The organism is Marinifaba aquimaris (genome assembly GCF_013328345.1).
Lineage (GTDB): Bacteria > Pseudomonadota > Gammaproteobacteria > Enterobacterales > Alteromonadaceae > Marinifaba > Marinifaba aquimaris.
The window spans coordinates 230,687-288,357 of the sequence record NZ_JABULX010000001.1 but is presented as its reverse complement, the minus strand read 5'-3'; the positions used below and the strand labels follow the sequence as shown (position 1 = coordinate 288,357).

50 protein-coding genes and 1 pseudogene (2 of these 51 running past the window's edge) are annotated in these 57,671 nt (G+C 40.8%); 36 read left to right on the top strand and 15 right to left on the bottom strand.

Going from position 1 to position 57,671, the window contains the following annotated elements; translation table 11 throughout:
* The 3 genes from HR060_RS01430 to HR060_RS01420 form a co-directional block, all read left to right on the top strand.
* Window positions 1-359 carry the end of a retropepsin-like aspartic protease family protein gene (locus tag HR060_RS01430; protein WP_174198474.1) on the top strand. Its footprint begins 895 nt before the window's first position, so only the last 359 of its 1,254 coding nucleotides appear in the window; its start codon lies beyond the left edge, outside the window; the stop codon is at window positions 357-359.
* Window positions 360-420: 61 nt separating this feature from the next.
* Window positions 421-1,167, top strand: coding sequence for a tRNA-uridine aminocarboxypropyltransferase (locus HR060_RS01425; protein ID WP_217434841.1), 747 nt, complete (start codon window positions 421-423; stop codon window positions 1,165-1,167).
* A 12-nt stretch (window positions 1,168-1,179) separates the two neighbouring features.
* Window positions 1,180-1,524 carry a HopJ type III effector protein gene (locus HR060_RS01420; protein WP_174198473.1) on the top strand — a complete coding sequence of 115 codons (345 nt, stop codon included), beginning with the start codon at window positions 1,180-1,182 and terminating at the stop codon, window positions 1,522-1,524.
* 81 nt (window positions 1,525-1,605) lie between these two features.
* Here the strand turns inward: HR060_RS01420 and hpf are convergent, their stop codons facing one another.
* The 3 genes from hpf to HR060_RS01405 all read right to left on the bottom strand — a co-directional run bounded on the left by hpf (window position 1,606) and on the right by HR060_RS01405 (window position 4,679).
* A complete protein-coding gene (hpf, locus tag HR060_RS01415; protein ID WP_174198472.1) occupies window positions 1,606-1,962 on the bottom strand; it encodes a ribosome hibernation-promoting factor, HPF/YfiA family in 357 nt (118 codons plus the stop codon).
* 208 nt (window positions 1,963-2,170) lie between these two features.
* Window positions 2,171-2,887 (bottom strand): response regulator transcription factor, encoded by a 717-nt coding sequence (locus HR060_RS01410; RefSeq protein WP_174198471.1) that lies wholly within the window; start codon window positions 2,885-2,887, stop codon window positions 2,171-2,173.
* 124 nt (window positions 2,888-3,011) lie between these two features.
* Complete coding sequence (locus tag HR060_RS01405) at window positions 3,012-4,679, bottom strand: response regulator (protein ID WP_174198470.1); 1,668 nt, start codon at window positions 4,677-4,679, stop codon at window positions 3,012-3,014.
* Window positions 4,680-5,029: 350 nt separating this feature from the next.
* Here HR060_RS01405 and tadA point away from each other — a divergent pair, with 350 nt between their 5' ends.
* Window positions 5,030-5,557, top strand: a complete 528-nt coding sequence (gene tadA / locus HR060_RS01400) for a tRNA adenosine(34) deaminase TadA (protein WP_174198469.1) — start codon at window positions 5,030-5,032, stop codon at window positions 5,555-5,557.
* 40 nt (window positions 5,558-5,597) lie between these two features.
* On the opposite strand, the gene HR060_RS01395 is transcribed toward tadA, so the two are convergent.
* Both HR060_RS01395 and mltF read right to left on the bottom strand, forming a co-directional pair.
* Window positions 5,598-5,741 carry a hypothetical protein gene (locus HR060_RS01395; protein ID WP_174198468.1) on the bottom strand — a complete coding sequence of 48 codons (144 nt, stop codon included), beginning with the start codon at window positions 5,739-5,741 and terminating at the stop codon, window positions 5,598-5,600.
* 148 nt (window positions 5,742-5,889) lie between these two features.
* Entirely contained in the window at window positions 5,890-7,260 is a 1,371-nt protein-coding gene (mltF, locus tag HR060_RS01390; RefSeq protein WP_174198467.1) for a membrane-bound lytic murein transglycosylase MltF, read from the bottom strand.
* A 317-nt stretch (window positions 7,261-7,577) separates the two neighbouring features.
* Here mltF and purL point away from each other — a divergent pair, with 317 nt between their 5' ends.
* The 3 genes from purL to HR060_RS01375 all read left to right on the top strand — a co-directional run bounded on the left by purL (window position 7,578) and on the right by HR060_RS01375 (window position 15,222).
* Window positions 7,578-11,471, top strand: a complete 3,894-nt coding sequence (gene purL, locus HR060_RS01385; RefSeq protein ID WP_174198466.1) for a phosphoribosylformylglycinamidine synthase — start codon at window positions 7,578-7,580, stop codon at window positions 11,469-11,471.
* A 390-nt stretch (window positions 11,472-11,861) separates the two neighbouring features.
* A complete protein-coding gene (locus tag HR060_RS01380; RefSeq protein ID WP_174198465.1) occupies window positions 11,862-13,604 on the top strand; it encodes a hypothetical protein in 1,743 nt (580 codons plus the stop codon).
* A 118-nt stretch (window positions 13,605-13,722) separates the two neighbouring features.
* Window positions 13,723-15,222 (top strand): hypothetical protein, encoded by a 1,500-nt coding sequence (locus HR060_RS01375; RefSeq protein ID WP_174198464.1) that lies wholly within the window; start codon window positions 13,723-13,725, stop codon window positions 15,220-15,222.
* 135 nt (window positions 15,223-15,357) lie between these two features.
* Here HR060_RS01375 and HR060_RS01370 read toward each other — a convergent pair whose 3' ends face one another.
* From HR060_RS01370 to HR060_RS01360, 3 genes are all read right to left on the bottom strand, one after another.
* Window positions 15,358-16,551: a GAK system CofD-like protein gene (locus HR060_RS01370; RefSeq protein ID WP_174198463.1), complete on the bottom strand. Its 1,194-nt coding sequence runs from the start codon at window positions 16,549-16,551 to the stop codon at window positions 15,358-15,360.
* Window positions 16,552-16,628: 77 nt separating this feature from the next.
* The gene (locus tag HR060_RS01365; protein ID WP_174198462.1) at window positions 16,629-19,013 is read right to left on the bottom strand and encodes a fatty acid cis/trans isomerase; all 2,385 of its coding nucleotides are present in this window, start codon (window positions 19,011-19,013) and stop codon (window positions 16,629-16,631) included.
* Window positions 19,014-19,102: 89 nt separating this feature from the next.
* Window positions 19,103-19,942, bottom strand: a complete 840-nt coding sequence (locus HR060_RS01360; RefSeq protein ID WP_174198461.1) for a DUF3014 domain-containing protein — start codon at window positions 19,940-19,942, stop codon at window positions 19,103-19,105.
* A gap of 281 nt (window positions 19,943-20,223) precedes the next feature.
* Here HR060_RS01360 and HR060_RS19180 point away from each other — a divergent pair.
* The 5 genes and pseudogenes from HR060_RS19180 to HR060_RS01330 all read left to right on the top strand — a co-directional run bounded on the left by HR060_RS19180 (window position 20,224) and on the right by HR060_RS01330 (window position 24,898).
* Window positions 20,224-21,233, top strand: a pseudogene (locus HR060_RS19180) (response regulator).
* On the top strand, window positions 21,233-22,192 hold the full coding sequence (locus tag HR060_RS01345) for a sensor domain-containing diguanylate cyclase (protein ID WP_174198458.1): 960 nt from the start codon (window positions 21,233-21,235) through the stop codon (window positions 22,190-22,192). Before HR060_RS19180 ends, HR060_RS01345 begins: the two are co-directional and overlap by 1 nt.
* Before the next feature lie 117 nt (window positions 22,193-22,309).
* Window positions 22,310-23,497, top strand: coding sequence for a Na+/H+ antiporter NhaA (nhaA, locus tag HR060_RS01340; protein ID WP_174198457.1), 1,188 nt, complete (start codon window positions 22,310-22,312; stop codon window positions 23,495-23,497).
* Between the two features lie 188 nt (window positions 23,498-23,685).
* A complete protein-coding gene (locus HR060_RS01335) occupies window positions 23,686-24,456 on the top strand; it encodes a DUF599 domain-containing protein (RefSeq protein ID WP_343044132.1) in 771 nt (256 codons plus the stop codon).
* A 76-nt stretch (window positions 24,457-24,532) separates the two neighbouring features.
* Window positions 24,533-24,898 (top strand): DUF4124 domain-containing protein, encoded by a 366-nt coding sequence (locus HR060_RS01330; RefSeq protein ID WP_174198456.1) that lies wholly within the window; start codon window positions 24,533-24,535, stop codon window positions 24,896-24,898.
* Window positions 24,899-24,918: 20 nt separating this feature from the next.
* Here the strand turns inward: HR060_RS01330 and miaE are convergent, their stop codons facing one another.
* Window positions 24,919-25,671, bottom strand: a complete 753-nt coding sequence (miaE, locus tag HR060_RS01325) for a tRNA isopentenyl-2-thiomethyl-A-37 hydroxylase MiaE (protein WP_174198455.1) — start codon at window positions 25,669-25,671, stop codon at window positions 24,919-24,921.
* A gap of 145 nt (window positions 25,672-25,816) precedes the next feature.
* Here miaE and HR060_RS01320 point away from each other — a divergent pair, with 145 nt between their 5' ends.
* From HR060_RS01320 to bamB, 11 genes are all read left to right on the top strand, one after another.
* A complete protein-coding gene (locus tag HR060_RS01320) occupies window positions 25,817-26,428 on the top strand; it encodes a paraquat-inducible protein A (RefSeq protein ID WP_174198454.1) in 612 nt (203 codons plus the stop codon).
* Window positions 26,415-27,065 carry a paraquat-inducible protein A gene (locus HR060_RS01315; protein WP_174198453.1) on the top strand — a complete coding sequence of 217 codons (651 nt, stop codon included), beginning with the start codon at window positions 26,415-26,417 and terminating at the stop codon, window positions 27,063-27,065. Before HR060_RS01320 ends, HR060_RS01315 begins: the two co-directional genes overlap by 14 nt.
* Window positions 27,052-30,063 (top strand): PqiB family protein, encoded by a 3,012-nt coding sequence (locus HR060_RS01310; RefSeq protein ID WP_174198452.1) that lies wholly within the window; start codon window positions 27,052-27,054, stop codon window positions 30,061-30,063. The genes HR060_RS01315 and HR060_RS01310 overlap by 14 nt, the downstream gene beginning before the upstream one ends.
* Before the next feature lie 172 nt (window positions 30,064-30,235).
* Window positions 30,236-30,664, top strand: coding sequence for a nucleoside-diphosphate kinase (gene ndk / locus HR060_RS01305; RefSeq protein WP_174198451.1), 429 nt, complete (start codon window positions 30,236-30,238; stop codon window positions 30,662-30,664).
* Between the two features lie 168 nt (window positions 30,665-30,832).
* The gene (rlmN, locus tag HR060_RS01300; protein ID WP_174198450.1) at window positions 30,833-31,957 is read left to right on the top strand and encodes a dual-specificity RNA methyltransferase RlmN; all 1,125 of its coding nucleotides are present in this window, start codon (window positions 30,833-30,835) and stop codon (window positions 31,955-31,957) included.
* Window positions 31,958-31,969: 12 nt separating this feature from the next.
* Window positions 31,970-32,752 carry a type IV pilus biogenesis/stability protein PilW gene (gene pilW / locus HR060_RS01295; RefSeq protein ID WP_174198449.1) on the top strand — a complete coding sequence of 261 codons (783 nt, stop codon included), beginning with the start codon at window positions 31,970-31,972 and terminating at the stop codon, window positions 32,750-32,752.
* Window positions 32,749-33,861, top strand: coding sequence for a RodZ domain-containing protein (locus HR060_RS01290; RefSeq protein WP_174198448.1), 1,113 nt, complete (start codon window positions 32,749-32,751; stop codon window positions 33,859-33,861). The genes pilW and HR060_RS01290 overlap by 4 nt, the downstream gene beginning before the upstream one ends.
* Window positions 33,861-34,988, top strand: coding sequence for a flavodoxin-dependent (E)-4-hydroxy-3-methylbut-2-enyl-diphosphate synthase (ispG, locus tag HR060_RS01285; RefSeq protein WP_174198447.1), 1,128 nt, complete (start codon window positions 33,861-33,863; stop codon window positions 34,986-34,988). Before HR060_RS01290 ends, ispG begins: the two co-directional genes overlap by 1 nt.
* 37 nt (window positions 34,989-35,025) lie before the next feature.
* Window positions 35,026-36,300 (top strand): histidine--tRNA ligase, encoded by a 1,275-nt coding sequence (gene hisS, locus HR060_RS01280; RefSeq protein WP_174198446.1) that lies wholly within the window; start codon window positions 35,026-35,028, stop codon window positions 36,298-36,300.
* A gap of 9 nt (window positions 36,301-36,309) precedes the next feature.
* On the top strand, window positions 36,310-36,939 hold the full coding sequence (locus tag HR060_RS01275; RefSeq protein WP_174198445.1) for a YfgM family protein: 630 nt from the start codon (window positions 36,310-36,312) through the stop codon (window positions 36,937-36,939).
* Window positions 36,939-38,159, top strand: a complete 1,221-nt coding sequence (gene bamB, locus HR060_RS01270; protein WP_174198444.1) for an outer membrane protein assembly factor BamB — start codon at window positions 36,939-36,941, stop codon at window positions 38,157-38,159. Before HR060_RS01275 ends, bamB begins: the two co-directional genes overlap by 1 nt.
* A 337-nt stretch (window positions 38,160-38,496) precedes the next feature.
* Here the strand turns inward: bamB and HR060_RS01265 are convergent, their stop codons facing one another.
* Window positions 38,497-39,993, bottom strand: a complete 1,497-nt coding sequence (locus HR060_RS01265) for a peptide MFS transporter (protein ID WP_174198443.1) — start codon at window positions 39,991-39,993, stop codon at window positions 38,497-38,499.
* A gap of 301 nt (window positions 39,994-40,294) precedes the next feature.
* Between HR060_RS01265 and HR060_RS01260 the strand changes: the two genes are divergently transcribed.
* The 11 genes from HR060_RS01260 (at window position 40,295) to ung (ending at window position 52,142) form a co-directional block, all read left to right on the top strand.
* The gene (locus HR060_RS01260; RefSeq protein ID WP_174198442.1) at window positions 40,295-40,489 is read left to right on the top strand and encodes a hypothetical protein; all 195 of its coding nucleotides are present in this window, start codon (window positions 40,295-40,297) and stop codon (window positions 40,487-40,489) included.
* Between the two features lie 90 nt (window positions 40,490-40,579).
* Window positions 40,580-41,491, top strand: coding sequence for an AAA family ATPase (locus tag HR060_RS01255; protein ID WP_174198441.1), 912 nt, complete (start codon window positions 40,580-40,582; stop codon window positions 41,489-41,491).
* A complete protein-coding gene (locus tag HR060_RS01250; RefSeq protein ID WP_174198440.1) occupies window positions 41,491-42,465 on the top strand; it encodes a DUF58 domain-containing protein in 975 nt (324 codons plus the stop codon). Before HR060_RS01255 ends, HR060_RS01250 begins: the two co-directional genes overlap by 1 nt.
* Entirely contained in the window at window positions 42,462-44,459 is a 1,998-nt protein-coding gene (locus HR060_RS01245; RefSeq protein ID WP_174198439.1) for a transglutaminase TgpA family protein, read from the top strand. The genes HR060_RS01250 and HR060_RS01245 overlap by 4 nt, the downstream gene beginning before the upstream one ends.
* Window positions 44,460-44,528: 69 nt before the next feature.
* Window positions 44,529-44,894, top strand: coding sequence for a response regulator (locus tag HR060_RS01240; RefSeq protein ID WP_174198438.1), 366 nt, complete (start codon window positions 44,529-44,531; stop codon window positions 44,892-44,894).
* Window positions 44,891-45,505, top strand: a complete 615-nt coding sequence (locus HR060_RS01235) for a chemotaxis protein (RefSeq protein ID WP_174198437.1) — start codon at window positions 44,891-44,893, stop codon at window positions 45,503-45,505. Before HR060_RS01240 ends, HR060_RS01235 begins: the two co-directional genes overlap by 4 nt.
* Before the next feature lie 3 nt (window positions 45,506-45,508).
* Window positions 45,509-46,447, top strand: coding sequence for a GGDEF domain-containing protein (locus tag HR060_RS01230; RefSeq protein WP_174198436.1), 939 nt, complete (start codon window positions 45,509-45,511; stop codon window positions 46,445-46,447).
* A 263-nt stretch (window positions 46,448-46,710) separates the two neighbouring features.
* Window positions 46,711-49,170: a bifunctional aspartate kinase/homoserine dehydrogenase I gene (thrA, locus tag HR060_RS01225; RefSeq protein WP_174198435.1), complete on the top strand. Its 2,460-nt coding sequence runs from the start codon at window positions 46,711-46,713 to the stop codon at window positions 49,168-49,170.
* A gap of 1 nt (window position 49,171) precedes the next feature.
* Window positions 49,172-50,125 carry a homoserine kinase gene (gene thrB / locus HR060_RS01220; protein ID WP_174198434.1) on the top strand — a complete coding sequence of 318 codons (954 nt, stop codon included), beginning with the start codon at window positions 49,172-49,174 and terminating at the stop codon, window positions 50,123-50,125.
* A complete protein-coding gene (gene thrC / locus HR060_RS01215; protein WP_174198433.1) occupies window positions 50,126-51,409 on the top strand; it encodes a threonine synthase in 1,284 nt (427 codons plus the stop codon).
* Window positions 51,410-51,482: 73 nt separating this feature from the next.
* Complete coding sequence (gene ung, locus HR060_RS01210) at window positions 51,483-52,142, top strand: uracil-DNA glycosylase (RefSeq protein ID WP_174198432.1); 660 nt, start codon at window positions 51,483-51,485, stop codon at window positions 52,140-52,142.
* Window positions 52,143-52,198: 56 nt separating this feature from the next.
* On the opposite strand, the gene HR060_RS01205 is transcribed toward ung, so the two are convergent.
* Window positions 52,199-52,369 carry a DUF3545 family protein gene (locus HR060_RS01205; RefSeq protein ID WP_174198431.1) on the bottom strand — a complete coding sequence of 57 codons (171 nt, stop codon included), beginning with the start codon at window positions 52,367-52,369 and terminating at the stop codon, window positions 52,199-52,201.
* A 489-nt stretch (window positions 52,370-52,858) separates the two neighbouring features.
* Here HR060_RS01205 and HR060_RS01200 point away from each other — a divergent pair, with 489 nt between their 5' ends.
* Window positions 52,859-53,059 carry a DUF4250 domain-containing protein gene (locus HR060_RS01200; protein ID WP_174198430.1) on the top strand — a complete coding sequence of 67 codons (201 nt, stop codon included), beginning with the start codon at window positions 52,859-52,861 and terminating at the stop codon, window positions 53,057-53,059.
* 72 nt (window positions 53,060-53,131) lie between these two features.
* Entirely contained in the window at window positions 53,132-53,353 is a 222-nt protein-coding gene (locus HR060_RS01195; protein ID WP_174198429.1) for a putative quorum-sensing-regulated virulence factor, read from the top strand.
* Here HR060_RS01195 and alr read toward each other — a convergent pair.
* From alr to HR060_RS01175, 4 genes are all read right to left on the bottom strand, one after another.
* A complete protein-coding gene (alr, locus tag HR060_RS01190) occupies window positions 53,350-54,465 on the bottom strand; it encodes an alanine racemase (protein WP_217434840.1) in 1,116 nt (371 codons plus the stop codon). The two genes, HR060_RS01195 and alr, sit on opposite strands and share 4 nt — an antisense overlap.
* A complete protein-coding gene (dnaB, locus tag HR060_RS01185; RefSeq protein ID WP_174198427.1) occupies window positions 54,449-55,858 on the bottom strand; it encodes a replicative DNA helicase in 1,410 nt (469 codons plus the stop codon). Before dnaB ends, alr begins: the two co-directional genes overlap by 17 nt.
* Window positions 55,859-55,931: 73 nt before the next feature.
* Window positions 55,932-56,987: an FHA domain-containing protein gene (locus HR060_RS01180; protein WP_174198426.1), complete on the bottom strand. Its 1,056-nt coding sequence runs from the start codon at window positions 56,985-56,987 to the stop codon at window positions 55,932-55,934.
* A protein-coding gene (locus HR060_RS01175) for a S1 family peptidase (RefSeq protein WP_174198425.1) crosses the window boundary here: on the bottom strand, window positions 56,978-57,671 show its 3' portion. Its footprint extends 611 nt past the window's final position; the window shows 694 of its 1,305 coding nt (coding positions 612-1,305); its start codon lies off the right edge, out of view — the gene reads right to left on this strand; it ends in the stop codon at window positions 56,978-56,980. The genes HR060_RS01180 and HR060_RS01175 overlap by 10 nt, the downstream gene beginning before the upstream one ends.

Sequence of the window (57,671 nt, the reverse complement as noted above, 5' to 3'; positions counted from 1 at the left end):
GCACGCACTTTATCGTAAAAGCTAAAGTAGATGGGGTAACCGATCTCGATCTAGTTTTAGATACTGGCGCATCAATTACTGCAGTATCTGAATCGGCTTTTGAAGATATTCGCTATTATTCAGATGTTGAATACCAGCAAGATATTCGTTTGAACACTGCTGGTGGCTTAGTGAGTGCCCCCATTTATAAAGTCAGACGTTTTTCTGTTTCCCAGTATCAATTAAATGATTTTAGTATTGTTGTGATGCCACTTGAGAATATGCAATCGGACGGCTTACTGGGGATGAATTTTTTATCTCGTTTTCGCTTTGAAATAGATCAGGCCAAAGCGAGCTTGTACCTATCTGGTCGAGATTAATTGTCCGTATTTAGCGATTCTTTGGGTATAATGCGCGAAAATTAATATTCGGTGCTGCCTTTTGTCTGAAAACTCTGCTGTAAATGCTTTTAAAAAGCTGCGTCATGAACGCCTGAAAGAATCATCTCGCCCATTTAATGCCAGAGGCAAGCTATTAAAGCGTTGCCCTGAGTGCCAATTAGGTGAGCATGTTTGCATTTGCGGTTACCAAGTTAAGGCCGAACTCAATTTTGACTTTGTGTTATTGATGCACAGAGATGAAATTTTAAAGCCAACCAATACGGGGCGGCTAATTGCCGATCTCTTCCCTGAGCAAACTCATGCTTGTTGCTGGCATCGCACTGAGCCGAGTGCTGATTTACTGGCTATTCTAAATGACCCTAAACGTCAGTGTTTAATTGTATTTCCAGCTGAAGCTACCGAAACACGTGCTGTGTATTCAAGTTTTGATGCACTGGCTCCTAAAATAGAAACCGATAAAAGACTGACATTTATTTTATTAGATGGCACTTGGAAGCAAGCTAAGCGTATGGTGCAACTTAGTCGCTACCTTGATACGGTTCCTGCATTTAGTTTTGATATTAATAATGCAGGTGAATACGCAGTAAGAAAAGCATTGAAACCAAACCAAGTTTGCACAGCAGAAGCTGCATCTTTGTTAATTGAGCAGATGAAAGAGCCTGATAACGCCCAATTATTGTTAGACTATTTTACTGTATTCAACCAGCATTACGCGTCTTGTCGCAATGCGCAACAGGTAACCCCTGGCCCTAGCCATGCAAATTTACTGGCACAAAAAAATAAATAATGAGAGAGAACAATGACGTTAAATGACTTTTTAGCAAAATTAAATGATACACCTGAGTCTGTTGAGTTTACCGATACAATGGCCGTGATTGATAGCCAGTATCGCTTTACAGAAACGGCGTTTAAAAACGGCGAAACTCAAAATGAAGCGGGTCAGAACAATGGCTCTTGTAAGTTATTTGCTTTTGCACAATTAAATCAATTATCGGTTGAGCAAACATTAGCGTGTTTTGGACAGTATTACCGCGTTGATGTATTAGCTCATCCAGAAAATGATGATCACCAAAATATTCGCAATTTTATTAAATTTGGTTGGCAAGGCATTGTATTTGACGGTGAAGCATTAACTGCAATCTAATAGCGTATTAGCAAATATCACGGTATTGAAACGAAAAACGCCAGCAAAAGCTGGCGTTTGGTTATCTGGAGAAAAAACAACTTAGGTTAGTTGCATACCTTGTACTTTTTCATGAGCAATTTCAGGGGTTGTTACCACTGGCTTTTGGTGTTTATCAGCATTGAGCGCGCCTTTGCGATGAGATAATGCGTTATCAAACTTTTTAGCGGCTTTAGCAATTGCAGGGTAAAGAATTTTGTCCTCTGCGTGTACAGCGATTTGGCTGCCTTCGTAATTAGCTGAGATCTCGACTTGCTCCATTTTGTGTTCGGTGCTCACAATTACGGTTATTGAAGTTAAACTATTGTAGCGTTCTGCTGTTTTTGAAAATTTTTCCTCTACATGCTCTCTAATGGCATCTGTAACATCTTTGTGGTGACCAATAAGATTTATTTTCATAGCTTTTCCTTCTTTTGTTTTCAATATTAAGACTAGTCTGCAATTAAATAGTTCGCCTGTATTTCAGCGTTTTTTCGTAAAAAAACTGACTTTTTTTGGCTTAGATCAAACTAGTTGTTTAAATGCTAAACAAAGTGGTTATTTTATCATCAAGTTCTCGCTGCATAGGTGATTAGCAGCGAGTCCTTAATTAAGACATAGGGGCGTTTTACGCGGTATCAAGTAGTACTTCATTTTCTAAAATGCTGGATTTTAGAATGTAGCCTTTACCTCTCACCGATGTAACGACTTGTTTGTTTATGCCGACGCGATTGAGCTTTTCGCGAATACGTGAAATGGAAATGTCTACACCTCGGCTAATACCATCGTAAGTAATGCCTTTTAACGTGATATAAATGTTATCTCGGGTAACCAGCTCATTCTTTTGCAATGCTAAGTAAAATAGCAATTCAAACTCTTCATTGGTGAGTGGCACATCTTGTTCAAAGAACTTGCATTGATAGCTCTTCTTATCAATGACTAGGCCGCCAATTTCAACTCTATTCTGCTTATCCACTTGTTCCTGTGGCATTGGCTCTAACAAGCGCTTAATGCGTTGGTAAAGTACTGAAAACGGAGCTGATTTAGAAATAAAGTCATCTGCGCCTAACTTAAAACACGTCACTTCCACTTCTGGTGAATCTTGAGCTGTTAAGAAAAGCACCGGACCTTTGTAAAAGGTTTTAAGGTCGGCGCACACCGAAAATCCTGAACGGTTAGGCAGGCCAATATCAAGCAATACACAATCAGGTGCATGGCGAATTAGCATTCTCATAACCGAGTCACCTTTGAAGGCTTGATATACAAGATAACCTTTTTTCTCCAACTGCTTGCTTATTGCTGTAGAAATAATTTTATCGTCTTCGACTAAGAGTATTGATTTCATCTTAATTACACCTCAACTCTGGTTGTATCTATATAAATCTTATTTACTGTTACTAATTTATTAGAGTGTTTCTTGTTTGTATGGTTCATGTATCACACTGTAAATAAAGGTAAAGTTTGAATGCTTATTGAACAAAATCGAGTTCGGGCATTTCGAGCTGCTCAGCGAGTAAGGCGAGGTTAGTCGCTTGTTGCTCATCGAGCTTGGCATCCAAAGCAATCAGGTTTCCTTTACAAAAATCTGCGGCATCAATGACTTGTGCTTTAGACCAATTGGGTGGCCATGCGCAGGTTAAGCACTGAATAAAGGTATTGAGCAAAAACTCATTTTTACTTAACAGTGTTAAGTGCTCGGCCAATTTGGCGCTGGCTTCGAGGTATTGATTATCCAAAATGAGCTTTTTAATATCGGTCGTTAAATGACGGGTCGCGGTTTGTTTGCGTTTGATAACTTGCTCTAAGTAATCAACATACGCAGCCAAACAAACAAAACTAAAAATCTGTGATTGATACTCTTTACTGCCTTTGAGCAGTTTAGTTTTCTCAAGGGCTGAGTCTAACTCACCTAGTGCAAGTAAGCACTTGATATAGTCCAACTTTTCAATAAGCGATGAGTGGTACTGAGCATACTGATCTGAGTATAAACTGGCGTGGTACTCTTCTAATAAACCATGTGCTTCATGGCCTTTTTTATTTAAAGCCGCAATTCTTGCTTTAGCTACAAGTTCATAAGGGTGAGCCTGGTTAGTCGCGTACTTGTAATGGTAGTTTCTAAGTTTTTCTTTTAGTTCTGCGTCATTGGGCTGGCATGCTTGGTTGTCAGCAAATTGAACTTGATCAAGTAATAAACTAATGCACAATCGGGTTAAATTAATATCATGACGATAAACCAATTGCGCATTGTCATCGGCCGCAAGCGCCGAGTGACAAGCATTGGCTAAATTAAATTGAGCTAGATTTATATAACTGCACTTTATTTGCCTGTGGATGTGCTGAGGGTTAACGTTTTTAGCAAACTCTATATGTGTTTTCGCTTTGTCCAAGTCGTCTTCATACAAGGCTATTTCGGCGAGTAGTTCTTGTGCGGTACCTGAGTGAATAGGGTGCTCAGCCATAGGTTTGAGTAACTTTTTGGCATGGTCATAATCACTTTGTTTGATAAGTAATTCGATGAGCTTTTTTGCACAGGGGAAGTAGTTTTCAATCAATTGAGGTTGATTAAGCGTTTCAATTGCTTCGTCTATTTGATCAATGTTCTCTTGGCTTTTGGCCAATAATAAACTGGCCTCATTCATCAAACTTGGCGCTTGTTTGATCAGCGTTTTTGCACCGGTAATGACTTTGGTGAAATTGCCTTCTGCATAGGCAATTTTCAGTTTGGTTAATCCTTTTTTGTGTTTAAGTAATCTTGGGATCCTCGACTCTAACATCGCAAAGCTAAGTGGTTTGATAAGGTAAGCATCGGGAGCTAGCTCAGCAAACTTTCTGACGACGGGGCGAGATGAATCACCTGTTGCAATAATAAAAACAGTATCGGGGCTGATGAGTTCAATTTCTCTTGCTTCATCAAAGTAATGATAGCCATTGGCGCCTTTACCTAGGTTGTAATCGCAAATAATTAACGCATAAGCACGTGTCTGACTCAGTGCCAAAGCGGTTTTAACATCTGCAGCAACATCTATGTTGTCACTGAGAAAACCGAGTTTAGTCAATGATGATTTAGTACTTGTCCTGACTAACGGACAATCATCAATGATTAATGCCAGTGCATTAGAGAAAGTATTAAACTGCATACTTCGTCCTTATCTTTTATAGCCCTTCGAAAACACCTTTGCATTGTCGCCAATGCTCAGTGTGATTTGTGATATATTGAAGCCTAATACGCCAAGTCTACTTGGCGTGATTGTGGAATACCTATTTGCTTTGTGCTGCCCAATATTGGCCAGTACTGACAAAGTGCGTTTCTAACGCGTTGTTAAAATGTATCCACTGACCCACATTTACCGTTTCTCGTGGCTAAAATATATTCTGTGCCGAGTATAAAATAGATTTAGTTGGACAAAAGTTAAGTAGTGTAACGACTTTGTTTCGCTTCTTGTAACGGGTATGTAAATTGATAAGAGGCGTTGTAAGCTAATTTTTTATGATAGAAAAACTCATTGATTCTGATCGCCATTGGATGGAACAAGCATTGCTATTAGCCGATAAAGCAGAAGCGCAAGGTGAAATCCCAGTCGGTGCAATTGTCGTTCACAACGAACAAGTGGTTGGAGAAGGGTGGAATCAATCCATCACGCTAAACGACCCATCGGCTCATGCAGAAATGATTGCAGTTAGGCAAGCAGGTAAGCGATTAGGTAATTATCGACTTATCGATTGCACTTTATATGTCACCCTTGAGCCGTGTCCTATGTGTGCAGGCTTGTTGGTACACAGTCGTATTAAACGCATTGTATTTGGTGCTATGGATGAAAAGACGGGGTCGGCGGGTTCTATTATGAACTTACTACAGCACCCTGTATTAAATCATCAAGTTGAAATCACATCGGGCGTGTTGCAACAAGTGTGTAGTGAAAAGTTATCTGCATTTTTTAAACGAAGAAGAGCCGAAATAAAAGCCGCAAAAAAAGCGAAGCGTTTGCAAGAGCAGAAGTTAAAGCGTGAAGATTAGATTCAGAGTTGTTTAAGGTGGAATTAAAAAAGACGAGTCATTAGTTGGTTACTAAATTCTCGTCTTCCATAGCTAGGTTAGCGAACATTTTTCTGCGGTTAACAATACGAGTGTGCAGTTTCTTCAATAAATGTTTACGTCGCGTATTTGTTGTTAAGCGACGACGTTGTAGGCGATTCGCCATAATATAGTCCTCATGTTTTTTAATCATCCTCATTAAACGTTAGCATTGTGACAGTTTAATGAAAGTTTTTTCGGTTGGTTTTTACTCTTTTTTATCTGTGTAATTTCGCCAATATAACTTTACATTGGCCAGAGACACTGAAGGTAGGTTACTTGCTAGCTGATTGCTCAGTTATATTCTGGCTTACAGGTAAACTAGCACTGTTATCCAACCAAAGCAAAGAATCATAGTAACGACGAATATTGGCTACATAGGTCACCGCTTCATTACCGCGGGCGTAACCGTATCGCGTGGTTTTGTAATATTGCTTCTTGCGCAATAATGGCAGGTATTTCTTCACGTCGATCCATTTATCAGGTGAACCGCCTAAACGTTGCGTTAATCGACGAGCATCTTCTAAATGGCCCAAGCCAATATTATAAGCGGCTAGAGCAAACCAGAGTCTATCTGGGTTTTGAATTCTTGCTGGAATACGCTTCATCAAACTAGAGATATAACGGGCACCACCGCGAATATTTTGCTCTGGCTCTAGTCGATTGGTTACGCCTACCTGTTTAGCGGTTGGCTGGGTAAGCATCATAATGCCTCTGACACCCGTTGGCGATTTAGCTCTCGGGTTCCAATGGCTCTCTTGGTAGCTGATGGCAGCTAATAAGCGCCAATCAATGGCGTACTGCTCGGCGTATTGTTTAAACCAGTGCAAGTATTTAGGCAGCACTTTTTCGACTGAAGCTAAAAACTCTCTAGTATCCACATAGTTAAATTGACGTACATGGCCAAAGTACTTGTCTTCCAATACGGCTAACTTACCTGACGTTTGCATCTTGCCAAAGTAATCAATAAATAATGCGTAGAGTGAATCGTCCTGTGATTGCTTAAATGCCCAAGCTAATTCCTCTCCTTTTTTTAACGTAAAGGCTTTGCTTAATTCAGGATAGATACGGCGGTTGATGGCAAGGTGATTAGAATCAACGACAGTGTAGTTTATTTCGCCATTGAGCACGGCTTGCATTAATTCTTCTACATCTTGAGTGTCTGTTTTGTTCCACTCAATATTGAGTTGTTGTTTAATTTCTTCTTGGTTGAGGTATTCATCGTGAGAACTTGAGTTCACTACGGTTAAATTACCTTTTAATTGAGATAAGTTTCTCGGCCAATCATTACCTTGCTTAAAAACTACAATTTGATTGATCGTTTGGTAACTGGGGGCAAATCGCAAAAATGCTTGTCGCTCTGGTGTGACGGCCAATGCAGCGGCAATAAAGTCAAGTTGGTCGCTTTCAAGCTGAGGAAAGAGTTCGTTCATTGAATATGATGGCTTGAGATCTAACTCGACGTTTAAATAATCAGCAAAACCTTTAATCAATTCATACTCAAAACCAACCGGACCATCTTTACTTATGTAGTAAGTCGTTGGACCATAAAGTGTACCAACGGTGATCTTGCCATCTTTTTCTATTTGCTCAGCTTGATTGAGTGGTTTTTCAGCTTTACACGCAGTTAGTAAGAGTAAGCACATAGCACAAAGCCCACGGAAAAGTGCCCGCGTAAAAATTCTATCACTTTGTTTTAAAATGCTTTTTTTCAAGACAAAAATCACTGCTAAATAAATAAACCATGAAAAAGGTTATCGAATTGCCCCTTGGGGGTCAATAAAAATAGCCCCAAAGGTGCGGTTTTAACGTGTTCTTGCTGCGTTTGTTTTTTGAACTTTTGCGACTGTTTTGGGGATATATTTTTTATTTTGTTGCACAAGTCGCAATCAGTTTGAGTTTTCTCTATAATATGCCACCTTAAATTGACCCTATTAGTTTTCATTTCAAGGTGATTCTACTTATGGAAATCCTTCGTGGTGCCCCAGCCCTTTCTAACTTCCGAGTTAATCAACTTTTAGCAAGCTGCAAAGAGCAAAATATTCCAGTAACAGGCTTTTACGCTGAATACGCGCATTTTGCTGATTTATCAGAGAATTTAACTGCTGATGAGCAAGCTAAATTAGACAAGCTTTTAACTTATGGTCCGACGATTGCTGAGCATGAGCCAGCGGGTACATTACTTTTAGTAACACCACGTCCGGGTACAATTTCACCTTGGTCTTCAAAAGCGACCAATATTGCTAACAACTGTGGTTTAACAAAAGTTAAGCGCGTTGAACGCGGTATCGCTTATTACATCGAATCAGCAAGCGAATTATCTGATGCGCAATTAACAGCGGTTAAAGCGTTAATTCACGATCGCATGATGGAAGTCATCTTCACTGACTTTGCCTCCGCCAGTGCATTATTTGCCAAAGCGGAACCTGCGCCACACACATCAGTTGATATTTTATCAGGTGGCCGTGAAGCATTAGCGAAAGCCAATATTGAATTAGGCTTAGCGTTAGCAGAGGATGAAATCGATTATTTAGTTGAAAACTTCAACAAGTTAGGTCGTAATCCAAACGACATCGAATTATACATGTTCGCGCAGGCGAACTCAGAGCATTGTCGTCATAAGATCTTCAATGCCGATTGGACAATTGACGGTGAAGACCAGCCTAAGTCATTGTTCAAAATGATCAAAAATACAATGGAAACGAACCCAGATTATGTAACCTCTGCTTATAAAGATAACGCAGCGGTTATGGTCGGTTCTGAAGGCGGTCGTTTCTTTGCTAACCCAGAAACAGGTGTTTACGATTACTCAAACGAGCAAATCGACATCTTAATGAAGGTTGAAACACACAACCACCCAACTGCTATTTCTCCATTCCCAGGTGCAGCAACAGGTTCTGGTGGTGAGATTCGTGACGAAGGTGCAACAGGTCGTGGTTCTAAACCAAAAGCTGGTTTAGTAGGTTTCACTGTATCTAACCTTAAAATTCCTGGTTTCGAACAACCTTGGGAAACAGACTTTGGTAAGCCAGAGCGTATCGTTTCTGCATTAGACATTATGCTTGAAGGCCCATTAGGTGGCGCAGCATTTAACAACGAATTTGGTCGTCCAGCATTAACGGGTTACTTCCGTACTTACGAAGAAAAAGTAAACAGCCACAACGGTGAAGAAGTGCGTGGTTACCACAAGCCAATCATGCTTGCTGGTGGTTTAGGTAACATTCGCCCAGAGCACACGCAAAAAGGTGAAATCCCTGTCGGTGCTAAGTTAGTAGTACTTGGTGGTCCTGCGATGAACATCGGCCTTGGTGGCGGTGCAGCATCTTCAATGGCATCGGGTCAATCGGCTGAAGATTTAGATTTTGCTTCAGTACAACGTGAAAATCCAGAAATGGAACGCCGTTGTCAGGAAGTGATCGATAAGTGTTGGCAGTTAGGTGATGAAAACCCAATCGCGTTTATCCATGATGTGGGCGCAGGTGGTTTATCAAACGCTATGCCTGAGCTAGTAAACGACGGTGGTCGTGGTGGTATCTTCGAATTACGTGATGTACCAAACGATGAGCCGGGCATGTCACCATTAGAAATTTGGTGTAACGAATCGCAAGAGCGTTATGTATTAGCTGTAGCGCCAGAAAACTTAGCGAAATTTGAAGAATTATGTAAGCGTGAACGCGCTGAATATGCAGTTATCGGTACGGCGACAGAAGAGCTTCACTTAACGCTGAACGACGAACATTTCGACAATCAGCCAATCGATTTACCGCTTGATGTATTACTGGGTAAAGCACCTAAAATGCACCGTGATGTTAAATCGCAATACGCTGAAGGTCAGCCATTAAACACAGCCGATATCACAGTTGAAGATGCAGCTAAGCGTTTATTGCGCTTACCAACCATCGCTGAGAAAACTTTCCTTATCACTATCGGTGACCGTTCAGTAACGGGCATGGTATCGCGTGACCAAATGGTTGGTCCTTGGCAGGTACCAGTAGCAGACGTTGCAGTAACAACGGCTGCATTAGATTCATACCACGGTGAGGCAATGGCAATGGGTGAGCGTACACCAGTTGCATTACTTAACTTTGGTGCATCTGCGCGTTTAGCCGTAGCTGAATCATTAACGAACATTGCAGCAGCTGATATTGGCGATCTAAAACGCATTAAGTTATCAGCTAACTGGATGTCAGCAGCTGGTCACCCAGGTGAAGATGCCGGTCTTTATGAAGCGGTTAAGGCTGTAGGTGAAGAGTTATGTCCAACATTAGGCTTAACGATCCCTGTTGGTAAAGACTCAATGTCGATGAAGACGAAGTGGCAGCAAGACGGCGAAGAAAAAGACGTGACTGCACCATTATCATTAGTGATCACCGCTTTCGGTCGTGTTGAAGATGTACGCAAGACAGTCACACCACAACTTCGCACAGATAAAGGCGATAGCCGTTTATTATTAATCGACTTAGGTGCGGGTAAAAACCGTTTAGGTGGTTCTTGTTTAGCACAGGTTTACAAGCAATTAGGTGAGTCAACACCAGATGTTGATAGCCCAGAAGCATTAAAAGGCTTCTTCAATTCAGTACAAGCATTAGTCGCTGATAACAAGTTATTAGCTTACCACGACCGTTCAGACGGTGGTTTATTCGTAACATTAGCTGAAATGGCCTTTGCGGGTAAGACAGGTGTGAGTGTTGATATCGCTGAATTAGACGACTTAGCAATTAACTCACTATTTAGTGAAGAGTTAGGTGCGGTTGTTCAGGTTAAAGCGGAAGATTTAGAGGCTGTTAACGCTGTATTTGCCGAGCACGGTATCAGCGACTTAGTATTCGATATCGGTACGTTAAACGATGAAGATACAATTTCAATCGTTGAAGGTGAGAATGCCGTATTAACTGCACCTCGTAGCGAATACCGTCAAATCTGGGCAGAAACAACACATAAGATGCAATCTTTACGTGACAACCCAGAGTGTGCACAGCAAGAGCACGATGCTAAAGCAGACGTTAAAGACCCAGGTTTACACGCAGAATTAACTTTCGATATTAATGAAGATATCGCTGCACCATTTATCGCTAAAGGTGCTAAGCCACAAGTTGCGGTATTACGTGAACAAGGTGTTAACTCGCACGTAGAAATGGCAGCGGTATTTAACCGTGCTGGTTTTGAAGCGATTGACGTTCACATGAGTGACATCTTAGAAGGTCGTATTACCTTAGAGCAATTCCGCGGCTTAGTTGCTTGTGGTGGTTTCTCTTACGGTGACGTTTTAGGTGCCGGTGAAGGTTGGGCGAAATCAATTTTATTCAACGACAAAGCACGTGAACAGTTCCAAACATATTTTAACCGCGACAACACTTTCTCATTAGGTGTGTGTAACGGTTGTCAGATGTTATCGACATTAAAAGAGTTAATCCCAGGTGCCCAAGAGTGGCCACGTTTTGTACGCAACTTATCTGAGCGTTTTGAAGCGCGTTTCAGCATGGTTGAAGTACAAGATTCTAACTCTATCTTCTTCGATGGCATGAATGGCTCACGTATGGGTATTGCCGTCTCTCACGGTGAGGGTCGTGCCGAGTTTAAAGACCAAGCACACTTCGATGCGTTCAATAAATCAGGCGCAGTCGCTTTACGTTATGTGAATAACTACGGTCAAGTAACTGAAACTTACCCAGCTAACCCGAACGGTTCTCCAGAAGGTATCACAGGTGTAGTTTCAGCAGACGGTCGTGCTATGGCGATGATGCCTCACCCAGAGCGTGTATTTAGATCGGTAACTAACTCATGGAAACCAGATGAGTGGTTAGAAGATTCGCCTTGGGTACGTATGTTCCGCAACGCTCGTAAATTCACAGGTTAATCGTCGTATTTGACGTTTATACGGCATTGTCGTCGTTTATCGCCCTAGTTACGTAGGCAAGCTACGCGCCTAGGGTCTCAAAACTCGACGGCTTTGTCTAAACGCCAACTACTTGATTAACAAGCAAGATTTAAAAAGCCCCGTTAGTGAAAGCTAACGGGGCTTTTTGTTATTTAATTAACTTATCCGTTAAACAAACCTGTGAAGCAATTAACATTTTCTATTGTTTATTTTTTATAAGTTATTCGATTGTTAAAACTCTGTTGGAGGGAGCTTGTTCCTCTTTGTTAAGGAGATTGGATAGGGTTTTAACGACAAAGCTGTTAGTTGCAACATGCAGGTAAACAGCAAGAAAGTAATAACGGAATAAAAAATAATAACAGGGTACATATGAAACACTACACATCTATTCTCGCGGCCGGTGTGGCTTTGGCGGGTACTTCATTTATCGCCAATGCTGGCCTTTCATTAGATACTTCGTTTGGCGATCAAGGTATTGCCACTATCGAGGGAATTACGGCTCAAGACTCACAGGCCATTGAGGTTTTAGCTGACGGCACTATTTTATACGCCACTGATACCCAAAAAGGGGTAATGACGCTGGTTAAATTTGACCAATCGGGTCAGCCAATCGCGGGTTTTGAAGCCACAGCAGATTTGGGGCATATGCAAGTCATTAGCGGTATGGAAGTTGCTGACGATAGCGGTCTGATTTTTGTCAGCATTCAAGGGCCAATTGCTAGTTATATCTATAGCTTTAATGCCGATGGTACTGCTAATACCGATTTTGCTGATAACGGTGTTTATACTTTTCAGCTTGACCCTATTGGTAATGAAATTAACGATCTCGCCATTTATCAAGATGCGCTTTATTTTACCGGCGAGGTTGATGGTCATGCTGGTTTTGATGATTTCTTTTTAGCGAAAATGGATTTAACGGGTCAATACGACAACAGTTTTGGTGATAATGGTTTAGCGGTTTTAGAACTCGCCGCTGACGGTTACCCTGATTCAGGTAAGGGTATGGCGATTGTTGCTTATCAAGATGCTATTTATGTTGCTGGTGCCGGATTAAATAACCCAAGTTTATATAAGTTTGATACTAACGGTAATTTGGTGTTTGGCTCACATTTTACTCATGGTGAGCAAAGCTTAGGTACGCTTTACGATCTAGCTATTAATGAACAAGGTGTGATGTTAGCAACCGGTTTTGGTGGCAGTACCTCACATACCCCAGGTTTAGTATTAACTGCAATGACATCGGGTGATTTAATCGAAAGATATGATGCTTTACCTGGTATTGATCATAGAGATATTTTTTATGCAAGCACGGTTTTAGATAATGGTTTATTTGTCGTTTATGGCAAACCATTTATCGGTACTGAAGCTCCTTATATGCGTGTTTTTGATGGTAATGCCAACTATGTCGCTGATTTAACTGAGCCTGCCGATCTTGATGATTATTTTGCCAATATGTACCCAATTGGTGAAATGATCACAAGTTATAACAATCAATTGATCATGGCTGGTCAATATGGCGGTACGGTTAGATTGCTTAAATTTAATGGCATTGCCAGCGATGGCTCAACACAGGCTGTACTTGAAGGTATTTCATTTACTTACCAAGAAGATGTTGAATTAAATACACTGATTACGTCAGAGCCAGTACAAATTCAATCTGAAATTTCGGGTAGCTGGCAAGCCTCTGTTGATTTAGGTGAGATTTCAACTAGTAGCACAGCCAGTTGTAGTGCTGACTTACAAACTTGGTCGCAAAGTATTTCCGTTAATACAGGCGATTATTTATGTGTTCGTCACATTAGCCGCGATGATTATTTTGCCAGCCAAACCAGTATTATTCGTTTTGGCGATGAGGCAACAACTGATTTTTGGAGTGTGACTGTGCAGCAACCCGAGCAGGAAACACAAACCGAATCAGAGACAGAAACTACAACTGACACCACAACAGCAACTGAGTCTGAAACAGCTACAGAGAGTGAGACGCAGAGCAGCTCCGATAGTAGAGATACAGCTCGAGCAACGAGTTCTGGTTCTTCGGGTGGTGGCTTGGTTAACTTATGGAACCTACTCGCATTATTTGCTTTCATAACAATACGCCGGAAAAAGGTTTAATCGGCCAATAATAATGCCTGACTAAGCTCAGGCATTTTCTTATGAGTAGTCGACACTTTATCGACATTCACTTCTTTAAGCTTTATCTCGATTTTGAGTAACGTCTTTAAAGGAGCCCATGATGAAATTCTCAAAAACTGCTGTTGCTTTAGCTTTAACATTTGCCTTAGCTGCCTGTGGTGGAAGTGATAATAACAACAATAAAAATAAAACCCCTACGCCTGAACCAACACCAACCCCAGTTGGACAAATAGAATTAGTTGCACCTAATTTAGAGCAAGAGTTGGTTGAAGACTTTCCTGTTGCACTCTATGTAACTTATCCCACAGGTGAGATGCCTATAACTCAAGTCACTAGTCTCGATGTCAATGCACCCGATGTGGATGTTTTTCAACAAGGTATTGAATATGGAGCAATTGATGCAGCGTCTATGGAGTTGTTTTATCAGAGCTTTGATACCCAAAGCGATGTTCTCAATGCAGTAGATGTGGAGCGCCAAGAAGATGTTTATTGGTACGTAACCGGTGGTGATGGGCTCGATATTGTCGATCAGGTCAATCAAACTCATGTAAATTTTAGTTTTGAATCGGCGAGCTTGACCGAGCTTGCGGTACCTGAGGTGGGTAACTTTGCTTGGCTTTATGACAGTAATGCGCATCAGTTGGTTTTTTTTGATACTGATACTGAGATAACCCTTTCGTTTGACTTAATCGGAGACATGGCTATTTACGGTTTAGCCATTCAAGAAGAAAGCTTAGTGTTATTAGGTCAAGACTCTACGGGGTTTAACGTTATGCATTATCACGTTAATTACGGCGAAAACTTGGTCATTGAGCATCAAAAATCTTGGTATTTAGCAGGTTTTGAAGGGGTTGAGTTTACTGATGTCAGTTTAATGCCAGATGTCGAAGTCGTGGTCAGCACCAATGCCCAAGAAAATAATATTTTTGTTGTGGCCGATCGCTCTGAGCTATTGGGGCAAGGTCCAATTGAAGATAATGGTGAACTTGATTTAGTTGCTCAAGTTGCCATGCCCGATAGCATTAAACAGCCTTCTGGCCTTTGGCAGCAAACTGATGGCGGTTGGTATGTCATTACTGACCAAGCGGAAACCTTCATTCTTGATGCCGAACTCAACCTACTAGAGCAAGTCGACTTAGTATTTGAGTCGATTAATTGTAATCAGGGCTGTACTGAAGCGATTGTGGGCGGTGATGAGATCTTTTTTGCCTTAACCGATGCAGGGTTAGTAGGGGAGTTTAGGCGCACCGATGGTGTCTATTCGCTCTATGCTGAACATTTTGTAACGGCTACAGATGAGCAAGGTGATGCATTATCTTTCTCGGGGATGGCTTTTGATGATGCTAGCCAGCAGTTTTTCTTTGTATCTGATTCCGACAATGAAAACGAAGTTGATCAGCTTATTGTTGTCGATAGCGCATTTAATGTCGTCAGCCAAACATCTCTGAGTTATTTTGATGAAGTTGAGGGCAGTATTTATGAATATGATGCTCAGGGTGTGCAATTTTATCAAGGTGATATTTTTGTTATTTCAGAGCGTTATACCAAGTTATTGCAAATTAACATGGCGGGTGAAATTCTGGCAGTATTTGATTAGACCCTGAGTTAATTGCCAGCCCAAGTGATTTTTATATCGCTGACGATTTAATTTATATTGTGGGTGATCACGAAAATGATGAGCCAACACCACCGTTATCAGTGTTTGAAATTGAGTAAGGCTTGATTTGAACTATTAGGTTAGTGACAACAGTGCGGCAACGAGTAAATCGTTGTCGTACTTTTGTGAATCTGGATCTCTGATTAATCGAGTATCAATTAATTTGATACCGTAATCTTTCAGTGCCTTTCTGGGGATACCGCCAGGGTATTCACCGTATTTACTATCGAGTAAAACAAAGCTGATCAACTGATTATTCTGAGCGGGTTTATCGAGTTTCGACTGCATTGCGGTCAATAATCGTGTGATCATATCTTCAAGCGTTAAACCTAAAGTTTCAGGATCATTTCCTAAATTAGGAATAAACACTTTGGCATTCCCATTGTTTACAATGGCTTGTGAAACGCCATACGGCAATAAGTTAGCGATAAGGCTCGAATAAAAACTCCCTGGTGGGTAAATAATGAGCTCGGCTTTTTCAACTAACTTTTTATTCTTTACATCTAGCTGGGTTTGAACCGTTTCACCTTGAGTGAGTGATGAAACGAGCTCGACATTTTCAATCGGACTGACAATCGGGGATACTTCTTTGCCTGTTAGATTGTGCTGGCCAATGATTTCTTGGCCATTTTGTAGGTAAGCAGCTAAATGCAGGTCGGCTGTAGTAATTAATCGTACAGTACCCAGTACATTGGCAAGTTTGGTAAATTGCCTAAGGACGGCTCCGAGCTTTCTATCATTGGCTAGGTAGCCACCAGTTAATACTAAATTACCGATACTGGCACCTCTTAAATCAAAGTGCCCAGGCATGTGCTGTAAAAAGTCGTTCAAGTGCTGCGTGATCACTTTGCGCATTTTAGGCGCAATATCACTGATCAATATATCTCGGCCGCTGGCAATACCTTCTAGTCGGCTTTTTAAATAGTCTTGTGATTGCTCTGGGTCAAAGCGATAGCTAAACAGGTACTTAACACTTGCATGGCCCAGCAAAGAATTGTCGGCCAGTGCCATTAAACGATTGCGTAAATCGCCTACTGCCGGCATATCAAATGTTTCACGTAATTTAGCTGAGCTGCCACCTGAGTCAAAAGGCGTAACAAGGTGAACGCTGTTGTGTGTATAAGTTTTTAATAATTGGCTAAATTGATTAAGCGCCGTGCCACCACTAAAAAACAGCAGATTAGGGCCAAGCTCGGGGTTTTTCTGATAACGCGTAATACGGGTTCTATCAGGCAGCTGAGCAAGACGTGAGATTGTAACTTTAGCCATATAGTTCTTATAAATATTACAATTAGCTATAGATTAGCGGCTTTAACAAAAATAGAAAGCTTTTCTTCATCAAGACTTTAACGGTTTTCTAGGCGGTTAAAGTCTAACCAACCCGCATTGTGCGGAGATAATACCGAAAAATCTTGGTGTAATTCGTCGCTAAAATCCCAAAAATCGGGGTGCGTGCGTCGAATACCATAATCTTCCATTAAATCACGGTAATCACTTTCATCTTCAAGCTGGTTAATGGCCTGAATAAACGCTGATAATTGTCGATAGTCGATACTCCAAAAAGTATTGGGGTAACTGGCGACAATACCCGGTAATAGTGAGACGGTATCTTCATCTGGCAAGCGGTTATTCTGCTCATTAAAAATAGACGTGATATTACTGTGTGCTTTATTGCGCAGAAGTGAGTAATACTGAGTGCCAAGTACAGGATCGTCATTAACCTGCAAGATAGAGTATTCACTTAATAACTTAATTGCAGCGCTAGGTAATTGCTGTAATTGTATTAAGCTGGTGTGGGCTACATTATTTGATGACAAGTCTGTATTAATGGCGCTACCTAACCTTTGTTTTAACAGAGTAATGAGTTCATCTGCTGGGCTGTGCGTGACATAATTAATGTCGGGTTCGGCTTGTCTTTCAAACTTGGGTAAACGCATGTAGCGATTAACTTCATCACTCGCGCCGCGATACCAGTATTGGCGAACTTGCTCACGAGTTTGATTCGGTAATAGCTGTAAGTAGTTAGACTCACTCTCCATACGTAAAAAGTCCATGTATACGCGCGATAGTAATTGATGGCCTGCATTGCCAAATACATCAAAGCCAGCAACCAGTAAATAATGTATACGCTCTAGTTGGGTATAACCAATTAGCCAACTGGTTTTAGGCTTTTCTCCTACTAAACCCTTTGCAACCGTCGCGCTGTTGTAGTGGCGATAAATAGTCAGTGCCGCGTTATCGTTTTTGTCACTGGTTTCTGCAAACTCACCATTCCAAACAACGTTGAGGTTGATAAGGCTTTTTCCTGTGTTTGCTATATTCTCAGCTTGTTTTTGACTGAAGAAATTATCCCTTGCTTTGAAAAAAGCTTGCTGTTGGTCTGCATAACTCACCCAGTTAGTGAGCGGTAAATAAATATTTTCTTTTGTTGCTGGTAGCTCTAGTAATTCGTGGTTATTGAGCAAAAAATCGCTGTATTCTTTGGCAAGATTGACGTCGGGGTCAGTAAAATAAACCCAGAAGTGATCGTTGATCACATTTAATGCCACTTGCCCACGGCATACTGGGCCTTTAATAAAACCCATGATGGTAAATTGCGCTTCGTCTAACATAAATTTGTAGCGCGATTTAATGGGTAGCTGATCGTAAGCGACAAACGGGTTTGCTGCTACTTCGGGTTGGTAGCTTGGCAGATGGGTAACAGAGTAGTCGGTATCAAAAAACAGTTGTTGCCAAAGTGCTTTGCGTTGAGGGTTTAAAGCGTATGGCATGTGCGTTTTATTGACGATAGCATCGACAACTGGCGCTAATCGATAATAAACGCGCTCGACTTTAGGGTCGTCATAAGGTCGGCGAGTAGCGATCACTTCAATTGACGCGGGTGCTTTAGTTTTAGAGCGAACAAGTTTAAAAAATTGCGGCGCTAAATCATCAAAATACAAATGGCCTAAAAATAAGTGCTCGTAGATATACCGGCTAACGAGTTGAGCCTTCATGCTGTCTTGATTTAAAAACTGCTCCCACTGCTTCACTCTGTCGGTATAAACCATATCTAAAGTCGGTCTGGCAGTATAAAGTGCACCTTGCTCTAGCCAAGTTGATATTTGTTTAAACTCTTGAGATGAAATAGCCGGCAAACCATAAGGCATTCCTCTTTCTGGGTATTTATTTGCATAGCTGTGAAAACTTTCAACTTGCACACATTGATGACTAGCATCTATGTCTAAATCGATTTCTTCTTCATCGATTAAATCATCATTATCATAACTGGAGCCTTGCTCTTTTAAGGCGATCATCTGATGAATCAGGCTTGCATCCAATTCAGCATCGGCAGAGGCATACTCGTTAAGCACTGAATGAAAACCTTTTTCACGCCATTGTGCAGGAGTGAAAGCATCTAAATGTAGGCGGGTAAGGGGAGCTGGCAGGATTCGTGTGCCTTGATAGACTTTAGCCGGTGTGGCACCGCGTTCAATGCCTTCTATGGAGCTCATATTTAATTGGCAAGGTGCGTCATAGCAGGCGTGGCATACAACACAACGGCTTTCAATAACCGGTTGCACGTCTTGCCAATAATCCACATTGTTGGCCTCTAGTGTATCAACTTGTCGCTGTTTGGGCTCACTGTCTCCGTATAAATGGGCGAAGTTAATTTGTGCAATGGATGCACAGCCAATTATGAAAAAAACTAACAAGCCACTAAAAACTAAACGGTGTGACATCCACTTCATCCAAAAGCTCCTGCAAAAAACGACTTAATTATAATGAGGTAAGCCATTTTAGCCTAGCGTTTGCTGCGATAACTTCCACTCCACTTTTATTACAGTTGCGCTCTGATTTGCTTAAACCAGTTTTGCAATTTTTCTTGGTTTGTTGGGCCAGTTCTGATGAGTTGCTTTTGAATCGGGGCAAGTGCCTCTAATTTAGGATCTTTGAATTGATACATAGCAGAAGGTGCGATGAGTGTAATGTCACCGACAACTAAGGGTGTTTCGATTAATAAATCTAAACTGGCTTTTAAATCGCTATTAAAGTTAGCACTGTCATCGCCCAGGCTATTTAAGGCTTGCTTTGTCAATGGTGAAGTTAATTCAATTAGTTTAACTATTTTTTCAGCGGGTAACTGAGTAATGGTACTTACATAGTTGTCATAGCGGCTGTAGTTAGCACTCGATAAGATGTATTCATCATCGCTTTTTGCCACTGCTGAAAATGATGAAGTTAACGGTTTTAAAGGCAACTGGTTGTATGTAACTTCACCTTTAGCGGCGTTATGGATAAAAGTAACAAGCTGGCTGAGTAAATCACTTCCTTCAATTAATACAGTATTACTGAGATTAACTTTCTCAAGCACCCAGCTGTCGCTGTCTTCTAGTTCAGGAATTTCGATGGGCGCAGGCTCCTTTGGAGCGGGCAGAACAGCCACTTCAACTTCAGTTAATGTTTCTGTAATAGCCGTTGTTTCAGTGACTACCTCTTCAATTATTGGTATCTCTTTGGCAATGTCTGTTTCAGTGACCATTTCGGTAGTGGTTTCTACTACAACTGGCGCTTGTTCAGTTTGACTCTCTGGCATGAAAAGAAACACGAGACCGGCCACGACCGCAACAAGTGCGATGATAGGGATAAGTAGCGATGATTGAGATTGGTTGTTGACCATATTTATTACCTATGAAAATGCTAGATATATGATTTATAAATAATTAATTGAGACTAATCAAAACCTAGATAGTTCATTTTTATACGGGTTAAAAAATAAACACTTTGAAATGTTTGTTAACTTTTTAGTTATTGCAATTGCCGATATATCATCACAAACTGAATTTATAACGTCAGATAAATTATCTTTGATGTTCATGTTTGCTAAATTTTTAATTATATCTAACACTTAGATATGCTCTGCGAAGCATATTACTCAACTATTAAATTTGAATCGAGATTATGACAACTCCAGTTTTAATTTGTGATGACTCTAATTTTGCGCGAAAGCAAATGGCTCGCTCTCTACCCGATGGCTGGGACGTAGATATCACTTTCGCTTGCAACGGAGAAGAGGCACTTCAAGCCATAAAAGAAGGTAAAGGAGAGGTTGTATTCCTCGACTTGACTATGCCTGTGATGGACGGCTTCGAAACTTTAGCGAATATAAAATCTCAAGACTTGAACGCTATGGTCATAGTGGTTTCAGGTGATATTCAGCCCGAAGCGAGGCAAAGAGTTAAAAGCTTAGGGGCTATCGACTTTATCAAAAAGCCGATTAATAAAAATAAAGCCGAATTGATTTTAAAAGAATTCGGCATTTTGTAATTTTAAGCTGTGAGAGTATTTCTGTGAACCCTACTTTAAATGTCACTATCACGGAAGATCAAAGAGATTGCTATCAAGAAATCTCTAATGTAGCCATGGGGCAAGCGGCTGATTTATTAGCGCGTTTACTTGATGTACACGTGATTCTACCAATACCAGTGGTCAACTTATTAGAAGTTAATGAATTGCGTATGGCACTGAGTGGTATCGAGAGTACTGACTCTGTTTCAGGTGTTTGCCAAGGTTTTATTGGTAACGGGATCTCAGGTGAAGCTTTGTTAATTTTTAATGATGCGAGCTTCGGTGATATTTCTAAACTTTTAAAATATGGTGGTGAGCTAGATAACTCTTTAGAGCTTGAACTACTGATGGATGTAGCAAATATTTTGATCGGTGCTTGTCTGCGTGGCATTGCTGAGCAGCTTGATGTGGTATTTAGTCAAGGGCATCCCATTGTTTTAGGACAGCATGTCAACTTAGCTGAGCTTATTAATGCAAATAACTATCGTTGGACGAAAACGTTGGCGGTTGAAATCAATTACAAGATTGAAGGTTTTGACATCAATTGTGACCTCTTATTATTGTTTACTGAAGAGGCTATTGAAGCGCTTAATACCAAAATTAACTTTTTGTTGGATGATTAATGGGTACTCAATCTGCAGAGGATTTTAAAGAAATCCATTCCCTTATGGGGATGCTACAAAATTTAGATGTTGGTCTTGTTATCCTAGATCGCGAGTACAAGATCCAGCTCTGGAATAGCTTTATGGAAAGTCACAGTGGTTTAATGCCTTATCAAGTACGTGACAAATCTTTATTCGAGATGTTCTCAGAAATAAATGAGGATTGGTTTAGGCATAAAGCTGAATCTGTATTTTTATTAAATAACCGAGCTTTCACTACTTGGGAGCAAAGACCATACCTTTTTAAATTTAAAAACTACCGACCGATAACCGGTAAAGCTGAATTCATGTACCAAAATGCGACCATTATTCCATTGGGGTCAGCTGATGGTAGGGTAGAGCGTATTGGCCTAATTATCTACGATGTGACGGATGTAGCCGTTAACCGAGTAGAACTAAAAGCGGCGAATGACGAGCTAAAGCGTTTGTCCAGGACGGATAGATTAACAGGGTTGTATAATCGCGGTTTTTGGGAAGAGTGTTTAGGAAGAGAGTTTAAACGTTGTAAACGGACTGGCAGCGTTAGCTCAATGATGATTTTCGATATCGACCATTTCAAAAAGGTTAATGATGAATACGGTCACCCAACGGGTGATGAAGTGATTAAAGCAGCTGCCGAAGCTCTCAATATTAGTTTGAGGGAAACGGATGTTGCTGGTCGTTATGGTGGTGAAGAATATGTGGTGATTTTGGTCAACACATCAGCTGAGCAAGCCATGATTTACGCTGAAAGGTTACGAAAACTGATTGAGCAAACACCCGTTTCACATTTAAATCAGACAGTAAACTACACAGTCAGCTTAGGTATAGCGGAAATTAATGACGACATAGCGAGTCATGAGGAATGGATTGAATATGCTGATAAAGCACTTTACCGCTCTAAAGAAGGCGGTCGAAATCAGGCCAATGTCTACAGCTAACCTTAAGCCTTAAATATTAGAAACAAAAAAAGCGCTTAAGGTCATCTAAGCGCTTTTTTATTGACGATTTTTTCTTTATAGTTGACATATTATGTCTTTAAAGGTGGTTTATAAAATATGATCACAAATAAAATTATTCAGTTTTTCCACAGTAAGTCGGCAGGTGGTATTTTACTTTTTGTCGCCGCACTTCTTGCCATGCTTGCCGCAAACAGCGGTATTTCTATTTATTATCAAAGTTTAATCGATTTACCTGTTGCTATTCAGATTGGTGTATTTGAGATAGCTAAACCATTATTACTTTGGATTAATGATGGCTTAATGGCCATATTCTTCTTCTTAGTCGGCCTTGAGCTCAAAAGGGAAGTTTTAGAAGGGGAGCTTAATAATTTTAAAGCCGTTGCTTTCCCTGCTCTGGGTGCATTTGGTGGTATGGTTGCTCCAGCCCTGATTTTCCTGATGTTAAATGGCGGTGATCCTATTGCTATTAAAGGCTGGGCAATACCAGCAGCAACGGATATTGCCTTTGCACTCGGTATTTTAACCTTGTTTGGTTCGCGGGTACCGCTATCTGTCAAAATCTTCCTCGTATCGCTCGCTATCTTTGACGACATTGGCGCAATTATCATTATCGCCTTGTTCTACACCACTAAAATCTCTGCGACAGCATTAATTATTGCAGCAGTGTGTTTGCTATTACTCTTTATCTTGAACAGAAGCCGTTGTATGCACATTACAGCTTATATCCTTATTGGTGTAGTTATGTGGACTGCGGTATTAAAAAGTGGTGTCCATGCGACGTTAGCGGGTGTTGCTTTAGCTATGTTTATTCCCATGCGGGATACCGAAAATAATAATAACTCACCACTGATATCACTCGAACACGATTTACACTCTGTTGTGGCCTTACTTGTATTGCCTTTATTTGCATTTGCTAACTCAGGTATTAACTTAGAAGGTGTAGGTATTGATGACCTGTTACACAGTGTACCTTTAGGTATTGCAGCCGGTCTTGTAATTGGTAAGCAGTTAGGTGTATTTGGTCTTTGTTTTGTTACGGTGAAATTACGCTTAATCAAACTGCCTGAAGGTATGACCTTACCAATTCTGTACGGTATATCTTTACTTTGTGGCATTGGTTTTACCATGAGTATGTTTATTGGCTCATTAGCGTTTGAAGCCGCCGGTGATGCAGCTCAGTTTGATGAGCGTATCGGTATCATTTTAGGTTCACTCGTCTCTGGTATTGCTGGTTACTTAGTATTAAATAAAGCACTACCCGAAGAAAAACCTGAGACCAACTAAATGTTAATTAGACTCGTGGCAGTGATATTTGCGCAGCTAGTAAAGCCTTGCAAATATATCACTGAACGAGTCTTTTTATTTTTTTATTCTAAATACCGCAGCAAACTACTCAATTTTCTTTTACCGATTTCTGAGTACGGGAGCTTGCTGAGCTTTTAGAACTATTTTCGTCTAAACAAGGCCAAATTGTGAATACGTTAACCTGGTTTGATGCATCAGCTTTTTTAGTTGCATTGTTACTTTGGTTTGGCTATAGCTGGTTCGCTAAGCGAATGGCCAAAAAAGATACTTCGTTATCGAGCGTTTTAGTCATCTACCGCATTGATTGGATGAGGCATTTACTTGAACGTGAAAATAGAATGTTAGATGCTGCGTTGATGGGAAACTTAGAGCGCAACATTAACTTTTTTGCCTCTACCTCTTTACTCGCTATTGCAGGTGCATTCACCGGTATCACCACTGCTGAAAACCTACTTGCTTTTACTCAAGCCGTTCCGTTTTCTTATCCTCAAACGGTGGAGGCCATTAAAATTAAGTTTTTTGTTATCAGCGCCATCTTAGTTTTTGCTTTTTTCAAATTTACTTGGGCATTAAGACAATCTGGTTTTGTATCGGCGATGGTCGGAGCCGCGCCTAACTTTGATGATAAGAACGCAACAACATCGATGAAAAGGGCGTTTGCTCGAAATGCAGGTAAATTGCTTGATCAAGCAGGACATAATCAAAATGATGGCTTAAGAGCGTACTACTTTGCACTTGCGACTTTAAGTTGGCTTATTCACCCGCTGTTTTATATTTTGTGCAGCTTGGTTGTTGTTAGGGTGTTATACATTCGTGAGTTCAAGTCACGAACTTTAGATATGCTCAGCAGGGGGTTGTCTAGTTCAGCTTATTACATGGAAAAGCAGCAGGAATTAGAAAAAGCACGTGAAGCGCATCACAGAGATAGTAAAAGTTAACTGGTCAGAGTGGATTATTATGCACTGCTAAGTAATAATCACGCCCCCTTGAAAATCAACAACAAAAAACTTAGTTATGCCTTCCTACCTTAAATTACTGTCTGTAGTTTTTATCGGCTTTTTCTTTTCATCTTCTCATGCGGCTATTTACAAATGGACAGATGAAAATGGGCAAGTGCACTTTTCTGAACGCCCAATTGATGAAAAAAGTAAGGTTGTTGAAGTTGGAAAAGGGCAAGCAAAGCGCAGCCCGAATATTAAGGCAAATTCTGTATTAGCCAATTCAAGGTATCACTTAACTGATGAAAGCGATTGTCAGCAGTTAAGAGCACAATACACGCTTGTTCAAAAGAAGCAGTTTTCAAGCTTTGGTTATGAACAAGCTTCAGCTAAAAACCTGATTAAGCACTACCAAAGAAAGCTACAAAAGTCGGGTTGTTAATTGACTAGGTGTGCTCGAATTTAAGCGGGCACACCACTGTGAAATTTAAAATCACTGTCAGGTGTGTTAATTAACTCTGCTTCAATCTTACCAAAATAGTCGATACGCTCAGTAATGTCACAACCAGCTATTTCTTCAGCCAAGTTTAAATAATCCTGATAATGGCGTGCTTCAGAGCGCAGTAGTGATACATAAAACTTGTTTAACTCATCATCTAAAAATGGCGCTAATTTGGCAAAGCGCTCGCATGAGCGGGCCTCAATATAAGCACCGCAAATGAGCTTATCAATGAGTGTTTCGGGCTCGTGTGTTTTAATGTGCTTGATTAATCCTTTTGCATAGCGGCCAGCAGTAATGTTGTCGTATTCAATTCCTCTATCAGTCATGATCTCTAATACTTGATAAAAATGATGTAATTCCTCTTTGATTAATAGCACCATTTTATCAATTAGATCTTGGCCGTATTTTGATGTGCTTTTGGGCACTAAGTTTTTACTCAGTTTATTTTTGTCTGTTAAATCCGCTAAGTTACCTTCTTTGCGGTAAATAAACTTTTCATACGGTGCTAACCAAGCGAGTAAGGCATCACCACTTTCTTTATCAACTGCATATTTACGAATCAACCACATGGCTGTTTGAGCTGCCTTTAACTCACAAATCATGTGGTCGGTTAACAACATGGATAAGTTCTCTGGTTGCTTGGCTTTTTCGACCCATTCATCGGGCGTTGAGCAATGTAGAAACTGATTGATTGGTTCAAGTAGCGTATTCAAAAGATTAACTCTTTACTGCTGGAAATTAAGCGCATTATATCTAACTTGTGAACTTTATTAAATTTATAGCTTTCTAGTACTTTACAGGCTTGTTATTTGCTCATGTTTTAGGCACTATTTAATCAAATAACAAAACAGTAAGCTTGTGCTAAATAAAACCACTTTTGCTTGTAACGAATGTGATCTGTTAATAGAAATCCATGACATCAAAGAAGGGGAGGAAGCAACGTGTCCTCGTTGTGGTCATCATGTTCTTCAACGTAAACACGATAGTGTTAAGCGTTCGATTGCGATCAGCAGTGCTGGCTTAGTTTTATTCTTCCCTGCGATTTATTTACCTATCATGGCGATACAAGCTGCTGGCATGAAAAGCTCAGCATCGCTGATTCAAGCTATTTCATCTTTATGGCAGAGCGACTTGGTATTTGTTGCATTGAGTATCCTTGTTTTTTGCGTGATAGCGCCTTTTATAAAGCTTATAGTGGCTTTAACGGTCAATGTTTCTTTGCTACAAAATAGGACACACTTAGGTTGGCTCAAACCCTTGTTTAAGTGGTATCACAAAATGGACACTTGGGAAATGCTGGAAGTATTCATGCTTGGTATCTTAATCTCTATTATCAAATTAAAAGATATGGCAGAGTTGAGCTTCGATACTGGTATTATTTGTTTTATCTTTTTTATGCTTTCGCAATTATTTTTAAAATTATCATTAGATAAGCAACTCATTTGGCAGAGGTTGCATGACGGAAAGTAAGGACGTTATTAACCCAATAACTGCCAAGGAAAAAGGTTTAGCACAATGTCACTTATGTGATTACCTTGTGCCATATGAAGAACAAAACCCGCACCAAAAGTGTCCTCGTTGTGGAAGCCATATCGAGCAGCGAAAAAAAGATTCTTTGCGTCGCTGCTGGGCTTGGACTATCACATCTTTAATCGCCTTTCTTCCTGCTAATTTTTATCCCATTATGACCATTCTTTACTTTGGTAAAGGTCAACCCGATACCATTCTTTCGGGTATTTTTACTCTGCTGAAATTTGGGATGTACCCAATTGCTTTTGTTGTCTTTTTCGCAAGTTTTGTCGTTCCTCTTGCAAAGATAATGGGGCTGTTTTATTTACTTTATTCGTTTGAAAGGCGAACTGAATTAACGGCTAAACAGAAAACCAAAATGTATCGATACATAGAGTTTTTTGGACGTTGGTCAATGTTAGATGTTTTTGTTGTAGCGCTTTTAGTCGCGTTAGTAGAATTGGGTTCTATAGTAGAAATTGTAGCCGGCCCAGGCGCAACTGCTTTTGGCATTATGGTGATCATAACGATGATTGCTGCACACTATTTAGACCCTAGATTGTTATGGGACAAGGAAAAAATCGATGACTCAAAATGATAATACTACAGCAGCTGTTGTTCATAAAAAGAGTGCATTTAGTGCCATATGGTTACTGCCTGTTATCGCAGCAATAATAGGGTTGTGGTTAGTTGCTCAATCTATTCTTAGTGCCGGGGTGAATGTTGTCATTCGGTTAGATTCCAGTGATGGGATAGTTGCCGGCAAAACGGAGGTTCGATATCGCGGTTTGCCAATTGGTGTGATCAACGCCATTAATATCAACAAAGAAGAAGATAAGATAGAAGCTGAAGTTGAGTTGATAAAAGATGTAGAGCCTTTTTTAAATGAAACCGCTATTTTTTGGTTAGTTAAACCACAGGTTGGCTTTTCAGGCGTGTCGGGTTTAGATACGGTGCTGACTGGACGTTATTTTGAATTGAGAATAGGTGCGACAGAGGGGAACAAGAAGCGGGTTTTTGATGCCGTTTTAGAAGAGCCCCCACTGGCTAGCGATACCCCAGGTTTACATATTGTGCTGACTGCCGAAACTCAAGGCTCTGTAGGGCGAGGAAGCCAAATTTACTACAAACAAGTGGCGGTGGGTTATGTATATGATACAAAACTTGCCAAGGACAGTTCGCACATTGAAATTAAAGCGCTTATTCAACCTGAACACGCTCACCTTGTGCGTTCAACCTCTCGCTTTTGGAATGCCAGTGGTGTTGAAATAAGTGGCAGTATCTCTGCGTTTAAGGTTAGAACGCAATCTTTGGCCTCCATTATTAGTGGTGGCATCGCATTTGTTACGCCGGATAATGAACCAAGTGAGCCAGTCAGTGCAGGCTTTCAGTATAAACTGTACGAAGACTACGATGCTGCAAAAGCTGGTGTCATTGTCAAAATGCACTTCCCAAAAAACAGCAAAATACAAGTCGAAAGTACAAAAGTCATGTACGAAAATATCGAAGTCGGTTTTGTTAAATCGATTGATTACGATGAAACAACAGATTCACTTCACGGTGACGTTTATTTTTTACCGGGAATGGCTAAGCATTTAAGAGAAGACTTAGTTTTTTGGATGGTCTCACCCTCAATTGGCGCTTCAGGCATCAATAATTTAGAGACGATATTACAAGGGCCCTATATCACTTTCCGGTTAGGTGATGGTAAGGCGCCAATTGCATATGGTTATGAAGTACTGCCAACCGCCCCGCCGTTAGATTTTTCAGAGCCGGGTTTGCACTTAAAATTAATATCGCGCAATGTCGATTCTATCTTCCCAGGTGCCAACATCTATTACAAACAATTAGCGGTCGGTACGGTTCAATCAACAAAGCTACTCGGTGACAACGAATCATTCGAAGTGCATGTTCACATACAACCACAATATGAATTCTTGGTTAACGATAGTTCGGTTTTCTATCAATTAGGTGGGGTAGAATTTAGTGGTAACCTGCAATCATTTAACGTTCGAACTGCGCCTTTTGCTGCGATGATTTCTGGCGGTATTGCTTTTCAGACAATTGATTTTGATATAGGCAAAACACTTGCCGATGGTCACATGACTAGTTTATTTGATAATTTCCAACAAGCCGTTAATTCGGCAGAAATCATGCTAACCATGCCCGCTCATATGAAGCCTCTAATTAGCGGTCATACGCGTATTAAATATCAGGGCATAGACATTGGTCTAGTGATGCAACAGACCTTGATTGCTAATGAAGAACAAATTGCGGTGCAAGTAAACTTCCGTCCAGAATTTCGGGATTTATTTAAAGACGGTACTCAAATTTGGTTAGTTGAAGCAGAGCTCTCAGCAGGTGAAGTCGATGTTGATGCATTGATTGGTGGTGCTTATTTAGAACTACAACCTGGGTTTGGTGAGCGAAAAGATGAGTTTGAATTATCGTTAACGCCAGCGAAAAAAGAGCACTTAGCAAGTGGCCTGCAAATTCAATTCAAGGTTGATGATTCTGGCTCAATTAGCAACGGTTCAGATATTACGTACCGCAAATTGAAAATTGGTGAAGTTGATTTGGTCAAGATGACTGATGATGGCAGCCAAGTTGATATATATGCGACTATTTTTGATAGCTATCGCCACCTTGTAACTAAAGGTGCGCATTTCTATAACGCCAGCGGTATCGAAGTACAAGGTAGCTTGTCAGGCATTAAAATAAATACAGCGAGTGTGGCAAGCATACTAGAAGGTGGCATTGCCTTGTTAGCAACAGACGAAATGGACTCAAATCCTGCAGATGAAGGGGAGGTATTCGAGTTGTTCCCGACTGAATTGGCAGCTGAAATGGGCGGCGTGAACTTGGCGATTACTTGGCAGCAAGTTGTCGATATCAAAGTAGGTGCACCTGTTGTTTTTAACAACCACAAAGTGGGTGAAGTTACCAAAGTAAGATTAAGCGAAGACCTCGCTACCACAAAAGTTGAACTTTTTGTCGCTAAAAAATATCAATCGTTATACCGCAGCGATAGTCAATTTTGGCTCGAACAAGCGAGAGTCAGCGTTGCTGAATTTAGAAACCCTATGGCATTAATTTCGGGTAACTACGTTTCTGTTCGAGCTGGTAGTGAGCAAGCTAATACGGCTTATACATTTATCGCTAGCACGTACGAGCCAGCGTTAAAAACGCTTAAAACAGGTTTAAACCTGACATTGTCTACAGATTTTGCAGGTTCTGTAAAAGCGGGTGACCCTGTTTACTATCGCCAAGTTGAAGTTGGTGATGTACTTGGCGTTGATTTAAACGGTTCAGGAAATGGAGTGTCGATTTTTATCAACCTTAAATCGCGCTATGTGAATTTAGTCAATGATCAAACTAAGTTCTGGAATGCAAGCGGAATTGAAGTCGATGCCGGATTATTTTCAGGCGTGAAAATCGATACGCAATCCCTTGAAACTATCGTTTCTGGCGGTATTGCTTTTGCGACACCAGAAGATAAAAAGGCGGAAAAAGCGCAGCAAGGGCAGCGCTTTAAATTACACGATTCTGTTGACCATGATTGGTTGGAGTGGAAACCAAACTTGCCATTAAACTAAGCGCATAGGCCTATGTACTGAGTAGCTGTCATCTATGTAATTATTAAGTTACACTTGAAATAATAATGAGTACTGGTAATAAAGCGGCTAGTACTCGCGCATAGCGAGCTGTTGCGTATAATGCCGCTTGATTTTTCAAGCACAAACATCATATCTAATTTAAGGTTTTATCATGGCTTTAGAGCGTACTTTCTCAATCATCAAACCTGACGCAGTTGCTAAAAATGTAATTGGCGCAATCTACAACCGTTTTGAAACTGCAGGTTTTAAAATTGTTGCAGCTAAAATGATCCATATGTCAAAAGAGCAAGCTGAAGGTTTCTACGCGGAACACAACGGTCGTCCTTTCTTTGATGACTTAGTAAGCTTCATGACTTCTGGCCCTGTAATGGTTCAAGTTTTAGAAGCTGAAAATGCAGTGTTAGCACACCGTGAAATCCTAGGTGCAACTAACCCTCAAGAAGCGGCTACAGGTACTATCCGTGCTGACTACGCAACAGAAGTAAGCGCAAATGCTGCACACGGTTCTGACTCTTTAGAATCAGCTGCACGTGAGATTGCATACTTCTTTAGCGAAGACGAGCTTTGCCCGCGCGCTTAATTAAGTTAAAATAAGCATCAAATTTAAGAAAAAAGCTGCTTAGCGTCGGGCTAAGCAGCTTTTTTGTATTTCTATTGCCTAGTTTTTGCTCTAAATATTATCGCTATTAGCAATGCTAGGTTGATAAATGTACAATGAAAGCGTGTTTTATTTGAGGTACTTACTAACATGAGCGCAACGTCAGAGCGTATAAATCTATTAGATTTGAATCGTCAGGGATTGAGAGATTTCTTTAGCAGCATTGGTGAAAAGAATTTCCGTGCCGATCAAGTAATGAAGTGGATTTATCATTACGGTCTGGATGATTTTCAAGAAATGAATAATCTGAGCAAAGCGCTTAGAGCAAAACTTGAAGCTGAGTGTGAGATTAAAGCACCTACAATCAAAGTTAGACAAGAATCTAGTGACGGGACTATTAAGTATGCAATGGAGCTAGAGGGCGGTCAGGAAGTAGAGTCTGTTTGGATCCCAGATGGTGATCGAGCAACCTTATGTGTTTCTAGCCAAGTGGGCTGCGCATTAGAATGTACTTTCTGCTCAACAGCGCAACAAGGTTTTAACCGTAACTTATCTGTATCTGAAATCATTGGTCAGGTCTGGCGTGTAGCAAAAGACATAGGCCCAGTTCGCGAGACTAAGCGCCGCCCAGTGACGAATATTGTTATGATGGGGATGGGTGAACCGCTTCTAAATATGAAGAACTTAGTACCCGCGCTGGAGCTCATGATGGATGATTTAGCTTTTGGTCTGTCTAAGCGTCGAGTTACCGTCAGTACTTCAGGTGTAGTACCGGCGTTAGATATGCTTAAAGAGCAAATAGATGTCGCGCTTGCTATTTCCCTTCATGCGCCAAATGATGAATTACGCGATGAAATTGTTCCTATCAACAAAAAATACAATATTGAGACTTTCTTAGCGGCTTGTCGTCGCTATATTAAAGATTCCAAAGCAAATAACAGCGTAACAATTGAGTACGTTATGCTGAGCGGTATCAACGATAGTACAGATCAGGCACATGAATTAGCGAAAACCCTAAAAGGTACGCCAAGTAAGGTCAACTTGATCCCGTTTAATCCATACCCAGGCAGCCCTTATACACGATCGAGTAATTCTCGAATCGACCGTTTTGCAAAAGTCCTGATGGAGTATGATTTGGTAACGGTTGTTCGTCGAACGAGAGGTGATGATATTGATGCTGCTTGTGGTCAGTTAGTCGGTGATGTTGTCGATAGAACTAAACGCATGTTGAAAAAACGTGAGAAAGGCGAGAATATCAACGTTAAAGCAATCTAAATTAATAAGATAATGAATAAATTACCTCTCTTTTTTGTTGTTCTTTTCACTTTGACGCTCAGTGCTTGTGTCACTGAGACACGTTATGTTGGCAGTGATGAGCCTGTTAATAAAACAGATGTAAACCCCGTTGAAGTGGCCAAAACTAGAATGGCATTGGGTTTACAATACATAAAAGTGGGGAATTATTCGCAAGCTAAGTTTAATCTAGATAAAGCACTGGCCGCGGCGCCGAACCTCCCTGAAGTGCATTACAGCTTAGCTTATTACTATCAAATAGTTAATGAATTAGACAATGCTAATAATGCTTACAAAAGAGTACTTGAGCTCGATCCAGAAAATGGTGATGCATTGAACAACTATGGTGCTTTTTTATGTCAAAACGGCAAAATTGTTGAAGCTGAGCAATACTTTTTGCTGGCCGTCGAGCAAGACGACTACATTCGAGAAGAGCAAACCTATGTCAACTTAGGGGTATGCTTACTGGAGCACGGGGGGACAGAAAAAGCCCTCGGTTACTTTGATAAGGCATTAAGTCACAATCCCTACAGTGGCAAAGCGCTGGTTGAGTTAGCCGATTATCACTTTTCTCAGGGCGATGTAGTCGAAGCTAAAAACTACTTAAAGCGCTATGAGCGAGCTGCTAAGTTGACTGCTCGTAGCCTTTGGTTAGGTTATCGTATTGCTGAGCAGCAAGGTGAGAGTCATATTGCTAAACAATATGGACAATCGCTGATACGCTATCATGCTAATTCAAAAGAAGCACAAGAATATAAACAGTTACTGCGTCAATGAGCGAATCAAATAAAGAATTAAAAGCTGATATCACTCCGGGGCAGTTGCTTAGACAACATCGTCAAGCTCAAAAACTGTCTCAGCAAGATGTTGCTGATAGTTTAAATTTAAAATTAGAAATTGTTGTTGCCTTAGAAGAGAATAATTTTAAGGAAATTGGCGAGCCTATCTACGTTAAAGGCTACCTGAGGTCGAATGCGCGTTTACTTGGCTTAAATGAAGCGGACCTTATCGCTATTTACGAGAAAGTTAGTAATCACGAATCGAATGCTAAAATGACCAGCTTTTCACAGCGTACTCAAAAAGAAGCCAACGATAACCGTTTAATGTTACTGACCTATCTTATCATTGCTGTGATGATAGGATTTGTTGTGTTGTGGTGGCAAGGTACTTCTAAAACGACCTTACCTGACACAGAAATTTCTACTGAAACTCAATCTCTTATTAGTTCTCCTATTACAGATAACCAAACCGAAGAGAAATCAGACGAAAGTACGGGTACTGCTACAGCAACTGATAAGCAACAAACGAGTACTTTTGAACAAGGCACTACAGAAACAGAAGAAACCGCGGCTACAGAAAGTGAACTACTCACGCTGACTGAAATCATCACTGAAACCACCACCGAAGAAACACAATCCAGTGTGCAACCTAAATTCAAAGATGAAGTTGAGAAACCCAGTAGTATTGAACTCGACATGATAGGGCAGCAACTGAGTGCTTCAGACCGTCAATTAGCGGGCACCCAGACCAAAACGAAAAAAGTGGTGGTTAAGCGGGTTAAAAAAGTAGTAAGAAAACCCGTTGCTGAAGCAACAGAGGCATCCGTTAATAAAGCGCAACCTGAAGTTTCACCTGAAACGCAGCTCACTATTAACTTTACTGATGATTGCTGGACGGTTATTCACGACGCAACCGGTAAACGTGTTGCTTATAACTTATACAAAGCTGGTCGAGAACTAACTCTGACTGGTGTTGCACCATTTAAAATGCTACTTGGTGCTCCTGAAAATGTAAAAATTAAATTAGATGGCCAACCTGTAGATTTGGCAAGCTTTAAAAACGGTCAAACAGCACGTTTCGAGTTACCGTTTGAGGATAGATTGTAATGTTTCATGAATCTCCGATTATTCGTAGAAAAACAAAAAAAATCTGGGTAGGTGATGTGCCTGTTGGTGGTGATGCACCAATTTCTGTACAGTCGATGACAAACACAGAAACCACAGATGTAGCTGCAACGGTTGCACAGATCAAGCGTATCCAAGATGCAGGTGCTGATATTGTGCGTGTATCCGTACCGACAATGGATGCAGCTGAAGCGTTTAAGAAAATTAAACAGCAGGTCAGTATTCCACTGGTTACCGATATCCACTTTGATTATCGAATTGCTTTAAAAGTAGCTGAGTACGGTGCTGATTGTCTGCGTATTAACCCAGGCAATATTGGTAATGAGCAGCGCATACGTGCTGTAGTTGACTGTGCCCGTGATAAAAATATCCCCATTCGCATTGGTGTAAACGGTGGTTCTCTTGAACGTGATATTCAAGAAAAATACAAAGAGCCTACAGCTGAAGCCTTATTAGAATCAGCAATGCGTCACGTAGATATTCTCGATCGCCTGAACTTCGAACAATTCAAAGTCAGTGTAAAAGCATCAGATGTGTTTTTAGCCGTTGGGGCGTACCGTTTGTTATCTAAACAAATCGAAAACCCACTGCACTTAGGTATCACAGAAGCCGGTGGTTTTAGAGCGGGTAGTGTAAAGTCAGCCATTGGTTTAGGCATGTTACTGAGCGAAGGCATTGGTGATACATTGAGAGTATCGTTAGCAGCAGATCCTGTTGAAGAAATAAAAATCGGTTTTGATATCTTAAAATCACTAAGATTGCGTTCACGTGGCATTAATTTTATTGCTTGCCCAAGCTGTTCTCGTCAAGAGTTCGATGTTATCAGTACTATGAATGCACTCGAAGAGCGTTTAGAAGATGTGACTACACCTATGTCAGTATCGGTTATTGGATGCGTAGTAAATGGCCCTGGTGAAGCATTAGTGTCTGATATCGGTCTTGCTGGTGCACAAAGCAAAAGTGGTTTTTACATGGATGGCGAACGCCAGAAAGAGCGCATTGATAATGATAACATTGTCGATACGCTAGAGAAGCATATTCGCGCTAAAGCTAGCATCCTTGATGAAAGCAAACGCATTGATGTGGCAGTTGATGATTCAACTAAATAACTACCAACATAAATTGAATAATTAAAAGAGTTTTATCGTGTCAAAAAATATTCAGGCAATCCGTGGCATGAACGATTGCCTTCCTACACAAACCCCTGTTTGGCAAAAAGTTGAATCAGTATTAAGAGATACTGTAGCGCGTTACGGCTACAGTGAGATCCGCATGCCAGTTGTTGAGTCTACTGATTTATTCAAGCGTTCAATTGGCGAAGTAACCGACATCGTCGAAAAAGAAATGTACACTTTTGATGACCGCAATGGTGATAGTTTAACTTTGCGTCCTGAAGGTACCGCTTCTTGTGTTCGCGCGGGTAACCAACACGGCTTACTTTACAATCAGCAACAGCGCTTGTGGTATATGGGTCCTATGTTCCGCCACGAACGTCCACAAAAAGGTCGTTATCGCCAATTCCACCAATTTGGTGTGGAAGTTTTTGGCATGAGCGAGGCAGATATTGATGCTGAAGTTATTGCCATGACTGCTCGTTTTTGGCAAGCATTTGGTATTGCAGATAAAGTAACACTTGAACTCAACTCTTTAGGTTCTAATGAAGACCGTGCTGAATATCGTCAAGCATTAGTCGACTTCTTAAAGCAACACGAAGCGAGTTTAGATGAAGACTCTAAGCGTCGTATGGAAACAAATCCATTACGTGTATTGGATACTAAAAACCCAGATGTTCAGGCTGTTTTAGTCGATGCACCTAAGTTATCTGATTACTTGAGTGATGATTCCAAAGCACATTTTTCAACTTTATGTGAACGTTTAGACTCTTTAGGCATCAAATACACAGTTAACGAACGACTGGTCCGCGGTTTAGATTATTACAACCGTACTGTATTTGAATGGGTTACTGATTGTTTAGGTGCGCAAGGTACAGTATGTGCTGGTGGCCGTTACGACGGTTTAGTTTCTCAGTTAGGTGGTAAAGCGACACCAGCGGTAGGCTTTGCAATGGGATTAGAGCGTCTAGTGCTTATTTTAGAAACATTAGAGCTGACTCAAGATATCCCTGGTCCTGTTGACGTTTATATTGTGGTTGCAGGTCAAGAAGCAGAGAAGCAGAGTTTAGCGTTAGCTGAAAAAATTCGTGAATTATTACCAAACAGCCGAGTGCAATTAAACTGCGGTGGTGGTAAATTTAAGAAACAATTACAAAAAGCTGATAAAAGTGGTGCTAGCTTGGCTGTTATTTTAGGTGACGATGAAGTTGCAAATGGCCAAGTTACTGTTAAGTACCTAAGAGAAGAAAAACCTCAAATCAGCATTGCACTAACAGATTTAGCGTCTGCGCTAACGTCAGATAGCTAGGGGAATACAATGGAAGCATATACAACAGAAGAACAACAAGTAGAAGCGATTAAAAAGTTTTGGCAAGAAAACGGCCTTTCGCTGGTTGCGGGTGTCGTTTTAGGTTTAGGTGGTGTTTATGGTTACAACTACTACCAAGATGGGCAAATCTTAGCGAAAGAGCAAGCTTCTATTCAATACGCTGACACAGTTGAAAAGTTAGCAACGGAGCCTGAGCAAGTAAAAGGTTTTATTGAAGAGAATAAAGGCTCTGGTTACTCTGAGCTAGCTGCTCTTATGTTAGCAAAACAATATGTTGAAGCTAAAGAGTTTGATAAAGCCGCAAGCCAGTTAACTTGGGTAAAAGACAATGCAACGACAGAGCAAGTTAAAGCAGTTGCAAGCTTGCGTTTAGCGCGAGTATTGTTTTCATCAGAACAAGCTGACAAAGCGCTAACGATTGTATCTGGTACTTTCCCGGATGCATTTGCCGCTCAGGTTGCTGAGTTAAAAGGCGATATATTATTAAGTCAAGGCAAAGCAGAACAAGCGCGCTCTTCATACCAAACAGCTGCTGATAAAGGCGGTTTAGTTGGTAACCCTAGCTTACAAATGAAAATTGACGATTTAGCTGTTAACACAACTGTGGTTGCATCGTAATGACTTTAAAAACACGTCTGGCTAGATGCCTGTCTGTTAGTTTAGTACTGGGTCTTGCAGCATGTGCATCGAGTGATGATGTCGATCCAGATACCTTGCCTATGCCTGTGCCTGTTGTTGATTCAAAAATTGAGTTAGACAATGTTTGGCAGAAGAGTGTCAGTGACGGTGTACAAGAGTATTACTCTCGCCTAAAACCTGTGATCGCGTACGGTAAAGTGTTTGCTGCTTCTCGCTCTGGCGATATCTTTGCTTATGACCAAGATACTGGCGAAGAGTTGTGGCAAGCCGATGTGCGTGAAACGCCAAATGGCTTTTGGCAAACATTTTGGTTTGATGATGACTTTACTGCACGAGTCAGTGGTATGGCCTCTTCATACGAAAAGTTATATCTAGGCACAGAAGACGGAATAGTTATTGCCCTTGATGAGGCAACGGGTGAACAAGCTTGGCGTGTTAAAGTTAAAGGTGAAGTGATCACCACTCCTGAAGTTGATGCTGGTAGTGTTTTTATTCAAACATCATCTGGTTTAGTTTATGCACTTGATGCGCAGACGGGTGAAGAAACTTGGCAGACTGAATCTGAAGTACCTCCACTTAGTTTACGCGGTGCATCTTCACCTATTTATTCTGCAGGTGGTGTCATTGTTGGTGGCGCACACGGTAAAATAACTGCTTACCTCGCCAAATCAGGCCAGTTAGCTTGGGATCAAGCCGTATCAAAACCGACTGGTAGTACTGAGCTCGAAAGAGTCGTGGATATTGACGCAACGCCGATCATTATTGGTACTAATATCTATGCTTTATCTTACGGCGGCACTTTAATGGCGTTAGACATTAGAGATGGCCGCATAGCTTGGAAGCGTGAATATGCCGGTTTTGAAGATATAAGCTACTCGGGTAATACCTTGTATTTAGTTGATAATCAAAGCAATGTTATGGCGATTGATCGTCGAAACGGTATTGAATTGTGGAGTAATGCCGAGTTGCGCAATCGTCGTTTAAATGCACCTACTGTTCAAGCAGGTTATATCGTAGTGGGTGATTTTGAAGGCTATTTGCACTGGTTAGATGCCGAAACAGGTGAAATTATTGGCCAATATCAGGCAGATGATGAAGCTTATTTCTCTTCTGGTATTGTTGATAAAGAAAGACTTTATATTCAGGATAAAGCCGGTGAACTAAACGTTATTGATATTAAATCGATAACGGCAGAATAACTTCAATTATTACTGAAAAAAACCTAGCATTAGCTAGGTTTTTTTATGCTTGTATTTTAATCTTTCTTGCTCAACGCTCAACGCTCAACGCTCAACGCTCAACGCTCAACGCTCAACGCTCAACGCTCAACGCTCAACGCTCAACGCTCAACGCTCAACGCTCAACGCTCAACGCTAGTTCGTTATATCGAGATAGAAGGTGAATTTAATAGCATGACTGACTTGCCAATAAGAGCGAGGCGGGGAGTGTTGTAATCGCTTTATTTGAGCAATAAAAAAGCCCTACTTCATTTGAGAAAAGTAAGGCTTTTGATTGGAAGACGGTTTAGTTAGCTAATTAAAGATGCTTTTTAGGCATGCCTTCGTGATCAGCTGTTACACTCATTTCTTCTTCTAGTGCTTCTTCTTCGTTTTTGTAGTTAGGATCTTCAGCACCATGCATCCAATCAACTAATTTTTCACGGATAAGATAAAGTACTAAAGCTGCAACCATAGCGAAGATAGTAACGCCTAAAAATGTGTTGAATGGGCCTGATGTACCCACTAGCTTACCTGCTTCAGCGGCTAACTTGTTACCGAACGCCATAAACACGAACCAGATACCCATCATGAAAGACAAGAAGCGCACAGGTGCAATCTTAGTTACCATAGATAAGCCAACAGGAGATAAACATAACTCACCGATTGTATGGAACATGTAAGCCATTACTAACCACCAGATACTTGCCTTAACTGATTGGTCTTCACCGATTTGAATTGCAGCACCAACCATACAAGCAAAGCCAAGACCTAAGAAGAATAAACCAAGTGCAAATTTAGCAGGAGAGCTCGGGTTTCTGTCACCTAGCTTAACCCAAATTGAGGCGATGATAGGAGCAAATAGGATAACAAAGATTGGGTTGACTGATTGTAACCAAGAAGCAGGCATTTCCCAGCCCATAATAAATAGGTCGGTATTATTTTTTGCAAATAAGTTTAGTACACCGGCCGCTTGTTCGAAGCCAGCCCAGAAGAATACGTTGAAAATAGAAAGTACCAAGAACACTTTCATGCGGTCTCTTTCTACAGGCGTTAAAGGTTTTTTCACCTTAGGTGCATTTTTCTTTTGGCCTTTTAATGCCGAAGGCGTTTGACCTAAGTCACCTAAATAACGATTTGATAGACATAATTGCAGTAAAACACCTAAGCCCATACCAACACCGGCCGCTAAAAAACCATATTGGTAGTCTACTTTTTCGCCAATGGTGCCCACTAGGAAATAACCAAGAATAGAACCTAAGTTGATACCCATGTAGAAGATGGTGAAAGCTGAATCACGGCGACGGTCACCTTCTTCATATAAATCGCCCACCATAGTAGAGATATTAGGTTTGAAGAAGCCGTTACCTATAATCATTAAGCCTAAGCCCAGCCAAAGGAAGGTCACTTCCATACCCGGGATTAGATCATGAGGTACACCAATTGCAAATTGGCCTAACATCATTAACACACCACCAATAATGATGGCTTTGCGTTGTCCTATTTTGTTATCAGCTAACCAACCACCTAGTACAGGGGTCAAGTAAACTAACATGGCATAGGTACCTAAATAACTTAAGGCATTAGCTTGTAAAGCGTTGCTATAATCTTCCTGCGCCGTTGCAGAATTAGGGTCGATACCGAAGTATCCCATATCCCAGCCCATTGCGGCTGCGGTAGCGATAGTACTTAAATAAAGAACAAAAATACCACGCATACCGTAGTAGCTCATTCGTTCCCACATCTCTGTACCAAAGAGTAAGAATAGACCTTTAGGATGGCCTAGCAGCGTCCCCTTGTTTACTGCTTGAGTCATAGCAACTCCTAGTTTGTTTATTAGTTGTATTTTTAGTAAAAGCGCCCAACCTTAATTTTGCTGAGTTGCAAATGCAAGTTTACAGGTCGAGTAGTTGGTTTCCACTTGGTAAGTAAAGCTTACACCTAAGCTTTTCGCGATAGATTTCTTTACAGTACAAGGTAGATTCGTAATTTTTATATCACTTTGTTTGTAAATGTTTTTCTCGTTTAATAGGCGTTTTTTTGAGTTGGGTAAAGGTTGTACAAAAAATGTTAACCTGTTAACGTAAATGTATACAAATGTAAGGAAGATAAAAGTTGTGAGTGAAACAGGTAAGCAATTAAATTTAGGGCAGTTATCTAATCGTTTAGCTTCTTTTGCGCAACAAAATAAGGAAAGTATGCCTTTAAGAGAGCTAAAGGTCGCATTAGAAGAACTACAAGCTGATATTGATAAAGTTAAAACCGCAGTTGAAAGAGGTGAATTAGGCCAAGCCGTTTTTATCAATAAATAAAGTTACTTACTTATTCGACTGTATTTCTGCTTGATATTGTTCAAGGTAGGCTAAATACTTGATATTAATTTAGTTTAATGAGCAAGTCGCATGCAAGCAGTACAACTTTGCCAACAAGCCCTCAACCAAATCGACAAGGTCGTCATCGGAAAAGAAAGACAGGTCAAACTTGCATTGTGTTGCCTGCTCGCTAAAGGCCATTTGTTAATCGAAGACTTACCCGGTATGGGTAAAACAACGCTTTCCCATGCTTTGGCTAATAGTTTAGGCCTTAGTTATCGCAGAATTCAATTTACCTCTGATTTATTACCTGCAGACGTAATTGGGGTGTCCATTTTTAATCAGAACCAGCACCAGTTCGAATTTCATCCCGGCCCTATCTTCTCCCAAGTGGTTTTAGCTGATGAAATTAATCGGGCTAGCCCTAAAACTCAAAGTGCATTGTTAGAGGCGATGGAAGAAAAGCAAATAAGTGTTGATGGACAATCTCACTCTTTACCTGCTCCGTTTTTTGTTATTGCGACGCAAAACCCGTTTCATCAATCTGGTACGTTTCCATTACCAGAAAGTCAGCTTGATCGCTTTTTGATGCGTATCGAATTAGGTTTTCCATCAAAAGACGCTGAGCGAACTATGTTACTCAATGAAGGTAATGAAGTGGTTGCTGATTTGAAACCTGTGATGTCGATAGAGGAGTTTACATCACTACAAACGCAAGTTCAGTCTGTAGCGGTCACTGATAAATTGATTAACTATTTACTTAACCTTGTTCATGAAAGTCGTAACAATGCAGCTTTTGATATGGCGCTATCTCCTCGCGCCAGTAAAGGTATTTTAAGTGCAGCTCGGGCATGGGCTATGTTGTCTGGTCGAGATTATGTCACAGCAGATGATATCAAAGCGGTATTCCCAGCTATTGCTGAACACAGATTGGGTAATGGCAAAATGAATACAAGTGTTAGCCTTTCTGAGCAGTTGATGAGTCAAGTCGAGCCAATTTAATGGTTAAAAAAAAAGCCTCTAAAGTTAAAGCTCAATATAAAAAGCTCCACAACGCTTGGTTAGACAAACGGATCCCTGCTGCTAACCAAATCAGTTTTGACTTGAAAAATGTCTTTATTTTACCAAGTCGCTCAGGCGGAGCGATTTTAGCAATCACCTTTGCCATTTACATTCTCGGTACCAATTACGCCAGTAACCTTGTGCTATTACTGACATATTGGCTAGCAGCTTTGATGATTGTTGCTATGCACTGGTCTTTTTATAACTTTTATGGCCTTAAATTGGCCTATACCAACTCATCTGAAGTCTTTGTTGGAGAGCCTTTAAAGTTAACTTTCAAAGCAATGACACAAAGGGATAGGTGGCAATTTCACGTTACTCACTTAAAAGGTGATGTAACCTGGGAAGAAATAAATAAAGAACACGCGCTGTTTAATATTGATTTATACCCGCAACAACGCGGTGAATTTAAGCTCGATCGTTTTCGGATTGAAAGCAGTGCGCCGCTTGGTTTATTTAAAGTGTGGAGCTTAGTCGATTTTGACCTGACTGTACTTGTCTACCCCGAGCCCATGCCTTGTCCTCAGTATCTTCACGGCACTGGGTTACAGGGAGATGGGCTAGGAAAGAAAGGCCAGAATAAAGCTTCGGCAGATGATTTTTCCGAACTTAAAAGCTACCAAAAGGGCGACTCTTTGAAACATGTAGCTTGGAAGCAACTTGCTCAAGGAAAAGGTTGGTTAACTAAATCCTTTTCAGAGCCATATGAAAGTACACTGTGCTTTTCTTATGGCCTGTTATCCCATCACGGTCACGAACAAGCTATTTCTCAGCTGACTTGGCTAGTACTGCAAATGCGCCAAACAAATAAAAAGTTTGCTTTGCAATTGATGAACAACCAAGTTTTGGGGCCTGATAAAGGAGACGAATTTTGTCGAGCTTGCTTGAGTAAACTAGCGAGTATGCCCAAATGATCACCCCAAATGTCAGCCAATGCTTAAGGTGGTTAGTACCCGCCCAACTGATTGTTCAAATGTACCAAGCTATTGAGCACACTTGGATTATTTTAGCCTTTTACCTGGTTTGCTTATGTTTGAAATGGAATCAGCTACAGTCTGGTCAAAAAGCATTTAAACGACTATATCGGATTTTGGGCTTAGTCATTGCTTTGGTTATTGTCGCTGGCTTAGGGCAGTCGTATGGCTATTTAACAGCAGTAATAAGTCTACTGGCATTTACTCAATCGCTTAAATTGCTCGAGTTTGAAAGTTATCGCGATTTATTTGGTATCACTTGTGTCCAACTTTTTTTAATCGCAGCTGGGTTATTACTGCATGTAGAGTTAATTCACGCTGTGGTTTTGACTATTTCACTCTTGCTTAGCGTCATTGCGCTACTACAAGTTCAGCTAGTGAAGTTAAAGGCAAAAAAACTATCGATATATGCCAGTAAATTAATGTTGCTGAGTTTACCTTTAGCATTATTACTGTTTTTTGCCATGCCGAGGCTCCCACCGTTGTGGCAAATGCCAAAAAGCCAAAATGCGCAAACGGGCTTGAGTGAAACGATGAAGTTTGGCGATATTGCCAACTTATCTCGTTCCAACAAACTTGCCTTCAGAGCAACATTCGATAACTTGCCGCCAGAGCAAAAAGATCTGTATTGGCGCGTACTCGTTCACGATATATATGATGGCACGGAATGGCGTTCAAGTTTGACGTTAAAGAAAAAACCACTCAGTGCTTATCTGATGTCTCGTCTTTCATGGCAAGAGCAGGGCGCTTATTGGGATTATGCTATTTTAGCTGAGCCCAGTTACCAGCCTTGGATGTTTGCACTCGATATCGCTAAAGTATCGGGCATTAAAGCTAAAATGGCAGCAGACTTTACTTGGTATGCCGATAAGCCTATCAACCAGGCACTTGAATACCGTGTACGTTCATACTACGAGGCCCCTGTTCAACAGCGCCCTGACAATTGGTTTTATCAAATTAACCTACAGTTACCAGAACAAGGAAATGAAAAAACAAGGCAATGGGCACAGCAACTCAAAACACAATTTACTGAACCTGAGTTATTAATTGAACACGTACTTGAGCAATTTGCTGAGCAAGCCTACTACTACACACTATCGCCCCCTCGATTGCTAGACGATCAAATTGATGAATTTTTATTTAAAACTAAGCAAGGTTTTTGTGCCCATTACGCCAGTAGCTTTGTCTTTGTAATGCGCGCAGCTGGGATACCCGCCAGAGTTGTAGCTGGCTATCAAGGAGGTGAGTGGAATCCTAAGGGTGAGTATTTTAGTGTTTATCAATACGATGCACATGCCTGGGCTGAAGTTTATCTACCTGAACAGGGGTGGGTTAGGTTCGATCCGACCGCCTATGTTGCTCCTGAGCGTATTGAGCAAGATCTATCATCAGCGTTGGGTGACGAAGAGGAGTTCTTAGCTAATAATCGTTTTGCTTTAGTGAAATACAAAGATAATTGGTTGGTCAATGAAGTGCGATTAGGTTTTGCTAACATCAACTATCAATGGAGCAAGTGGATTGTTAATTACAACCAAAATAGTCGTTCAGATTTTTGGAAAGACCTACTGCGCTTTGATTGGTGGAAGCTACTAAAATGGTTAAGCCTCGCTATTTTTGTTTTCTTTTCTTATTTGATTTACCGGGGGCTCAAGCACAGTCAGCGAGCTGATATCAATAAACCTTATCAACAAGCACTTAGTATTCTTGCTGCCTCGGGTGTTAAGCGAGAGCCAGGTATGACTGCTAGAGAATTATTACCTCAACTCAAAGCGCTATCTGATGAGAGCCATACAGTATGGTTAAAAATTTGTCAGCTTATTGACCGTCATGAATACCAAACTGAATCGAGTAAAATTCAGAGAAAAATTTATTCACATATGACCAAGCAAGTTCAGGAATTAAGAGAAGCCTGTAAAAATGGTAGAAAAGACTAGTTAATGTCTGTTGCCACTTGTTTTCGTTTCCATTATGTTAACAGTATTAGTATTTAACTTATCTTTGCTATGTCTATTCCTGTTTTAATTTGTGATGATTCAGCACTTGCTCGCAAGCAGGTGAAAAAAAGCTTACCCCAAGGTTGGGATATCGATGTTGGTATGGTGACCAATGGTAAGGAAGCTTTGGATTATTTACGTCAAAATCAAGTTGGTGTGTTGTTCCTTGATTTGACTATGCCAGAAATTGATGGAATTGGTGTGCTAGAAGCAAATAAAGCAGAAAAACTTGTCGACTTTGTTGTCGTGATCTCTGCCGACATTCAACCTGAAATGAAAAGTAAAGTGGAAGGGTTGGGGGCGTTGGCCTTTATCAATAAGCCGGTAAATACCGAAAAGTTGTCCGTAATATTAAAAGAGTATGGTTTGTTATGATCGACATTGCCTTAACGGAAGAGCAGCGAGATTGTCTGCAAGAATTAATCAACGTGGCTATGGGGCAAGCCAGTGATAAGTTAGCAAGGTTCCTTAATACCTTTGTTCACCTCAATGTGCCTAATATTGAACTGGTCAACTTTGACAGTCTACCGGCTGACTTTACTGAAAACTACGCTCAGCAAAACTTGTCTGTAGTGAGTCAAGGTTTTTACGGCAATGAGGGTATCAGAGGTGAATCACTGCTTATCTATAAAGTGAATACCCTCGATGATGTCGCCAAAATTTTAGGTTATGAGCCGGGTGAGATTTCAGATAATGAGCAGCTTACTGATATTAGCTCCATTTTGACTACAACGTTTCTTAATGGCTTAGCTGAGCTAATTGAAAATCAACTTTCATATAGTGCACCTAGGGTCGTTTCATCTGCTACATCTTCGTTAGATGACCACTTAAAACAATTATCGTTTGACTGGGATTTAGCATTGAAAGTTGATATTAGTTATATGGTCACTGATTACTCCTTTGATTGTGACATGGTATTACTGATACCTGGAGAGGCGGTCAAAAATATCCAGTTAGTGTTAGAGCGTATTTTAAAAGAGTATTAAATTTTGGATTTGCCTCAAATTAATCAATTTTTAGTTAAAGAAATTAATGTAGGCATCATAGTTATTGATGCCGAGGCAAAAGTTAAATTTATCAATCAGTTTGTATTATCCAACACAGACCTAGCTACTGATTATCAAGAACAATCATTATTTAACCTTTTCCCTGAACTGCCTGAGAAGTGGCTTAAGCGGAAAATAGAATCTGTTTTCACACTCAATACACCTGCTTTTACCTCTTGGGAGCAACGCGAGTATTTATTTAAGATGCGACATACTCGCCCCATCACAACTGAAAACGACTACATGGCACAAAATTGCACCTTGTTGCCTATGTCTAACAATGCTGACAACCAGCCAGAATTACTCGGTTTTATCATTGAAGATGCAACTGATGTTTGTTTTTATCAAAAACAATTAAGCCAAACCGTTGAAAAGTTAGAAATATCAAATAGAACCGATAGTTTGACTAAAGTGGCTAATAGGCGTTACTGGGAAGAGCGTTTAGCCATTGAATTCGAGCGTGCAAAAAGACATAACCAGCCCTTATCTCTCATTATGTTTGACCTAGATAAGTTCAAAAATATCAATGATACCTTCGGTCATGTTGCTGGTGATACGGTGTTAATTGAAGTTGCGCAAAATGTAGCACAAAACTTAAGGCAGTCTGATTTATTGGGACGATATGGCGGTGAAGAATTTGCAATTATTTTACCTGAAACTGATGCAGAAGGTGCACTTGTATTAGCTGAGCGCATTCGTTTGGGATTGGCTATGCATCAGATTAAAGTGGATGAGGGAACCGTAATTGCGACGCTCAGCCTTGGGGTGATTTGCATTTGTGATGATTACTCGCAATACGAAGAAATGATAACGCGTGCAGATATGGCGCTTTACCAGTCTAAACGGGACGGCCGCAATAGAACAACTTTGTACCAAGCATAAGCTTTTGTATTTAAGCTATAACTTATCCCTTTTTTTGTAGTTCAAATACGTAAAAATCCATTGACAAAAACACCACATTCGGGCACATTTTGAGCCATGAAAAAAAGCACAAACTTATTCAACACAATTACCATTATTATGATCACCATGCACTAGCTGGTGGTCACGGTTTGCGCTTGTCAAAAAACAAAAAATTATACAAGAGCCCGTGACTTAACAAGTCACGGGCTTTTTTGTCTTAAAAGCTTGAAGGAAAGACACAAATGCAGGTTTTAAAATTTGGTGGTACTTCACTAGCCGACGCTTCGAAGTACAAAACAGTAAAAGACATCGTCTTAGCTCAGCAAGCACAGGATAATGCAGCAGTTGTTTTATCTGCACCTAAGGGTGTAACTAATTTGCTTGTTGCCTTAGCGGATAACGCTTTGAAAGGCTTAGATACCACAAGTTTACTTGCGGACTTAGACCAAATTTTAATGTCGATTGTCAATGATTTAGATAAAGAGTTCAGTGGTTTTGATGGCCAACGTTTAACTAAAATTGTTGAAGAGAAAACTGCATTCTTAAAAGAGCGTTTAAACGGTATTGCTTTGTTGGGTCAGTGCCCAGACGCAGTTAATGCTGAACTAATCTGTTTAGGTGAATTTGTCAGTGTTGAGATCTTTGCAGAACTGTGCCGTGCACATGACCAAGCTGCACAAGTAATCAACCCAGTTGAACTTATCCTTGCTCACGGCAGCTATTTAAGTTCGATGGCGAATATCGAAGAAAGTCGCAAGCGATTTGCCCAAGCGAATTTACCTGCTGCAACTGTATTAGTCATGCCAGGTTTCTGTGCCGGTAATGAAGCGGGCGAATTAGTTACGCTTGGCCGCAATGGCTCAGACTACTCAGCTGCGATTTTAGCGGCGTGTCTGGATGCTAATGGATGCGATATTTGGACAGATGTTGACGGTGTTTACAATGCTGACCCACGCCGTGTTTACGATGCCCAATTACTTGAGCAATTATCGTATGCTGAAGCGATGGAATTATCTTATTTTGGTGCATCTGTTTTACATCCAAAAACAATTGGCCCTATTGCTCAGTACCACATTCCTTGTCGAATTAAGAATACATTAAACCCCTCGGCACCAGGTACATTAATTACCAATGATAGTAAAAACACAGGTCACGTTGTAAAAGGTATTTCAACATTAGATGACGTAACTATGGTTAACGTTGCAGGTCCAGGTATGAAAGGCATGGTGGGTATGGCAAGCCGTATCTTTGATGCTATTTCACGTGAACACGTATCGGTTGTGATGATCACACAATCATCTAGCGAATACAGTGTTAGCTTCTGTATCTACTCTTCTGATACAGACAAGGTGCGCAACACACTCGAAAGCGAATTCGAATTAGAATTAAGCAACCAGTTACTTGAACCAATTGAGTTTAGGGAAGAGCTTTCAGTTATCTCTATTGTGGGTGACGGCATGCGAATGCACAAAGGTATCGCAGCACGTTTCTTTAACTCACTTAGTCAAACTCAAGTGAACATTGTAGCTATCGCCCAAGGTTCTTCTGAGCGTTCAATCTCAGCAGTAATTGAAGGGAATAAGAGTCAGGATGCCATTAAAGTGATTCACCAAAACTTCTTCTCAAATTTACATGTAATTGATGCCTTTATCATCGGCTGTGGCACAGTAGGTAAAGCATTACTTAAACAAATTGAAAAGCAACAAACTTTCTTAAAAGAGCGCAACATCAGCCTTCAAGTTTATGGCTTAGCTAATTCTCGCCAATTAGCACTGGTCCCAACTGGTGTTAAGTTAGATGAATGGCAAAATGCGCTTGATACAGCAGAACAAGGCTTCTCATTAGATGCGTTACAAACTTTTGTTTCAGATAACCATTTAACTAACCCAGTGATCATTGACTGTACTAGTAATGAAGCGATTGCCGATCAATATGTTGATTTCCTAAATGCAGGCTTCCACGTTATTACGCCAAACAAAAAGGCAAATACTAGCTCAATGGCATTTTATGATCAGCTACGCGAAGCTGCGCAAGAGAATAAGCGTCGTTTCCTTTACGAAACTAACGTAGGTGCTGGTTTACCTGTAATCGACACATTGCAGCACTTAATTAATGCGGGTGATGAATTAGTAGGCTTCCAAGGTATTTTATCCGGTTCACTATCATACATTTTCGGTAAACTAGATGAGGGTATGACGTTATCACAAGCGACAAGCATTGCTCGTGATAATGGTTTCACAGAGCCGGATCCTCGCGACGATTTAAGCGGTATGGACGTTGCACGTAAGCTGCTTATTATGGCACGTGAAGCAGGCATGGATATGGAACTTGACGATATCGATGTTGAATCGGTATTACCTACTAGCTTTGATGCTGAAGGTTCGATTGATGAGTTTATGACAAACTTGCCGCAAGCGGATGCGCATTATGCAGAGTTAGCTGAAAAAGCTAAAGCTGAAGGAAAAGTACTGCGCTATGTTGGTTTAATCCAAGATGGCAAGTGTAAATGTAGTATCGAAGCTGTTGATGCTGCTCACCCGCTTCATGCTATTAAAGACGGTGAAAATGCATTAGCAATTGAAAGTTTGTACTACCAACCAATTCCTCTAGTGATCCGCGGATACGGTGCCGGTGCAGATGTTACGGCTGCAGGTGTATTTACAGATGTACTTCGTACATTGAGCTGGAAAAAAGAGGTTTAATATGGCCGTTACTGCTTACGCTCCAGCTTCAACCGGTAATGTTAGCCTAGGGTTTGACATTTTAGGCCTAGCATTGAAACCTATCTCTGGTGAACTACTAGGTGATCGTGTGTCAGTATTAGCTGATGCCGAGGAGTTTAGTCTAGAGTTAGCGGGGCGCTTTGCTCATAAGTTGCCAGAAAACGCCAAAGAAAACATCGTTTACGATTGCTTTGTCGGTTTTCAACAAGCGATGGCTGAGCAAGGTAAGACGATACCTGCTGTGGCGATGTTACTTGAGAAAAACTTGCCAATTGGTAGTGGATTAGGCTCAAGCGCATCGTCTATCGTTGCCGCACTTGCGGCATTAAATGCCTACTTTGAAAATGCACTTGATGATGAGTCGTTACTCAGATTAATGGGTAAATTAGAAGGCCAAATTAGCGGTAGTATCCACTACGATAATGTTGCGCCTTGCTTCTTAGGCGGCTTGCAATTGATGTTAGAAAGTAAAGATAAAATCAGTTTATCTTTACCGACGTTTGATGAGTGGTACTGGACTATATGTTATTCCGGTGCGAGTGTGTCTACAGCAGCTGCTCGTGATATTCTTCCTAAAGAATTCTCAATTAAGACGACTATTGATTTTGGTCGTCAACTTGCGGTTTTCACTGATGCCTTGCATCGCGGCGATAGAGAGTTAGCTGCGGCAATGATGCAAGATGTATTAGCAGAACCGCATCGTAAATCTCTGCTGGCTGGTTTTGACCAAGGTCGTGAATACGCGATGAGCCAAGGCGCCTTAGCTTTTGGTATTTCAGGTTCAGGCCCAACAGTCTTTGCGGTTACCAACAACAAAGAAGCAGCAGAAGACATCCGTTCATGGTTAGAGCAAAACTATATTAAAAACGAATTCGGTTTTAGCCATGTCTGTAAAATAGATAATGATGGTACAACCATCAGTGAGGCGAAATAAGTGGAACTATTTAATTTAAAAGACCCTTCAGAGCAGGTGAATTTTGCTCAAGCGGTAAAACAAGGTTTAGGTAAACAACAAGGTTTATTTTTCCCTAAAACCATCCCAAGTATTGATGATGTAGATGCTTTATTAGCAAAACCATTTAATGAGCGCAGCGCTGAAATTTTAGGTTTATTATTAGGTGACGAAGTTGATGCTGATACGGTTAGCGGCATGGTTAACAATGCTTTCCAATTTCCAGCGCCATTAGCAAAAGTTTCTGAAAACATTTATTCACTTGAGCTTTTCCACGGACCAACGCTTGCGTTTAAAGATTTTGGCGCACGTTTTATGGCTCAGTGTTTATCGACTTTTTCAAAAGATGAAAAAATCACTATCTTAACTGCAACTTCAGGTGATACTGGAGCTGCAGTAGCGCACGCTTTTTATGGTTTAGATAACATCAATGTCGTGATTTTATATCCAAAAGGCATGATCAGCCCATTACAGGAAAAGCTTTTCTGTACTTTAGGTGGCAACATCCATACTGTTGAAGTGGAAGGTGATTTTGATGCTTGTCAGGCATTAGTTAAAAATTCGTTTGACGATACTGACATTCGAGAAGGTTTACACTTAAACTCAGCAAACTCAATTAACATCAGCCGATTACTCGCTCAAGTATGCTACTACTTTGAGGCGATTGCTCAATTGCCAGTAGGAGACCGCGCTAAGGCTGTTATCTCAGTTCCAAGTGGTAATTTTGGTAACTTAACTGCAGCAATGATTGCAAAGACAATGGGTCTTCCAATCAAGCGCTTTATTGCTTCAACTAACGTTAATGATACTGTTCCACGTTACCTGGAAACAGGTGAATGGTCACCAAACCCAACTGTAGCAACATTATCGAATGCTATGGATGTGAGTGCACCAAATAACTGGCCACGTATCGAAGCGCTATTTGAGTTTGATTACTTAGATAAAGCGCTATTATCGGGTGATCGCGTAGATGAAGAATACACTCAAATTGCGGTTAAGAAACTTAATGAGTTAGGCTATGTTTCTGAGCCACATGCAGGTGTTGCTTATAAAGCACTATCTCGCAGTATCGAAGATGATGAAGTAGGTATCTTCTTAGGTACAGCTCATCCGGCCAAGTTCAAAGAATCAGTTGAAAATATCTTAGGTACGCCTGTCGCTTTACCTAAAGAGCTTGCAGATTGTGCTAATAAAACAATTCTATCTGAAACGATCGATTCGAGTTTTGAATCTTTAAAAGCTTATATGTTAAAAACATTGGGCTAAATACTTAACCGTATTCAGTATTAACAAATACCCTGCTTGCAGGGTATTTTTTTATCTATTAAAAGAGGCTTAAATGACTACATGGTCTGATGTTATAGGGCAGGAAAAACAGCAAGCATATTTTCAACAAGCTTTGGCGTATGTAGATGCACAGCGTGCAGAAGGAAAAACAATTTTCCCACCTAAAGAACAAGTATTTTCTGCATTTAAAGCGACAGAGTTCGATCAAGTCAAAGTCGTCATTCTAGGGCAAGATCCTTATCACGGCCCTAATCAAGCTCATGGTTTGTGTTTTTCTGTTCAACCGGGTATTAAGATCCCCCCTTCTTTAGTCAATATGTATAAAGAACTGGCTACGGATATTGAAGGTTTTAGTATTCCCGATCACGGATATTTGCAGGCTTGGGCAGAGCAGGGGGTATTAATGCTTAATACCGTATTAACGGTTGAGCAAGGGCAAGCTCACTCTCATGCGAAAATTGGTTGGGAGCAATTCACAGATAAAGTTGTCGATGCACTGAACCATCAAGCAGAAGGCTTAGTCTTTATTCTGTGGGGCGCCCATGCGCAGAAAAAAGGAAAGATGATCGACAGGCAAAAGCATCACGTTTTAGCCGGACCACATCCTTCACCGCTGTCTGCACACAGAGGTTTTTTTGGTTGTAAACACTTCTCTAAAGCTAATCAATTACTGATTGAACAAGGGAAACAACCTATAAACTGGCAAGTTTAGCCACTTCTAGCCTAGCTAAACGAAAAAAGGTTGAGCAAAGCTCAACCTTTCTATATTTAAATCGCCATATTTTCTAATTCAAATTCATCGTATATACCGAGCTCTCTGAGCTCTTTTTTGAGTCGTTGGCGTTCTTTAATTTCTTCTATTTCTCGCCATTTTCGCTTCTGTGCTGGACGACCACGTGTTGGTGTGTTTTCAACGTTGTTAGAGTTCGTGCTTTCCATAATAGCCTCCTACTTTGGCCATGATTGCTTACTTAACAATTCTTTTCTAACAAGTAGTCGTTGTCTTACTTACAACGCTACTGACAGTCACTCTGAGTAACAAGTAATCTCACAGGTCTAAGCTATAAGGCTTATATGACAAAACCATTAACTATAAATGACAAAAAGGTAAAACCTTGGTGCTTGCCTAGATAGCCTGTGATCCTTCCACTTTTGGTGCTTGGTTAACTTTTAAATTAACTAAAACAGTTACTTGGCTTTTTGAATTAGCGCATACCTTCATCCTAGTTCAGGAAATGACCTAAGTTCAAGTAAAAAATGAGCTTGAATTCACGTTTTTTAGACAAAATTAGAATAAAAATTGTTTTTTAGGTTTTACAGCAACTTATAGAAATAGAGAAAATTAATGATGTGGTTAATAAAAATACTTTGTCTACACTGATCTGCGACGGGTTTAGGTTTGTATTAATCGTCAGCGAGGTGTTAATTATGGATTATAGTCAATCAGTCGATATGGATCCCAATATCTTACTCGGGATCGTCAATGATAAACTCAGACACGAGTGCGGCAACCTTCAAAGTTTAGCCGCTTTATTAGACGCAGATGAAATGATGATAGAAGATAAGTTAGCCGGCATAGGTTATCACTACGAAGTCGGACTAAACCAATTTAGCCCTGATTTAGAGTAGCGTTGTTAATTAGTACTAGCCAGCAAAGTAAGCTAAAAGTATTATGCCTTTTTAACCAAGATTTACTTTGCTGTGCTAGATAAAAACGATTTAATTAAGCTCGCCCGCACGACGATGCCTTTTGGTAAATACTCTGGGCGTGTAGTCATTGACCTACCTGAAGAGTACTTGATTTGGTTTCGTGATAAAGGTTATCCAAAAGGCGAGTTGGGAGATTTAATGGCCTTAGCATTAACCCTGAAAGTAGAAGGGCTAGATACTTTAGTCAAACCACTAAAGGTTAACAACCGCTAATCTTTATAACTCAAATCGACTCGAGATGTGAGACCACATAAAAGTTCATAAGGGATAGTGTCTGCCATAGCTGCAACCGTCTCGACTGGATTTTCCGGGCCCCACAAAATCACTTCATCACCGTTTTTATCTTGGCTAGCTTCACCCAGATCAACGGTGATCATATCCATCGATACTCTGCCTACCATAGGCACAATCCGCCCATTTATATAAACGGGGGTTCCATTTTTAGCATGTCTTGGATAACCATCACCGTAACCAATTGCAACAATTCCTATCGTGGTATTTTCAGTGGCTTGCCAAGTTGCACCATAACCGACAAAACTGTTCGCTTTTATCGTTTTAACGGCAATCAATCGCGACTTTAGCCGCATTGCAGGTTTAAAGTTTTGCTCGGCATGCTTGGCATCTAGCTGCGGAGAGGCACCGTAAAGTAAAATGCCTGGTCTTACCCAGTCTTGGTGTGCTTGCGGGTAATTTAAAATACCTGCTGAATTAGCTAAAGAAGCGTCGGTACTGTGTTTATCTTGGCCTATGAGGTGGTTTTTTAATTGCTCAAAGCAATTTAGCTGGGTCAGAGTCATATCCGACTGCGTGTCATCAGCACAAGCAAAATGCGTCATTAAAATAATATTATTTTTAACGTTGCTACATTGCTTTAAACGCTTGAGGTATTGTTCAGACTGCTCGGGAGCAATACCGACTCTCCCCATTCCAGTATCGATTTTTAACCAAACTTGAATTGGGGCTGATAGTTGTGCTTGCTCTAATGCAGACAGTTGCTCTTCACAGTGAACAACGGTTTCAATATTACTCGCTACTAGGTGGGGTAAATCTTCTGCTTCAAAAAAGCCTTCAAGTAAAACGATCGGTTTGACGATCCCACCTGAACGCAAACGGTAAGCTTCTTGGATGCGAGCGACTCCAAAAGCGTCTGCTTGATGTAAATGAGTAGCGGCTTCAACAAGACCGTGACCGTAACCATTGGCTTTACAGACTGCCAATACTTTGCTGTGCGGCGCGAGCTTTTTTACTTGCAGTAAATTATGACTCAATGCGCTTAAGCTAATTTCAGCGGTAGCCTGATTAACGATGTTATTCAAGGTCGACATAGTCATCCGGGTTGGCCAAGTTATCAAAGCGAGAAAATTGGCCTTGGAAAGCAAGTGGCGCTACACCAAGCGGACCGTTACGCTGTTTACCTATGATGATTTCACCTATGCCTTTTCGGTCTGATTCAGGGTTATAAACTTCATCGCGGTAAATAAACATGATTAAATCGGCATCCTGCTCAATCGAGCCTGATTCCCTTAAATCAGAGTTTACTGGGCGTTTATCGGCTCTTTGCTCCAAGCTACGGTTTAACTGTGAAAGCGCAATAACAGGTACGTTTAACTCTTTAGCCAAGGCTTTTAATGAGCGAGATATTTCAGCAATTTCGAGGGTACGGTTATCTGAAAGAGCGGGTACTTGCATCAACTGTAAGTAATCGACCATGATCATAGAGATACCGCCCTTATCTGCGTTATCTCGGTGAACGCGTCTTGCGCGAGATCGCACTTCTGTCGGTGTTAAGCCTGATGAATCATCAATGTAAATATTGTTGCGCTGAGACATTACACTCATGGTTGATGAAATTCTTGCCCAATCATCATCTTCAAGTTGACCTGTACGAACACGGGTTTGGTCAACACGACTTAGAGACGCAAGCATACGCATCATGATTTGCTCTGAAGGCATTTCCAGACTGAAAACCAACACAGGTCTTTCATCTGCCATAGCTGCATTTTCAACTAAGTTCATCGCAAAGGTTGTTTTACCCATTGATGGTCGTGCTGCAACTATAATCAAGTCTGAAGGTTGCATACCTGCTGTTAACTTATTCAGTGCATCAAAACCAGTTGTTACACCTGTGATACCGCCTGAGCCTTTTTGCATGGCTTCTTCAATTTTAGCTACAGTGCTAGATAAGATACTTGTAAGGGTTCGCGGGCCTTCGTTTTCATTGCTTCTTTGTTCTGCAATTTTAAAAACTTTACTCTCGGCTAAATCGAGTAACTCGTTACTGTCACGCCCTTGTGGATCATAACCTGCTTCAGCAATTTCATTGGCAACACCAATTAGCTCTCTAACAACCGCGCGCTCTCTAACGATATCGGCATAAGCTGTGATGTTGGCAGCACTTGGGGTGTTGTCAGCAATTTCAGCAAGAAAAGCAAAGCCGCCAATTTCTTCTAGTACATTGGCCTGCTCGAGCGCTTCAGATAGCGTGATCAGATCAATTGGTCTGTGATTGGCGACCAACTGTTCCATTTGTTCAAAAACGATACGGTTGGCTCTTAAATAAAAGTCTTGAACAACTACGCGTTCGGCAACTGAGTCCCACTTGTCGTTATCGAGTAACAAACCACCTATCACAGATTGCTCTGCTTCGAGTGAGTGTGGGGCGGCTTTGATATCTTCTACCGAAACCGTTTTTTTATTATTCCAGTCTTTTTGTGCCATTTAATACAGGTTTTTGCTTAACTTTCAGTAGGCGCTATTATGCGCTTTTTATTACAACTTATCTATTTACTGATTAATCTTGAGCTGACTCTTTTTGCGCTTTGCCGAAGATATATTCACTTTCGTTAACGAACTCTTTTGTCGACTTACCAGAATTGAATAAGAGTTCCGGTACTAATAGGTTTTTAGAATAACTCGGTAATGGTGAGAAATCTTTTTGCTGTGAGTATTGTAAGGTGTAAATCGCTGAGATGGTCAGACATGTTAAACCTGCTGTGACTAACCAGTGGCGCGTTTTTTTAAATTGGCAGCTTAGATAAAGTGTCACGTGGAATAGAGCAAAGTTGATAGCCAATATTAAAATGAAGCCCAGTAGTTCACCCAAGCCGGTTATGGCTGAGTTGTAGCTCAAAACAGTCAGTACCTTATCTAATGCAATATACCCTAGGGCGCACAGTAGTAAATTACTGACATGGGCTAAAAAGCGAGCCTCGTGTTTTAAGAACCTCGCGATGATGACCCAAAAAGCAGGCCAAATTAGCATGACAAAACCGGTCACAATCAGTGGGTTGATAACTTTTTTCCAAACGAATTCACCACTGGTACCAAGAAACTGCTCCAAAATCAGATAACTGAAAAACAGGACGACACAAGTTAAAGTCACCAGCTTTTGACTAAAGTATTCAACAACAGATTCTGTTTTAGTAATGGGTAGGGCAGGCTCTACAGGGTGATTTGAATTGAGAATGCGAATTTTTTGTTTGCCAAGATAAAAAGTATCACCGGTTTTAAATTTATAAACATTAGATAAGTTTTTACCTTTAAGTGGTTTAACTCCATTAACTGAATCAAGGTCAATGAGTTCCATTGTCCCATCTTCAGCGCGTTTGATCACCGCGTGGTAAGCACAAATATGCGGTTCTTTAAAGATCACATCATTATCTAGACCACGGCCTAAAGTGATCTTGTTACCAATCGAGCGAACTTGTTTTTTTATTTTGCCACTGCGATCTAAAATTTGAATCGTCAAATCTAAATCTGAAGCTAATGTGTCCTCAGTCTGGTGCTTGGCTGTTTGTTCAGCTGGGCTAAAACCTGTGTTAGCTATATCAGCGTGTGTTATTTCCATGAGATTTTATCCATAAACTTTTCGGTAAAAGCAAGGCTCGAAGACTTACTGACACCAGCCAGCGTAAAGTGACTTAGCAACGCTTTGTTGTTGTCACTTGCGGTAACTGCGATAAATAACAAATCAAACAACTCAGGGTATTCTTTATAAGCCCGAGTACATAAAACGGCCTTGTTTATGTGCACGCTCTGGTTGAGTTGTTGGAAATCTTGATGGCAATGATAGTTCGATACGTCGTCATCTCTGGCTGAATTACCAGGCCCTACACTGGCAAATTTTGCCTCTAACAAATTGTAAAACTGAAAGCTATTGAGCTGTTTGTTTTCAAACCAAGTGAAAGCCACTTCTACTCGGCCCGTTAAAAACTTAGGTTTGATATAGATATATTCTTTACTTGAACAAATGACACTAGAAGCAAAAAAGTGAGCGTCTTCATCTGCTGCGTTTGAATCACCCCAACAAGGAATGAAAGGGGCCACTTCACTGAAAACATGCGCATCGCCCAAATCGATCTCTTTCCAAGGCTGGGCTAGTAATTTATCAATTTTATCTGCCTGACTTGCTAAAAGCTGCAGTTCTATCTGTTTCGCATATTGAGATTTGGCTGATTGCCCTTCAGTTAGGACTAACTCTGGGTTACTGACTAATGTGTTGAGCTTCGCTAAAGGCACTAAAAAGCCAATT

Bases quoted from the DNA above. Each gene is read 5' to 3' on its own strand.
- HR060_RS01420 (WP_174198473.1), top strand. From the start codon at position 1,180: ATGACGTTAAATGACTTTTTAGCAAAATTAAATGATACACCTGAGTCT.
- hpf (WP_174198472.1), bottom strand. From the start codon at position 1,962: ATGAAAATAAATCTTATTGGTCACCACAAAGATGTTACAGATGCCATT.
- HR060_RS01410 (WP_174198471.1), bottom strand. From the start codon at position 2,887: ATGAAATCAATACTCTTAGTCGAAGACGATAAAATTATTTCTACAGCA.
- HR060_RS01405 (WP_174198470.1), bottom strand. From the start codon at position 4,679: ATGCAGTTTAATACTTTCTCTAATGCACTGGCATTAATCATTGATGAT.
- tadA (WP_174198469.1), top strand. From the start codon at position 5,030: ATGATAGAAAAACTCATTGATTCTGATCGCCATTGGATGGAACAAGCA.
- HR060_RS01395 (WP_174198468.1), bottom strand. From the start codon at position 5,741: ATGGCGAATCGCCTACAACGTCGTCGCTTAACAACAAATACGCGACGT.
- mltF (WP_174198467.1), bottom strand. From the start codon at position 7,260: ATGTGCTTACTCTTACTAACTGCGTGTAAAGCTGAAAAACCACTCAAT.
- purL (WP_174198466.1), top strand. From the start codon at position 7,578: ATGGAAATCCTTCGTGGTGCCCCAGCCCTTTCTAACTTCCGAGTTAAT.
- HR060_RS01380 (WP_174198465.1), top strand. From the start codon at position 11,862: ATGAAACACTACACATCTATTCTCGCGGCCGGTGTGGCTTTGGCGGGT.
- HR060_RS01375 (WP_174198464.1), top strand. From the start codon at position 13,723: ATGATGAAATTCTCAAAAACTGCTGTTGCTTTAGCTTTAACATTTGCC.
- HR060_RS01370 (WP_174198463.1), bottom strand. From the start codon at position 16,551: ATGGCTAAAGTTACAATCTCACGTCTTGCTCAGCTGCCTGATAGAACC.
- HR060_RS01365 (WP_174198462.1), bottom strand. From the start codon at position 19,013: ATGAAGTGGATGTCACACCGTTTAGTTTTTAGTGGCTTGTTAGTTTTT.
- HR060_RS01360 (WP_174198461.1), bottom strand. From the start codon at position 19,942: ATGGTCAACAACCAATCTCAATCATCGCTACTTATCCCTATCATCGCA.
- HR060_RS01345 (WP_174198458.1), top strand. From the start codon at position 21,233: ATGGGTACTCAATCTGCAGAGGATTTTAAAGAAATCCATTCCCTTATG.
- nhaA (WP_174198457.1), top strand. From the start codon at position 22,310: ATGATCACAAATAAAATTATTCAGTTTTTCCACAGTAAGTCGGCAGGT.
- HR060_RS01330 (WP_174198456.1), top strand. From the start codon at position 24,533: ATGCCTTCCTACCTTAAATTACTGTCTGTAGTTTTTATCGGCTTTTTC.
- HR060_RS01315 (WP_174198453.1), top strand. From the start codon at position 26,415: ATGACGGAAAGTAAGGACGTTATTAACCCAATAACTGCCAAGGAAAAA.
- HR060_RS01310 (WP_174198452.1), top strand. From the start codon at position 27,052: ATGACTCAAAATGATAATACTACAGCAGCTGTTGTTCATAAAAAGAGT.
- ndk (WP_174198451.1), top strand. From the start codon at position 30,236: ATGGCTTTAGAGCGTACTTTCTCAATCATCAAACCTGACGCAGTTGCT.
- rlmN (WP_174198450.1), top strand. From the start codon at position 30,833: ATGAGCGCAACGTCAGAGCGTATAAATCTATTAGATTTGAATCGTCAG.
- pilW (WP_174198449.1), top strand. From the start codon at position 31,970: ATGAATAAATTACCTCTCTTTTTTGTTGTTCTTTTCACTTTGACGCTC.
- HR060_RS01290 (WP_174198448.1), top strand. From the start codon at position 32,749: ATGAGCGAATCAAATAAAGAATTAAAAGCTGATATCACTCCGGGGCAG.
- ispG (WP_174198447.1), top strand. From the start codon at position 33,861: ATGTTTCATGAATCTCCGATTATTCGTAGAAAAACAAAAAAAATCTGG.
- HR060_RS01275 (WP_174198445.1), top strand. From the start codon at position 36,310: ATGGAAGCATATACAACAGAAGAACAACAAGTAGAAGCGATTAAAAAG.
- bamB (WP_174198444.1), top strand. From the start codon at position 36,939: ATGACTTTAAAAACACGTCTGGCTAGATGCCTGTCTGTTAGTTTAGTA.
- HR060_RS01265 (WP_174198443.1), bottom strand. From the start codon at position 39,993: ATGACTCAAGCAGTAAACAAGGGGACGCTGCTAGGCCATCCTAAAGGT.
- HR060_RS01255 (WP_174198441.1), top strand. From the start codon at position 40,580: ATGCAAGCAGTACAACTTTGCCAACAAGCCCTCAACCAAATCGACAAG.
- HR060_RS01250 (WP_174198440.1), top strand. From the start codon at position 41,491: ATGGTTAAAAAAAAAGCCTCTAAAGTTAAAGCTCAATATAAAAAGCTC.
- HR060_RS01245 (WP_174198439.1), top strand. From the start codon at position 42,462: ATGATCACCCCAAATGTCAGCCAATGCTTAAGGTGGTTAGTACCCGCC.
- HR060_RS01240 (WP_174198438.1), top strand. From the start codon at position 44,529: ATGTCTATTCCTGTTTTAATTTGTGATGATTCAGCACTTGCTCGCAAG.
- HR060_RS01235 (WP_174198437.1), top strand. From the start codon at position 44,891: ATGATCGACATTGCCTTAACGGAAGAGCAGCGAGATTGTCTGCAAGAA.
- thrA (WP_174198435.1), top strand. From the start codon at position 46,711: ATGCAGGTTTTAAAATTTGGTGGTACTTCACTAGCCGACGCTTCGAAG.
- thrB (WP_174198434.1), top strand. From the start codon at position 49,172: ATGGCCGTTACTGCTTACGCTCCAGCTTCAACCGGTAATGTTAGCCTA.
- ung (WP_174198432.1), top strand. From the start codon at position 51,483: ATGACTACATGGTCTGATGTTATAGGGCAGGAAAAACAGCAAGCATAT.
- HR060_RS01205 (WP_174198431.1), bottom strand. From the start codon at position 52,369: ATGGAAAGCACGAACTCTAACAACGTTGAAAACACACCAACACGTGGT.
- HR060_RS01200 (WP_174198430.1), top strand. From the start codon at position 52,859: ATGGATTATAGTCAATCAGTCGATATGGATCCCAATATCTTACTCGGG.
- alr (WP_217434840.1), bottom strand. From the start codon at position 54,465: ATGTCGACCTTGAATAACATCGTTAATCAGGCTACCGCTGAAATTAGC.
- dnaB (WP_174198427.1), bottom strand. From the start codon at position 55,858: ATGGCACAAAAAGACTGGAATAATAAAAAAACGGTTTCGGTAGAAGAT.
- HR060_RS01180 (WP_174198426.1), bottom strand. From the start codon at position 56,987: ATGGAAATAACACACGCTGATATAGCTAACACAGGTTTTAGCCCAGCT.